Here is a 53371-nt window from a genome sequence, read left to right as displayed (position 1 = left end):
CGGCCCGGAGGCTTATAACAAGTCGCTCGGGCTGCGCCGCGCACAGGCGGTGGTACGCTACCTCGCCAGCCAGGGGGTCGGCCGCGACCGGCTCGAGGCGGTCGCCTCCTTCGGCGAAACCCAGCCCCTGATCGTCACGCAAGGCCGCGAGAGGCGCAACCGCCGCACCGTGACCGAGGTCTCGGGCTTCGTCGGCTCGCACCCGATCGTGATGGACGGCAAGTATGCCGAAGTGGTCTATCGCGAATATGTCGAGAGTGCGACCTGGGAATCCACCGTCACGCTCGATGCCGAGACAGCAGGCGGTGGCAGCGGCGAGCAATAGCCCCACCCCATCAGATCGGCCCTGCCCGAGACCCGCCGCACCAGGCAGGTCTTTTTGTCTTCGGGCTTCCTACAATTACGATCTTTTGGCCAAAATGTCGCCCACATTAACGGCCATGTTTCCATTATCGAGCAATGCCCCGCGCCGTCTGACGCGACCGATCCGCGCCCCGCCCCCTTTGCGGTGTGCGATCCGACGTGCCGGACGGAGAGGGCCCCGACCGACAATAGTGGTGAGTTTCAACATGACCCAGACCGACACAACGCCGATCCGCGCCTGCACCATCAGCAGGGATGTGCAGAACTTCGACCTGCTCATCGAGGACATGGAGGCCACCCTCGGCGAGGCCTGGGGCGATCTGGGCTTTTCCGAGGCGCTGGCCTTCCTCAACCAGCCCGAGGCCGAGACCCTCGAATTCGTCGCGCTGGCGATGGACGAACACGACGAAGACGACCTGCCGCTGATGAACCAGATCATCCTCGTTGCCGCCCAGCGCGGAATCAAGAGCATCCTCATCGCCGAGGATGTCAGCCCCGCCGCGCTCCACCAGCTTCTGCGCAACGGGGCCGACGAATTCGTGCCCTACCCCCTGCCAGAGCGCGAGTTGCAGGCCGCCATAGAGCGGCTGCGCACGCCCGCCCCTGCCGCTGCAACCACCACCAAGGCCGAGCGTCTGCCCGAGGCCAGCGCCGAAGGCGGCGTGATTCTCGCCGTGCAGGGGCTCGCCGGGGGCACCGGGGCAACCACGCTCGCGGTCAACCTCGCCTGGGAACTGGCCAATATCAACAAGGCAAAGCCGCCGCAGGTCTGCATTCTGGACTTAAGCCTGCAATTCGGCTCGGTCGCCACCTTCCTCGACCTTCCGCGCAGGGACGTGGTGTTCGAGATGTGGTCTGATACCGAGCGACTCGACGAGGACGTGTTCCGCCAGGCGCTCGTCACCTTCGAGGACAAGCTGCGCGTGCTGACCGCGCCCACAGATATCCTGCCGCTCGACATAATCGGCTCCGACGACGTGACCCGCGTGCTCGACCTCGCGCGCCGCCATTTCGACTACGTCATCGTCGACATGCCCACCACGCTGGTGCAATGGACCGAGACGGTGCTCAACCAATGCCAGATCTATTTCGCCACGCTCGAGCTCGACATGCGCTCGGCGCAGAACACCCTGCGCATCAAGCGCGCGCTCCAGGCCGAGGACCTGCCGCTCGAGAAGCTGCGCTACTGCCTCAACCGGGCGCCGAAATTCACCGATATCGGGGCGCGGTCCCGCGTCAGGCGGTTGGCCGAAAGCCTCGAGATCGGGCTCGAGCTTCAGCTTCCCGATGGCGGGCGCGCGGTGTCGCAAAGCGCCGATCACGGGCTGCCGCTCGCCTCGACCGCCGCCAAGAACCCGCTGCGCCGCGAGATCGCCAAGCTCGCCCAATCGCTGCACGAGCTCGGCCGCGACGAGGCCGAGGCCGCCTGAGGAAAGGACGCCACAGATGTTTTCGCGCTACAAGAAGTCAGGCGGCGCCACCCCTGCGCCCAAGGCCCCCACCGCGACGGCCAACAAGCCCGAGCCCGCCCCCAAGGTCACCAGCCTGCGCAGGCCGCCGCAGAAATCGGCGGCGGCGCCTGCGCCCGAGGACAAGGAACGCAAGCGCAAGGAGCGGCTTGGCGAGATCAAGATCGAGCTTCACCGCGCGCTGCTCGACAATCTCAACCTCTCCGCGCTAGACACCGCGACCGAGGCCGACCTGCGCGCCGAGATCACCGCCATTTCCTCGGAAATCCTCCAGGAAAAGGGGATCGTGCTCAACCGCGAGGACCGCGCCCGCCTGACGCAAGAGCTCTACGACGAGGTCAAGGGCCTCGGCCCCCTCGAGACGCTGCTCAAGGACGACACGATCAGCGACATCCTCGTGAACGGCCCGCACCAGATCTTCATCGAGCGCGAGGGTCGGCTCGTGGTGAGTGACGTCACCTTCAAGGACGAAAAGCACCTCCTTCGCATCATCGACAAGATCGTGAGCGCAGTCGGCCGCCGGGTGGACGAATCGAACCCCTACGTCGACGCCCGCCTCGCCGACGGCTCGCGATTCAACGCGATGGTGCCGCCCATCGCGGTGGATGGCAGCCTCGTGTCGATCCGCAAATTCAAGAAGGACAAGCTCGGCATCGACGATCTCGTGCGCTTCGGCGCCTTTTCCGAGGAAATGGCCGCCTATCTCCAGGCCGCCGTCGCCTGCCGGCTCAACATCGTCGTCTCGGGCGGCACCGGTTCGGGCAAGACCACCACCCTCAACGCGCTCAGCTCGTTCATCGACAATGCCGAGCGCATCCTCACCGTCGAGGACACCGCCGAATTGCAGCTTCAGCAGGCCCATGTCGGCCGCATGGAGACGCGCCCCCCCAACGTCGAGGGCAAGGGCGAGGTGACCGCGCGCGACTGTATCAAGAACGCGCTCCGGATGCGCCCCGACCGGATCATCGTCGGCGAGACGCGCGGCGAAGAGGTGATCGACATGCTTCAGGCCATGAATACCGGCCATGACGGCTCGATGACCACGATCCACGCCAACAACGCGCGCGACGCGTTCAGCCGTCTGGAAAACATGGTCGCGATGGCCGGGATCGAGATGCCGCTCAAGGCGGTGCGCAACCAGATCGCCAGCGCCGTCAACGTCATCGTGCAGGCCAACCGCCTGCAGGACGGCTCGCGCCGGATGACCTCGATCACCGAGGTGACCGGGATGGAGGGCGAGGTGATCTCGATGCAGGAGGTGTTCCGCTTCCAGCGGGTCGGAATCTCGTCCGAAAACAAGATCCTGGGCCATTTCACCGGCACCGGCGTGCGCTCGCACTTCACCGAGCGCTTCCGCCTGTGGGGCTACGACCTGCCGCCCTCCATCTACGAACCCATCGCGGCGGAGTAAGACAATGAGCATAGGTGCCGAACCGATCATCTACGGCCTCATCTTCGTCGGCGTTCTGGTGCTTGTCGAGGGGCTCTACCTCACCGTGTTCGGCCGCTCCATCAGCCTCGACAAGCGGGTGAACCGACGGCTCGAACTGCTCGAGAAGCACGGCAACCGCGAGCAGGTGATGGAAACCCTCCGCAAGGAGATGGAGCAGCACCTCAAGGCGCGGCGCGTGCCGCTCTACGCGATCCTGTCGGTCAAGGCACAGAAGGCGGCCATCGCCTTCACGCCCAAGCAGATCGTGATGATCATGGCCGCCACGGGCGTCCTTGCCTTTCTCGGGCTGACCATCGGCACCGCCACGCCGCTGCCGGTGCGGATTCTGGTCTCGGCGGCCATGGGCGTTGGCGGCGTCTACATGTGGATTTCCCTGAAGGCATCCAAGCGCATGGGCATGCTCGAGGAACAGCTCCCCGACGCGATCGAGCTGATGGTGCGCAGCCTGCGGGTGGGCCACCCGTTTTCCTCGGCCATCGGGATTGTCGCCAACGAGGTGTCCGACCCGCTCGCCACCGAGTTCGGCGTGATCGCGGACGAGGCCACCTATGGCCGCGATATCGGCGAGGCGCTCAAGGACATGGCCGAGCGGCTCGACATGCAGGACCTGCGCTTTCTCGCGGTGGCGGTGACCATCCAGCAGCAGGCCGGCGGCAACCTGGCCGAAATCCTCTCGGGGCTGGCCAAGGTCATCCGCGCGCGCTTTCGCCTGTTTCGCCGCGTTAAGGCGATCACCGCCGAGGCGCAATGGTCGGGCAAGTTCCTGTCGGGCTTTCCGCTATTCGCCATCTTCGGCATCCAGATGATCAAGCCCGACTATTACGACGAGGCGATGGACCACCCCTGGTTCATCCCGGCGGTGCTGATCGTCGGCGTATTCCTCGTGCTCAACGTCATCGTCATGCGCGCCCTTGTGAACATCAAGGTCTGAAAGGTCTTTCATGCCCCTGCCCCCCGCCATCATCCCGCTGCTGATCGACAGCCTCGGCCCGTTCGGTCCGGTGATCGCGCTGGGCGGCTTCGGTGTCCTTCTGATGTTGGTCACGCTGGGGTTCATGCTCCAGCAAAAGCCCGACCCGCTCGACAAGCTCAAGCAGTATCAGCCCGGCGCCCAGGCCGCCGCGGGCCCACGCAAGGACACGCTGCGCGCCAAGCGCCAAAACAAGAAGCTCGACAAATACGCCACCTTCCTCGAGCCGCAGGACTCGAAGCAACTGAGCGAGATGCGTCTCAAGCTGATGCAGGCGGGTTACCGGCATCGCGACGCGGTGCGCTATTTCCACGCCGCGCAACTGGGGCTGGCGCTGGGGTTTCTGGCGCTGGGGATCCTCTACTTCCTGCTGTTCAAGGCCGGCGGCGAGACCGATATCAAGACCTCCATCGCCTATATCCTCGGCCCCGGCCTGGTGGGCTACATGATGCCGAAATACTGGGTCACAAAGCGCCAGCAAAAACGCCAGGAAGAAATCCAGGACGGCTTTCCCGACAGTCTCGACATGATGCTCGTCTGCGTAGAGGCCGGGCAGTCGATGGACCAGGCAATCATCCGCGTGGCCAAGGAAATCCGCTCCTCCTACCCCGCCCTGTCCGAGGAATACGAAATCGTCGCGCTCCAGATGAAGGCCGGCCGCGACAAGCCCTCGGTGCTGAGCGAGATGGGTGACCGCTGCGGCGTGCAGGACATCTCCAGCTTCGTCACCACCCTCATCCAGTCGCAGACCTTCGGCACCCCGGTGGGCGACGCACTTCGCGTCTATGCCGGCGAGATGCGTGACAAACGGGTCATGCGCGCCGAGGAAAAGGCCAACAAGCTGCCCACCCAGATGACACTGGTCACGATGACGCTTACAGTGCCGCCATTGCTGATCATTCTCGTCGGACCTTCGATGCTCGACATCATGAAGCTGTTCACGATGGGCAAGTGAAGAAAGGGGCACGATGGCGGGACGGTTGGCGGCGGCTCTGGCGTTCGCGCTGATGCTCGCGTCCTGCACCCCGGCCCCACCCCAGGGGCCCTTCCCGCCCGGTGCCGCCCCGGGCAAACCGGTGGCGGTCGATCCGCTCCTGGTCGGGCACCGGCTGATGGACGCCGGCGAATTCGAGCTCGCGCATCGCGCCTATACGCGCGCCGGCGCCGATCAGGGCCTCACCGCCGACGTGCTCGCGGGGCTGGGCACCGCCAATCTCGCGATGGGTCGGCTCGGCACCGCCGAACGGCTCCTGCGCCGCGCCATCGAGAGCGACGCGGCGACGCCGGAAATGTGGAACAATCTCGGCGTCGTGCTGGTGGAAAAGGGCGATTTCCTTGAGGCCGAGCAGATGCTGCGCCGCGCCTATGCGCTCGACAATGGCACCAGCGACGCGATTCGCGACAACCTGCGTTTGGCTCTCGCAAAATCGCGGGATTCCAGCTATGATGACAATGTCGAACAAGAATACAAAGTGGTGCGGCGCGGTGGAGGCAAATACCTCCTGCGCAAGATACCATGACGAGGCCGAGGCAGTAAAAGGACGCAAGAATGCGCCATTCCATCCGGATCATCCTGTGCGCGACGGGGGCCGTCGCGCTGTCCGCCTGTGCGCCGACCCCGGGCGAAGAGGTCGATCGCGCCCTGCGCGACATCAACGTCATCGACGAAAGCAACCTCAACGAGGTGATGCTGCAATCGTCCGACCCCGCCGAGGCGGTCGCCTATTTCCAGCGCGCCACGGCCAATGATCCCGACCGGATCGACCTGATGCGGGGCCTGGGAAAATCGCTCGTGCGCGCCGGACGTGCCACCGAGGCGGTCGCCACTTGGGAAAAGGTCACCGATCACCCCGACGCCGCCGACACCGACAGCGTGGCGCTGGCCGATGCGCTCATCCGCAACAACGAGTGGGACCGCGCAGCCAAAGTGCTCGACACGATCCCGCCGACCGTCGAGACCTATAACCGCTACCGGCTCGAGGCGATGATCGCCGACAGCGAGGAAGACTGGGACAAGGCCGACAGCTTCTACCAGACCGCCGTCGGGCTCACCACGAAGCCGGGCCCGGTGCTGAACAACTGGGGCTATTCCAAGCTCAGCCGTGGCGACGCCGCCGGGGCCGAGCGCCTGTTTGCCGACGCGGTACGCCAGGATCCGGGGCTCTTCACTGCCAAGAACAACCTCGTTCTCGCGCGCGGCACACAGGGCAATTACGCCATGCCGGTCCTGCCGGCCACGCAGGAGGAACGCGCGCAGCTTCTCTACACGCTGGGCCTCGCGGCGGTGAAACAGGGCGATGTCGCCATCGGCCGCGGCCTGCTGCAAGAGGCGGTCGAAACCCATCCGCAACATTTCGACGCCGCCGTGCGCAGCCTGCGCGCGCTCGAAAGCGGCACGGGCTGAGGCCGCCTCATGGGCTTTGACACACCGGCCACGGCGGCGCTCTGGTTCCTGATCTTCGCCGCGCCGATCTGCCTGTGGGTGGCGTGGAGCGACCTGCGGTCGATGAAAATCCCCAACAAGGCGGTGATCGCGCTGGTCTGCGTCTATCTCGCGGTGGGGATCGCGGTGCTGCCGCTCCCCGACTACCTGTGGCGGCTGAGCCACCTCGCCGCGCTGCTGCTCGTGGGGATCGGGGCCAATGCCGCCGGGCTGATGGGCGCGGGCGATGCCAAGTTCATCGCCGCCGCCGGGCCTTTCGTGGCCTTGGGCGACGCATCCGCGGTCATGCTGCTCCTCGCGGGCGTGCTTCTGGCGGCCTTTGCCACCCACCGCCTCGCACGGATGAGCCCGCTGCGCCGCCTCGCCCCCGACTGGGTAAGCTGGCATTCCGGCCGCCGCTTCCCGATGGGGCTCGCGCTCGGGCCGGCGCTCGCGCTCTACCTCGCGCTCGCCGCACTCCACGGGGCCTGACCGCGCCGCCGCAGGACCGCCCGGCGCCAGCCACATTTTGCACAAACTCGGCCCTCATGATGTGCCCGTTAAACGGGTATCGAGGGCAGATCAGCGCCATGAACATGCAAGCCACGACCGGGGTGCAGCCCCCGCCGCCGCCCAACCGCCTCGAGGAAATGCGGCTGCCGGTGGTGATGATGCGCGACATCCTGCTCAAGACGATGTTTCGCAAGAACCTCGACCTCGTCAGCGAAATCGCCGACGCCATCTGCCTGCCGCGCGCCGTCACGCAAGAACTTGTCGATCTCTCGCGCACCCAGCGGCTCGTGGAGGCCACCGGCACACTGCACGCCAACTCGGGCGGCGAGATGGGATTTCAGCTCACCGACGCGGGCAAGACCCGCGCGCTCGACGCACTCAGCCAGTCGGAATATTTCGGCGCCATGCCGGTGCCGCTCGACGTCTATGCCGACCAGGTCAAGCGCCAGTCGATCCGCAACATCCAGATCACCCGTGACCAGCTTACCTCGGCGATGGGCCACCTCGTGCTGCCGCCCGCCCTGCTCGACCATCTCGGCCCGGCGGTGAGCGCCGGCCGCTCCATCCTGATGTACGGGCCCCCGGGCAACGGCAAATCCTCGATTTCCAACGGCATCCGCGACGCGATGGGCGACAAGGTCTATGTGCCCCGCGCCATCGAATACGCGGGCCAGGTCATCACCGTCTACGACCCGATCGTGCATTCCGCCGCCGAGACCGAGACCGACGATCCCAGCAGCTTGCGCCGCCGCCGCACGTTTGACACCCGCTACGTGCGCTGCGAGCGCCCGACCGTCGTCACCGGCGGCGAGTTGAGCCTGTCGATGCTCGACCTGGTCTACAACCCCGTGGCGCGCACCTACCAGGCGCCGCTGCAGCTCAAGTCCACCGGCGGCATCTTCATCGTCGATGACCTCGGCCGTCAGAAAGAGCCGCCGCAATCGCTCATCAACCGCTGGATCGTGCCGCTGGAGGAATCCAAGGACATCCTCGCCCTGCAATCGGGCGAGAAATTCGAGGTGCCGTTCGACACGCTGGTGATCTTCTCCACCAACTTCCACCCCAACGAGATCTTCGACAAGGCCGCGCTGCGGCGGATCTTCTTCAAGATCAAGATCGACGGGCCGACCCAGGCCGATTTCCTCAAGATCTTCGCGATGGTCGCCAAGAAGAAGGGCATGCCGCTCGACGAGGCCGCGCTCATCCACCTCGTCAAGGAAAAATACCCCACGATCAACAGCGTCTATGCCAATTATCAGCCGGTTTTCCTGATCGACCAGATGATCGCAATCTGCGAATTCGAGGGCATCCCCTACCAGATGACCCCCGACCTGATCGACCGCGCATGGGCCAACATGTTCGTGCGCGAGGAGGAGATCCAACACTGACGACGGTGGGCGCCGGGCAGTTGTGGCCTTGAGCGGACATTGCCGTAAGCCGCGCCATCGACAGGCCGCGGGCTGGCGATCCGACGGATTTTCAGGGCGCTTTATGCCTGCCGAATCCGAAAAACCTGCAATCGGTGCGCGAGCTTAGACAAATCGCCAGTCCGGGGGGCGGCCTGGCGATGGCGCGGCGGGCTTCGCCCTCGATTCCGCGCCAGGGGCAAGAACCGAACGGCAGCCCAAGGCCCTTCCCAGCCGCGACAATCCACGCCCTCACCCGCCGAACAGCACCCCGCGCGCCAGCGCCTGCCCTGTGCGCCACAATAGCCCCGCGATGATCGCCACCAGCACCGCCAGCAGCCCGAAGCCGATCGCCGCATGCGCGCCCGATCCCACCGCTTCGGCATGCGTAAAGCTCGCCACCGTCACCGCCGCCACCGGAAAACTCAGCGCCCACGACGATAACGAGAACGACAGCGCCGCAAGGCGCGGAATCTGCGCCGCCACGATCAGAACGAACAGGTAGGCGAGGTTCAACAGCACCCGGGCAAACGCATCGACGTCTCCCACCAGCCCCACCCAGGCGAGGTAGCCCACGGCGGGCGGCGCCACGAGGATCACCAGCGTCGGTTGCAGCCGCTCGGGCAGCGGGTCGTGAAAGATCAGCCGGTTCATCACCAGCGTCAGCAGCACCACCCAGAACATCAGCCCCACCGCGGCAAAGAACCAGCTCACCTCCACATAGCCCATCGGCACCCCCGCGATGGCCACGATCACGTTGCCCACGGCAGGGATGAACCACGCGGGCGTCAGGTGCCCATGCTCGAAGGACCGCGACCCGATCCAGCCCGACACCACCGCCAGCGTCAACACAAGCTGCGCCGGGACCGCCACCAGGAACAGGGCGTGCGCGATCCCCGGCACCACGTCGAGCATCACCAGCGAGAACAGCACCAGCGAGATCGAGATCGCCGGAAAGAAGGCAAGGCTTACCGGGTGCCGCCATTCCTCCGCCACGGTGCCGGGATGGCGCACCGCCTTGGCAAGATAGGCCACCGCCACGACGCCGAATACCGCCAGCGTCAGCACATGCGCCGCCCCCGAGAGAAAATGCGTGAGCCCCGCCGCCGCCTCACCCGCCCGCAATGCGAGCGTGAAGCCACACAGCCCCATCACCACCGTGAACAGCGTCACCGGAACCTGCGCCAGCACCACGCCGCTACGCACCCGCGCCGATCGTCACCTCGACGGGTGGCAGCCCGTCGATCTCGCCTTTCAGGCGATTGCCCGGCACCACCGGGCCGACGCCGGCGGGCGTGCCGGTATAGATGAGATCGCCGGGCGCCAGGTGATAGAAGCGCGACAGGTGCGCGATGATCTCGGGCACCGACCACACCATCTCTGACAGCCGCGCATCCTGCGCCACGCGCCCGTCCACCGACAGCCGCAGCGCCTGCGCGCCAATCTCGCCAAACCGCGCTTTCGGCGTCAGCGCCCCCATGATCGCCGCGTTCTCGAAATCCTTGCCCAGGTCCCAGGGCCGCCGCTTCTCCTTGGCCGCGCCCTGCAGGTCGCGCCGCGTCAGGTCGATGCCGCAGCCATAGCCCCAGACAGCATTCATCGCCTCTGCCTCGCTCACTTGATACGCCTCCGTGCCCAGCGCCACCACGAATTCCATCTCGTGATGGCAGTCTTCGGTGCCCGCCGGATAGGCGATGGTCGCGCCCGACAGGCACAGCGCATGCGCCGACTTGGTGAAATAGAACGGCGCCTCTCGATCCACCTCGTTGCCCATCTCTGCGGCATGGGCGGCATAGTTGCGCCCGACGCAGAAGATGCGCCGCACCGGATAGCCGCGCGCGTCGCCCTCGATGGGCACAAGCGGCGGGGCGGGGATGTCGAAAAGTGGCTCGGTCATCGGGATCTCCGGTGCAAAGGATTGGAATTGCGCCCGTTATGCGCCCCACCTGCAGCAGTGTCAAAAGGGCCGCAGCCCAACGCACGCCACAGCCGGGTTCGTTTTCATATTGCCGCAGGCGACCCTTCCGTTTGACGGCAGGCACTTTTGGTGGGCGACACCTGGGAAGATGTGCGCGGTGCTGCATGGGGCCGTTCAGGGCCTCTTGCTGCCATTCGCCTGCCTCCTGCCCCGCGCGGAATAGAGGCGCGTTTACGCGCCGCCGCGCGAGCGCCCGCCCGCCCCATCGGGCGGGCGCTGCGCGGCTCATCGCTAAATGCCCAACGACCGCTCCAGGCCATTCACAACACCCACACCGGCGTGCGCAGCCCTCGTCTCGCGGCCGGGCCGGGGCCGCGCCCCGATTACCCCACGCGCCGCCCCTGCGACCACGCGGCGCGCACCGCCGGCACGTCGCCGCGCAGCCCAAACCACACCAGGTCGGCGCGCGTTCCCGCCTCGATCCGCCCCCGGTCCTCCAGCCCCGCGGCCAGCGCCGGACCCGAGGTCACCGTGGCCAGCCCCCGCGCCATGTCACCCCACATCACCCCCAGCCGCACCGCACCGTAGAGCAGCGCCGAGGGCACGTAATCCGACGACAGGATATCCAGATGCCCCGCCTCCGCCAGCTCGCGCGCCGCCACGTTGCCGGAATGCGATCCGCCCCGGATCAGGTTGGGCGCGCCCATGATGACGGCAATCCCGCGCGCGTGGCAGGCCCGCGCCGCCTCTGCCGTGGTGGGAAACTCGGCCAGCCGGATGCCATAGCCTTCCGATACCGCCACCTGTTCCTCGGTGGTGTCGTCGTGGCTCGCCAGCACCGCGCCATAGCGCGCCGCATGCGCCACCGCCGCCGCCTCGTGCCGGTCGCCATGTGCCTCGCGCAGCGCCCGGAGCTGTGCGATATGCGCGGCAAATCCCGCATCGTCCAACCCGTGCTTGCCCTTCACATAGGTCTCGAGCTTGGCCATGTCGCGAAACTGCCGCTGCCCCGGCGTGTGGTCCATCAGGCTCACGATCCCCACCCGGTCCTGCGCGCCAAAGGCCTCCATCTCCGCCTCCAGCGTCTCCGAACAGACCTCGGCGCGCAGGTGCAGGAAATGGCTGATGCGCAGCGCGCTGCCCGCCCGCAGCGCCCACAGCTCGTCGGCCAGCCCCCGCGCATAGGCACCATACCGCCCCACCCCCGTGGGGATCGAGCCCACGCGCATCGCGTCGAACACCGTGGTGATACCCACGCTGGCCAGTTCGGCATCATGCGCAAGGATCGCCGCCTCGTGCGGCCAGTCCACGCCCGGGCGCGGCTGGATATGCCGTTCCAGGTTGTCGGTGTGCAACTCCACCAACCCTGGCGCCAGGTAATCGCCGCCGCAATCCACCGCCCCCCGCGGCACGCCCGCGCCCTCGCCGATCTCGGCGATCCGCCCGTCCCGCAGGCGCAGCGACCCGCGCCGCACCTCGTCGGGCAGCACCAGCATGGCATTGGCGAGGATGGTTTCTTCTGTCATGTCACCGTCACGCTTTCCTGCAAGAGATCGGTCCAGCGATGACAAGCCCCATGCCCTTCACCCGCTACGCCGTCTATGTCACGCCCCCGCCGGGGCCCCTGTCCGATTTCGGCGCGGCGTGGCTCGGATGGGATCCCGTGCGCGGCACCACCGTGCCCCACCCCGACATCCCCGACCTGCCCGCGCCGCTCAGCGACCTCACCGACGCGCCCCGTAAATACGGGCTGCACGCCACGATGAAACCGCCCTTCACCCTTGCCCCCGGCGCGACCGAGGCGGCCTTGCGCGACGCCTTCGCCGCCTTCTGCGCCGCCACGGCCCCGGTCACGCTCGACGGCCTCGCCATCGCGCCCTTGGGCCGCTTCCTCGCGCTCCTGCCCGAGGGCGACGAGACGGCCATCAACACCCTCGCCGCCGCCTGCGTCCGCGCGTTCGAGCCGTTCCGCGCCCCCCTCACCGAGGCCGAGATCACCCGCCGCCGCGCAGGCGGGCTCACCCCCGAGCAAGACTCCCGCCTGGCACAATGGGGCTATCCGCACGTGATGGCGGGATTCCGCTTTCACATCACCCTCACGGGCAAGCGCCCCAAGGCCGAATTGCCGGCCCTGCGCGCCACGCTCACGCAACACTTCGCGCCGCTCCTGCCGCGCCCGGTCCCGGTCGACGCGCTCTCGCTCATGGGCGAGGATCGGCAGGGCCGTTTTCACCTGATCCATCGTCACGCCCTCACCGCGTAAATCCCGTCCAGCGCCCGCCGCGCAAGCCGCTCCACCGGCGCATCGGTGTCGATCTCGACCACCGGCCCCACCCCTTCGGGCAGCGGCTGCACAGCACCCGCCAGCCGCTCCTCGATCTCCGCGCCCGCCTCGCGCCCCCGCGCCGCCAGCCGCGCGGCCAGCACCTCGCCTGAGGCTACCAGGTGCAGCACGGCAAAGGGCTGAAACCGCCCCTGCGCCTCGACCAGCGCCCCGCGCGACAGGTTGACCAGCAGATCGCGCCCGCCCGCGAGGTCGAGCCCGATCCCCACCGGCACGCCATAGCGCAGCCCGTGCGCCCGCCAGTGCAACGCGAATCCCCCCTCCTTCAGCCGCGTCGCGAATTCCGCCTCGCTCACCGCCTCGTGCCCCTCGCCGCCCGGATCGGCAGGCCGCGTGATCACCCGCCGCACCCGGCGCAGCCCGGGCCGCGCGGCGACCATCGCGCGCATCAGCGTGTCCTTGCCCACGCCCGACGGTCCCACCACGGCGATGAAACGGCCCCGGCTCATGCCGCACCGCGCGCGGGCGTAAACGCCCCCACGTCCACCTCGCGATCGCAGACCCGCGCCCGCGCCTGTGCATCGTGGAAAATCCCCAGGATCGCGGCCCCGCGCGCCTTGGCCTCCTCGATGAGCGACAGCACCACCTCGCGATTGCCGGGATCGAGGCTCGCCGTCGGCTCGTCGAGCAGCAGCACCGGAAAGTCATGCACGAACCCGCGTGCGATATTCACCCGCTGCTGCTCCCCACCCGAAAAGGTCGTCGGGCTCAAGTCCCACAGCGCCGCCGGGATGTTGAGCCGCTCGAGCAGCGCCTCGGCCCGCCCCAACGCATCACCGCGCGCCACGCCCAGCGCCAGCAGCGGCTCTGCCACCACCTCGCGCGCGGGCACCCGCGGCACCACCCGCAGGAACTGGCTGACATGGCCCAGCCGCTCGCGCCTGAGCTTGATGATCTCGCGCGGCTCGGCGCCCGCCACGTCCACCCCCGCTACCTCGATCCGTCCCTCGGTAGCGCGGTAGTTGCCGTGGATCATCCGCATCAGCGTCGATTTGCCAGCGCCCGAGGCACCGGTCAGCGCCACGCACTCGCCACGCCCCACCCGCAGATGCGCCCCCGCCATCACCTCGATCACGGCCCCGCCCTGGTTGTGCAGGACGAACCGCTTGCCCAGACCTTCGACCTCGATCATCTCCCATCCCTTCTTCTTGGCAAAAATACCCGCTCACACCTGCAACACGCTCGACACCAGCAGCTGCGTATACCCATGCTGCGGATCGTCGAGCACCTGATCGGTCAGCCCCGCCTCCACCACCCGGCCATCCTTCATCACCATCAGCCGGTCGGCCAAGAGCCGCACCACCGCCAGGTCATGCGTCACGATCACCGCCGACAGGCCCATCTCCCGCACCAGCCCCCGCAAAAGGTCCAGAAGCCGCGCCTGCACGCTCACATCAAGGCCCCCGGTCGGCTCGTCCATGAACACCAGCCGCGGCCCCGTCACCAGGTTGCGCGCGATCTGAAGCCGCTGCTGCATCCCGCCCGAAAACGCCGAGGGCGGATCGTCCACCCGGTCCGCCGCGATCTCCACCCGGCCCAGCCAGTCCACCGCCCGCGCCCGGATATCGCCGTAATGCCGCGCGCCAACGGCCATCAGCCGCTCGCCCACGTTGCCCCCCGCGCTCACCCCCATGCGAAGCCCGTCGCGCGGGGTCTGGTGCACCAGCGCCCAGTCGGTGCGCATCAGCATCCGCCGCTCCGGCTCCGACATCGCCAGCACATCCATCGGCCCCCGGTCGCGCGTGTCATAGATCACCGCACCCCGATCCGGGGCCATCTGCCCCGACAGGCACGCCAGCAGCGTCGATTTGCCGGACCCGCTCTCACCCACGACCCCCATGACCTCGCCGGGCCACAGATCGAAACTCACATCGGCACAGCCCACACGGTCCCCGTAGGATTTCGTGACTTTGCGCACCTGCAAGAGCGCATTCATGCTACCCCCTCGGGCGCGCCCTGCGCCCCCACATGCCCCGCCGCGCGCCGCGCGCGGCAATAATCGGTGTCGGAACAGACGAACATCCGCCCGCCTTCGTCATCCACGATCACCTCGTCGAGATAGCTGTCCCCGGCCCCGCACAGCGCGCAGTCCGCCTCTGCCTTGCTCGCCTCGAACGGATGATCCTCGAAATCGAGGCTGACCACCTGCGTCCAGGGCGGCAGCGCATAGATACGCTGCTCGCGCCCCGCCCCGAAAATCTGGATCGCCGGGCAATCGCCCAGCTTCGGGTTGTCGAATTTCGGGATCGGCGACGGGTCCATCACGTAGCGCCCCGCCACCTTCACCGGGTAGGCATAGGCGGTGGCGATCGCCCCGTGGCGGCTGATATCCTCGTAGAGCTTCACATGCATCAGCCCGTATTCCTCCAGGGCATGCATCTTGCGCGTCTCCACCTCCGACGGCTCCAGGAATCGCAGCGGCTCGGGGATCGGCACCTGGTAGACGAGGATCTGCTCGTCGGTGAGCGGCGTCTCGGGGATGCGGTGCCGGGTTTGGATCACGCTCGCGCGCGCTGTCTGCTCGGTGGTGGCCACCCCCGCCGTCTTCTCAAAGAACTTGCGGATCGACACCGCGTTGGTCGTATCATCCGCCCCCTGGTCGATCACCTTGAGCGTATCCTCGGGCATCAGGCACGCGGCAGAGACCTGCACACCCCCGGTGCCCCACCCGTATGGCATCGGCATCTCTCTGCTGGCGAACGGCACCTGGTAGCCGGGAATGGCCAGCGCCTTCAGGATCGCGCGCCGGATCATCCGCTTGGTCTGCTCGTCGAGATAGGCAAAGTTGTAGGCCGTCACATTTTCGCTTTCAAATTTCATGAAAACGTCCCTTTCCAACATCTTGCTGCCTGTTTCCTCCGGTAGAGACCGGCCACCCATGCACACGTATAGAAGGAATTAGACAAATGATGATGACAATGGTGACTATCGCGCTGGCCGTGCTGTTCAGCGCCCTGCTTATCGGGAAGATACTCATGGAGCTGTTTCCGAATTCGGGCTTCGGTGCCAATCACGACGACGCGGCGAACCGGCAGACCCCCGGTGAATGAGCTTGCGGGCCGGGTCATTTCGCGGCCCCCTGCGGTGCGGCCGTGACCTGAGCCCGCAACTTTCGCACCAGCTCCAGCTCGCTCTGGAAATCCACGTAATGCGGCAGCTTGATATGCTCCAGGAACCCCGTCGCCTGGATATTGTCGCAATGCATCAGGACGAATTCCTCGTCCTGCGCGGGCGCGCCCTCGTCTTCCTCGCCCAGCTCACCCCAACGCAACGCGCGGTCCACCAGCGCCATGGCGATGGCCTTGCGCTCGGTCTGGCCAAAGACGAGCCCATAGCCGCGCGTGAACTGCGGCGGCTCCGTCTTGGACCCGGTGAACTGGTTCACCGTCTCGCACTCGGTCAGCATCACCTCGCCCAATTCGATGGCAAATCCCAGCTCGGGGATCTCCATCTCCACCGCCACCGCCCCGATGCGCAGCTCGGCCACGAAGGCGTGGTTGCGCGCATAGCCGCGCTGCGTCGAGTAGGCGAGGCCCAGCAGGAACCCCTCGTCGCCCCGCGCCAGCGCCTGAAGCCGCAGCGCGCGGTCCGCGGGCAATTCCATCGGTTCCCGCGTCATGTCCGGCGGCACGTCGGCACCCTCCGCCTCGCGCTCCATCAGGCCCTCGCGGTCCAGGTAGCCCATGATATGCGGCATCGCCTCTTCCGCCCCCTCCATCCGCGCGGCCTCCGGCGCCTCGCCCTCGGCGGCCAGCGCGAAATCCAGCAAACGGTGCGTGTAATCAAACGTGGGGCCCAGAACCTGCCCCCCCGGCGCATCCTTGAACACCGCCGAAATCCGCCGGTCGCAGCGCATCGCGCCCGTCTCCACCGGCAATGACGCCCCGAACCGCGGCAGCGTCGTGCGATAGGCCCGGATCAGGAAAATCGCCTCGATCAAATCTCCGCGCGCCTGCTTGATTGCCAGCGCGGCAAGGTCGGGATCATACAGCGAGCCCTCGGCCATCACCCGCCCCACCGCCAGGCTCATCTGCCCCCGGATTTGCGCGACGCTCAATTCCGCCACCCGTGGGTCGCCCCGCCGCTCTTCGGCGAGCCAGCCATGCGCCGCCTCGATCGCCTTCTCGCCGCCCTTCACCGCCACGTACATCAGCCCGCCTCCACATGGCTGCTGCGCGGCAGCCCGGCCAGCCGGTCGCCGCAGCAGAGCAGGAAATCCAACCCCAGGGGAAACCGCGCCGCGTTACCCTGGAACGCCGCCACCTCGGGCAGCGACAGCGCCGCGCTCCCGTTGATCCCGGGCCCCGTCAGCCGAGCACCATACGGCTCCAGCCGGTCCATCTCGACGATCAGCGTGGCCGACCGGTCGGGAAACTCCGGCTCACCAACCGCGTAGCCATCGAGCGGCGACAGCGCCTCCCACCGCCCCAGCGCGAACATCGCCGCACCCCGCTCCGCCACCACCGGCGCACCGGTGTGAAAGCCGATCCAGTCGCGCAAGCCGCGCGTGTCATGCCCGCCCGCCAGGTGCACCGGCGTGCCGGGATCGCACAGCACCAGCACCGCCACCCCCGCCGCGACAGACATGGGCGCGGGCGGCGCGGCCCCCGCCACCGCCTCCACCGTGCCGGGCCGCGCCATCGCCCGCATCACCGCGCGAAACGCGCGCGCCGAATCCACCGGCGCATCGCCAAAACCGCCGCCAAGCGCTGCCGCCTCCATCAATCCTCTCCCCGCACCAGCGTAAAGAAATCCACCTTCGTCGCCGCCGCCTTGCCCGCCCGCTCGGCCCGCCGCGCCGCTTCGGCACGCGCCAGCGGGTCGAGCACGCCCTCGCGCACGCGCACCGCCTCACTCCCCTGCATCAGCGCGTCGATCAGCGCCGCCTGCTCGGCATGCGCCTTGCCGCGCCCCTGCACATGGCCATGCCCCACCCGGCCATCGCCCAGCCGCACCGCGCAGCGCGTCACCACCATTTCACCAAGGTTGAACGCCGCGCCCTCCGCGCCCGCGCGGCCCCTCACCATCACCGCGCCCACCTCGGGCGCGCGCAGCCGTTCATGTTCGGGCACCAGCCCCGTGGCGCGCCACAGTCGGTCCAGATCATCGGCAGGGGCGCGGGCCAGAAGCCCCATCCACGCCTTGCGCTCGGAATTTTCGCCCATGACAGACACCTTGCGAATTTGTCGAGATTCCTATACAACTAGACAAATCATTAACGCAAACCCGGGCCGCCAACAAGCCCGCACCCCGTGAAACTTCCGTGACATGCCCAAAGACAAACCCACCGCGCTGTGGCGCAGCATCCATGACAGCCTGAGGGACGACATCGCGCAGGGCCGCTACGCCCCCGGCGCGCGTCTGCCCACCGAGGCCGCCCTCGCCGCCCGCTTCGGCGTCAATCGCCACACCGTGCGCCGCGCCCTCGCCGCCCTGGCAGAGGCGGGCACGATCCGCACGCGGCGCGGCGCGGGCGCCTTCGTCGCCCACCGCCCGACCGAGTATCCGTTGGGCCGCCGCGTGCGCTTTCACGAGGCGCTGCGCGCGGCCGGCAGGCTACCCGCCAAGGATATCCTCGCCATCGAAACCCGCACCGCCGACACCGCCGAGGCCGCCGCCCTCGCCCTCGCCCCCGGCGCGCAGGTGCATGTCTGCGACGGCCTCTCGCAGGCCGACGGCGTGCCGGTGGCGCTCTTTCGCTCCTGCTTTCCGGCGGCGCGCCTGCCTGGCCTGCCCGAGGCGCTCGCCCGCCTGCACTCGGTCACCGCGGCACTCGCCGAGGCGGGTATCCCCGACTATACCCGCGCCTCCACCCGCCTTACCGCGACCGCCGCCAGCCCCACGCAGGCGCTGCACCTCGCCCTCGCCCCCGGCGCGCCGCTCCTGCGCACGGTCTCGGTCAATGTCGGTCCCGACGGCACCCCCATCGAGTACGGACGCACGTGGTTCGCGGGCGACCGGATGACCCTCACCGTCACCGACGACTGAAAAATCCGTTCCCCGCGTCATGCCCCTGTCACAGCCCTGCGTTATCAGCGGGGCATTCGACGTCCCCATACCAGGCATGATTTCAGCACGCAGAGGGCGGCCCCCGTGGCCGCCCTATTTCTGCTCGTGGCGGTCCAGAAACTCCTCCGCCGTCAGAGCCCGGAAATCCCCCAGCGCCGCGCGCAGCCGCGCATGGTCCCAGTCCCACCACGCCAGCGCGATCATCCGCTCGGCCAGGTCGGGCGCGAGCCGCGCGCGCAGCGGTTTGGCCGGCACCCCGGCCACCACCGTGTAGGGCGCCACGTCACGCGTCACCACCGCGCCCGCGGCCACCACCGCGCCGTGGCCCACGCGCACCTCGGGCTTGACCTGCGCATTGTGCCCGATCCAGGTGTCGTGCCCGATCCGCGCCACCCGCGCACGGCGCCGCGCGAACCAGTCGTCATCGTCGCCGGCATCCTCCCAATACGACGCCGAGCGGTAGAGGAAATGATGCAGGGACGCACGGTCCAGCGGATGATCCGTGGCACCAACCCGCACGAAACTGGCGATATTGGCGAACCGCCCGATCTCGGCATTGGCGAGATCGCAGACCCGGTCACAATAGGAATAATCCCCCATCGCCACATGGGCGAGACGGCTGCCGCGCCCGACCTCGGTCCAGGCCCCGAACTCGCAATCGGTAATCTCGCAATCGGGATGGATCACCGCCCCGTCGGGTTGCAATCTCGGCATGCGGCGCTCCTTCAGAGATGAATGCCTGCGGCGCGAGTATTTTTGCCAGGAAGAAGCGCAAGGCCCTGCTTCATCTTGCCCGAAATATCCAAATCCATCGCCTCAATGTCCACTGTCATCCGAGGCGATGAGCCGCCGCTGCAACCAGCCCGAGACGGTATCCATCACCATCACCATGATGAGAATGAGCACGATGTAATAGCTCACCTCTTCCCAGTCCTTTTGCGTGATCATCGCCTGTGTGAGTAACAGCCCGATCCCGCCGCCGGTGATCGCGCCGATGATGGTGGCGCTGCGGGTGTTCGATTCGAGGTAATAGAGAAGCTGGCTCAGCAGCACCGGCGTGATCTGCGGGATCACGCCGAAACGGTAGCGCTGCAAGGGTTTCGCGCCCGTCGATTGCACGCCCTCGATCTCGCGCTTGTCGACGTTCTCCAGCGCCTCGGAAAACAGCTTGCCAAAGGTGCCGGTATCGGTGAGCAGGATCGCGAGCGCCCCGGTCAGCGGCCCCGGACCGAAGGCGCGCGCGAGAATGATCGTCCAGATCAGCGCATCCACCCCGCGCACGAAATCGAACACCCGCCGCACGCCTGCGCGCACCGCCATCAGCGGCGAGAAGTTGCGCGCCGCGGCAAAGGCCAGCGGCAGCGCCACGATCCCCGCCCCCATGGTGCCGAGGAAAGCCATCAGGACGGTCTCGAAGATCGCCCACATCACATCCTTGTGCTGCCACATCCGGTTGTTCCAGATGTCATGCAGGATGGCGGCAAGGTTGCTCTTGCCCTCGACCACCCGCTCGCCGGAGAAGGCCAGCCCCATCAACTCGCCAAAGCTCTTACCGTAGAAGGGGCTGTCCAGCGTGAACCAGAACAGCTCCCACCCGAAATGATAGCGCATCACCTCGGTGCGCGCGCGTGTCAGCGTCACGCGCCCGCCCTCGGTGGTGATGTCCACCCGCGTCTTGCTGGCGCTGATCCAGCCGGGCACCGACTCAGAGGGCAGGTCGAGCACCACGCCTTTGCTGCGCGACACCTCCGCCGCGATCACGCCATAGCCCGGCACGTCGTAGCGCATCGTGTTGCCGTCGATCACCACCTCGTGGCCGTGCTTGAGGTCCACGCGCGTGCGGTCCTCGCTTTCCAGCGTCACCCAGTCGGGGCTTGTGCCTTCGGGCCATGTGCCCTTGTTCTCGCCCTCCACCGCGATGGTCACACCGCCCATCCGGTTGTCGCGCGTCACATGCGTCTTGTAGCTGTAGCTGTCGGCCACAAGGATGCGCGCGTTGTCCATCCGCGCGCGCTCGGCCAGCCCGGGGATGTCGAAGGCAAAGAAGATATAGACGAAATAGGCGAGGATCACCGCCGGGATACCAAAGGCCACCCACCGCTTGCGCCGAAAGAAGCCAGAGACGTCGAACCCTGCCTCGCTTGCCACGGTCATGGTCACGCCCCCCCGATCAGCTTGTTGCGATAGCGGCTCGACACCTGGTCGAAGAACACGATGGTCCCGAACAGCAGCAGGAAGATCGCCGCCACCTCGTCATAGCGCCCCTGCCCCCAGCTAAACGCGTTCTTGAGGTCATAGCCGATCCCGCCCGAGCCCACGAAGCCGAGGATCGCCGAGGCGCGGATGTTGATCTCGAACCGCAGCAGCGCATAGCTCAGGTAATTCGGCGCCACCTGCGGGATCACCCCCAGCCACATCCGCTGCCCCCATGTGGCACCGACAGAATGCAGCCCCTCCACCGGTTTCAGCGAGGCATTCTCGTTCACTTCCGAGAAAAGCTTGCCCAGCGCGCCCACCGTGTGCAGCGCGATGGCGATCATCGCCGGAACCGGCCCACCGCCGAGGATGAAGATCAGCACCAGCGCGATCACGATCTCGGGCACCGCGCGCAGGATGTCCATCACCCGGCGAAACAGCCCCACCAGCCGCGGCCATTTCGCCAAGCCGCGTGTCGCCAGCAGCGAGATCACCACCGCCCCCATCGCGCCCAAGAGCGTCGCGGCCGCCGCGATATTGATCGTCTCGATCAGCGAGGGCAGGAATGTCCACATCAGCCCCGGCAGGTTGGCGATCTTCTGCCCCGCCTCGGCCAGCACCTCGCCCGGAAACTGGAAAATGTTGCCGATCCCGTCCCAGAACCCGCCCGCATTGCGCGCGTCGGCCACCTGGAAGCCCGAGACCATCAGCGCGATGAACACGATCAGCATCACCGAGCCATAGGCACGCTTGCGCCGGGTCATCGCCATGTAGGTGCCCTGCACATCCGCCACCCGCGCCGCGCCCGCCTGTCCTGCCGTCAGATCGCTCATGCCCTGCCCCCGTCACATGCGACCGGGCCCGCGCATAGGGCGGGCCCGGCCCTTCGTGTCAGCCCATCGGGCTCACATCTTGGATTTGCGCGCCTCGATGATCGAGATATAGGCGTCGTGCGTGATCGGCATGAAACCCAGCGCATCGCCCTGAAGCACACCATAGGCGCAATCGGCGTCGATGGACTTGAGCGATGCCCACAGGCCCGTCACCTTGAGCTTCACATCCTCGGGCAGCGCCTGGCGCAGCACGACCGGGCCTTCCGGGATCGGCTTCGACTTCCAGATTTCGACCATCTGGTTCATATCCACGAGCCCCGCATCCGCGGCCTTGCGCAGCGCGCCCGAATTATAGCCGTCTTCCCACGCGCCCAGGCCATCGGCCCAGGTCACACCGGCGTCGATATCGCCATTGGCGACCGCCACGATGGTCTGCTCGTGCCCGCCGGTGAATTTCACCTCGCCGAAATAGTCACCCGATTCCATGCTCGCGCCGACCTCCTGCGGGATCTCGATCGACGGGATCAGGTAGCCGCTGGTCGAGTTGGGATCGCCGAAGCCAAAGGTCTTGCCCTCCATGTCCTCCAGCGAGGCGATGCCGGTCTCCTTGCGGGTAAAGCCGATGGAATGATAGCCGTAGGAGCCGTCAGTGTTGACCTTGACCAGCACCGGCTCGACCGCACCCGGATCGGTCAGGTAGGTCTTGGCATAGCCCGATGCCCCCAGCCACGCCACGTCGATGGTGCCGCCCAGCAGGCCCTGGATCACGCCGTCATAATCGGCGGGGGTAAATATCCTGGTGGGCACGCCCAACAGATCCTCGGTTTTCTCCCGCAGGCACTCGTTCGAGGTCATGCGGTCCTGCGCGTTCTCTCCGCCCAGCACGCCGATGCGGAATTCCTCGATCTGATCCTGCGCCAGCGCGGGGCTGACGAGGGCGGTGGTGGCCACGATGGCGGCAAATAGTTTGGTCATGTCTCTCTCTCCGGTTGGTTGACGGCCCGCCACCCCCCGGCGGGCCAGGGGGTAGTCAGACCGCGGCCTCGGCCTCGCGCAGCGCGCGCGCGGCCCCACGGTCCAGCGTTTCGATGGCGGTCGATGTGGCGTCCTCGGTAAAGCTCGCATCGGCGCCGTAGATGTCGCGCGCCACGCCGGTGGTGAGCTGTTCGGGCGTGCCGTCGAACACCACCCGCCCCGCCAGCATCCCGATCACCCGGTCGCAATACCGCCGCGCGGTATCGAGCGTGTGCAGGTTGGCGATCACCATGCGCCCGTCTTCTTCATGAATCCGCCGTAGCGCATCCATCACGATCTGCGCGTTCATCGGGTCGAGGCTGGCGATGGGCTCGTCGGCGAGGATGATTTTCGGGTCCTGCATCAGCGCGCGGGCGATCGCCACCCGCTGCTGTTGCCCGCCGCTCAGCGCCTCGGCACGTTTCGGCGCATGTTCGGCAATGCCGAGCCGGTCGAGAATGCCGATGGCGCGGTGAATGTCGGCCTCGGGATATAGGTTGAACATCGTCGCCAGCGTCGAGCGGCGGTTGAGCGTGCCGTGCAGCACGTTGCTGACCACGTCCATCCGCGGCACGAGGTTGAACTGCTGAAAGATCATCGCGCAGTGCGACTGCCAGGCACGCTTGTCGGCGCCGCGCAGCGCGGTCACGTCCCGCCCCTCGACGACGATCTTGCCCGAAGAGGCATCGGTCAGCCGGTTCAGCATCCGCAGGAACGTGGATTTTCCCGCCCCCGAGCGGCCGATGATCCCGATCATCGCGGGCCGTTCCACCGACAGGCTCACCGCGTCCACCGCCGTGTTTGGGCCGAATTTTTTGGTCAGCGCGTCAATTGTCAGCACGTGTCACCCCCAAGGTTCCTGCGCGCTCTCTAGGCGCGCCATGCGAAAACGGTGCAACATCGGTGCAAAGCTTTCATGACACCGGCACGCGCGGGACGTGACCATCTGGCCCCTTGCCGCGTGTCTGCCCACCGCTTAAGCAAAAGGGCATGACCGCCGCGCGCCGCCCCCGCCTCACGCCCGACGACTGGCTCACCGCCGGGCTCGATGCTCTGTCAGAGAGCGGCCCCGGTGCCCTCGGGGCCGAGCCGCTGGCGCGCCGCCTCGGCACCACCAAAGGCTCGTTCTACTGGCATTTCGCGGATGTCCCTGCCTATTCAGGGGCGTTGCTCGCTCTTTGGCAGGCGGCGGCCAAGACCGCGCTCGACACCCCCGACGACGATCCCGTCGCCGCCCGTCTGCGCGCGGCGGCACAGGCCATCGCCGCACCCGACCCAGGCGCCACGCAGGCCGCCGAACCGGCGATCCGTGCCTGGGCCGCCACCGAACCGCAGGCCGCGCAGGCCGTGGCCGCGACCGATGCCCGCCGCCTCGATCACCTCGGTGCGGCGCTCGCGGCCTGCGGCATCGCCAACCCGGACATGGCGCGCATCATCCTCGGCGCGGCCATCGGGATGCAGGCGCTTGGCGCACCGGACGCCAACCGCAATGCCATTGGCTCGCTGGTCGATCTCGTGCTGGCTCTGAGGTGATCGCGATGCGCATCGCGCTCCTGATCATCGCCATGTCGCTCCTTGGATACTGCAAGGACGAGACGGTATCGGGCCACGGCGGGCAGAGCACGACATGGACGCTGCGCAGCATCGACGGCACGCCCTTTGCCGCCCGCGCCACGCTCACCTTCCCCGAAGAGGGCACGCTCGCCGGCGAGGCCCCGTGCAACCGCTACTCGGGGCAACAGAGCGTGCCCTACCCGTGGTTCTCCGCCGAGCGCATCACCTCGACAAGGCGCGCCTGCCCCGATCTCGAGGCCGAGACCCGCTACTTGCGCGCGCTCGAGGACATGACGCTGGCCGAGATCGCGGGCGACACCCTGATCCTGTCCAACGACGCGGGCCGCGAGATGGTGTTCCGCGCAGAGGACTAGGGGCGGCACCCGAAAAACCCGCGCGGCGCCCGTTCTCCCACCTTGATCGCGATCAAGGCAACCTCCCCCCCGAAACGCTACCCTCTCCCCCGGAAGGGCCGCGCACAGCATCCGCCCGACCCGCCACGACAAACGGGAGGAAACCAGCCATGAAGACCCATATCCTCGTCGCGACCGATGGATCGGACACCGCGAACAAGGCCATTGACCTCGCTGCCGAACTCGCGGCCAAATTCGACGTGCCGCTCACCGTCGGCCACGTCCTGCAATTCGGCCGCCCCTCGCGCGAACTCGCCCGCATGGCCGAGGTCGAGCATATCGTGGAATCGGTGCAGAAGACCCAGCAGGTCGATTTCAACATCCTCAGCGGCGCGGGTGGCGGCGATCTCTTCGCCACCTCGCGACCGTCCTCGGACATGGTGCGCGTGATCACCCTCATGGGCGAGGAGATCGTCAACCGCGCCGCCGACCGCGCCCGCGCTGCGGGGGCAAAGCAGGTCGACACCCTGACCGCCGATGATGACCCCGCCGACGGCATCCTCGACATGGCCGAAAAGGCCGGGGCCGACATGATCGTCATGGGGCATCGCGGACTCGGGCGCGTCCGCTCGCTGCTCGCTGGCAGCGTCGCGCAGAAGGTCAACAACCACGCCGATTGCACCGTCGTCACGGTTCGCTGAGCGGGGCACCGCACGGTGCCCCTTTGAACCTTGCGGTTCGTCGCCTGAACCTACAGGTTCACCCCGCGCCCGCCCGCGCCGTCACCAGATCGACCAGCCGCGAGCGGGCATCGGGCAATGGCTTGTCGCCGAGATGCGGCGCGAGGTGATGGCGCAGGAAATGTCCCGTCACATCAAGGCCTTGCACGATTTCTGTGTCGGGCGCGGGGCCGTCTCCCAGCAGGCAGGGCGGCAGCGGCAGCAAACGGTCGGCCCAATCCCCCGCCCCCGCCCGCGACACCGCGCGCCCGGTCTTTGGGGATATGTAGCTGAGATCATTGGCCTTTTCTCCCATCACCGCACAGCGGCGCAGGTCAAGACCAAAGCCCATTTCCTCCAGAAGCGCCATCTCCCAGTTGAGATAGGCCAGCGGCCATATGTCCGGCTGATCCAGAAGATCAAGTAAAATCAGGCTTTTATGGTACAATTTCCCATGCGCCTCGCGCTCGGGCAGGGTAAAGCGCAACAGCGCGCAGACCGCATTCAGCCCGGCCAGCGCGAGCCGGTCCCCCATCACCCAAGCTCTTGATTTCAAAGGCTCAACCCGAAACGTCCCGAGGTGATCCTCAAGCCGCGCGCGCCATTCCACGTCCACTTGCGCGCCGGTTTGCAGCACCGGCGCCATCCTGCGCGACGCCCCGCCCCGCACCACGCCCGCGTGCCGCCCATGCTCCGGCGTGAATACTTCAATGATAACAGAGGTTTCCCCGTGGTGTCGGCTACCCAGCAATATGCCCTGATCGCGCCACTCCATGGTCGGATGCTACCCCCCCAGACCGTCCGAGTCGAGCAAGTGCCGCCCCGCCCGGTCCTCTACCTCGACCACCCATAGGTCCGGATCGAAGCCCCGCTGCCGAACGACCGCCGCATCCACCTCCGCCTCGTCCCCTTCAGCCAGGGTGACCCACGTCCTGTCGCCCGTCATGAGGTCTATAGTCCTTTGAAATAGCTTTGCTTTTCCGTCCAGCGTGTTGAGCTTGACCAGCACCGCGCCAGCCGTATCATCGCCATGCGCCACCACGAATGCGGGGATATCCGCCAGCCGCAACCGCGCGAGATAGGCGTCGATCCAGAACCGTGCGGTCAGCCGGGCCACGGCCCTCAGTTCCCGTCCTTGAAATCCAGCCCCATCTCGGAATAGCGCTCGGACTCGTCCATCCAGCCGGACCGGACTTTAACCTGCAAGAACAAGTGGATACGCCGCCCCATGAACGCCTCGAGCTCCTCGCGTGCGGCCTTGGAGACGGCCTTGATCGTCTCGCCGCGATGGCCCAGCACGATCCCCTTGTGCCCGTCGCGCATCACGTAGATCACCTGATCCACCCGCGCCGACCCGTCTTCGCGCTCTTCCCAATGCTCGGTCTCGACGGTCAATTGATAGGGCAATTCCTGGTGCAGCCGCAGCGTCAGCTTTTCCCGCGTCATCTCTGCGGCGATCATCCGCATCGGCAGATCGGCGATCTGGTCCTCGGGGTAGAGCCACGGCCCCTCGGGCACCTCGGCCGCCAGCCACGCGCGCAGATCACCCACGCCATGCCCCTTCTCGGCAGAGATCAGGAACGTCCGCTCAAAGGCGAACCGGTCATTCATATCCTTGGTGAGTGCCAGCAGGACGGGGGCCTCGACCCGATCTATCTTGTTGATCGCAAGGGCAATTCTGCGGCCCTTGGCAATCTCGCTCAGCCCCTCGAGGATACGCTCGACCCCCTCGGTGATCCCGCGATGCGCCTCGATCAGCAGCACCACGATATCGGCATCCGCCGCGCCCCCCCACGCGGCGGCGACCATCGCCCGGTCGAGCCTGCGGCGCGGCTGAAAGAGACCCGGCGTATCCACGAACACGAGCTGGCTGTCCCCCTCCATCGCGACGCCACGGATGCGCGCGCGGGTGGTCTGCACCTTGTGGGTGACGATGCTGACCTTGGCCCCCACCATGCGATTGAGCAGCGTGGACTTGCCCGCATTGGGCTCTCCGATCAACGCGACGAATCCGGCGCGGGTGGTGGTCATGTTCCTGTCTCCAATCGCGCCAGCAAGGCACCCGCCGCCGCCTGTTCAGCCTGCCGCTTTGATCCGGCGGTGGCCACCGCGCTCTCGCCCGTGGCAAGCCGAACCTCGATAGTGAATTTAGGTGCGTGATCGGGCCCCGAGCGGCCCGTCTCCACATAGGCGGGCGGCGTTAGCCCGCGCGCCTGCGCCCATTCCTGAAGGCTGGTCTTGGGGTCGCGCGCATCCGCCTCCACGGTCGCGATCCGTGTGCCCCAAAGGCGCAGGACCACGTCACGAGCGGCCTCGTAGCCCCCATCGACATAAACCGCCGCGATCACCGCCTCCATCGCGTCACCGAGCAGCGCCTCCTTGCGTCGCCCGCCCGAGAGCATCTCGGACCGGCCCAGCTTGAGCACCTCTCCGAGGTTGACCTCGCGCGCCACGGCCGCACACGTCTCCTTGCGCACAAGCGCATTGAAACGCGGCGCAAGCTGGCCTTCGGCGGCGGCACGATCCGCCTCCAGCAGGGCCTCGGCCATCACGAGGCCCAGCACCCGGTCGCCGAGGAATTCCAGCCGCTGGTTGTCGGTGCGACCCGGCGAAGAAATCGAGGAATGGGTGAGCGCCTCGATCAGAAGCGCGGGGCGGGCGAAATCATGCCCGAGCCGCGCCGCGAAGTCCCGCATCTCGCCCGAAAGCTTCACTCCAGCCCCTCGAAGAAGCGATCCCCGCGCCAAGTCCAGAAAAACAACATCGACCGCCCCGCCGAGGAAAAGATCACCCGGTTAGCACGTCCGATGAGGTTTTCATACGGCACGAAGCCCACGCCCCCCACAGCCTGGGGAAAGCGCGAATCGGTGGAATTGTCGCGGTTGTCGCCCATGAAAAAGTAATGCCCCTCCGGCACCGTGAACACACCTGTATTGTCGGCGCGTTGCGGACCGATGTCGAGAATCGCGTGGCTGCGCCCGCCGGGTAGCGTCTCGATGTAGCGCTCCTTGATACAGTCCGCGCCCAGCCCAACGACGCCATTGGCACAGCGCGGGCGGATGCGCATCGGCCCCTGCGGTGTAAATTTCTCGACGAATTCCCCCGCCGGCTCGATCTCCACGGGCGCGCCGTTGAGATGTAGCACCCCGCCCTTCATCTGGATCCGGTCGCCCGGAAGCCCGATCAGCCGCTTGATGAAATCGGTACCGTCCACCGGGTGGCGGAACACGATGATGTCGCCACGCTCGGGCTCGCCGCCGAGGATGCGGGTGTTGTCACCGTCGAGCCAGCCGCAGATGTCGCGCGCGTCGATATCGAGCCCGCCCAGCCGGATCGACGGGCAGGAGGCGTAGGAATAGCCATAGGCCATCTTGTTGACGAAGAGGAAATCGCCGATCAGCAGCGTGTCCTTCATCGACCCGGACGGGATCCAGAAGGGCTGAAAGAAAAGGGTGCGGAAGATGCCTGCAATCACCAGCGCCCAGAAAACGGTCTTGACCGTCTCCCAGATGGAGCTGCCTTTCTGGGTCTCGGATGCCATGCCTGTCTCCGCGGGGGTGCCTGTGGTCCGGCGCTTCATGCGGCGCGTGGGCCGGGGTGTCAAGGCGCGGGCACGATCGGGCGTGCCTCGATCACCACGAAAGCCTGCGCCCAGGGGTGATCGTCGGTCAGCGTGACGTGGATGATCGCCTCGTGCTCCTCGGGCGTCATCTCGGCCAGCCGGTCGGCAGCCCAGCCTGTCACATGCATCACGGGCTGCCCTGTCGCCAGATTGCTGACGGCCATATCCTTCCAAGCGATCCCCATGCGCAGCCCCGTGCCGAGCGCCTTGGAACACGCCTCCTTGGCGGCCCATCTCTTGGCATAGGTGCCCGCCACATCGGCGCGGCGCTCGGCCTTGGCTTGCTCGATCTCGGTAAAGACGCGGTTACGAAACCGGTCGCCGAACCGCTCCAGCGTGCCGGCGATCCGGTCGATATTCGCGAGATCGGTGCCGATGCCGAGGATCACCCCCGCGCCTCGTCCATCAGGCGGCGCATCTCGGCGATGGCCGGTTGCAGACCCATGAAAATCGCCTCGCCGATGATGAAATGGCCGATATTCAGCTCCCTCACCTCTGGCAATGCCGCCACCGGCTGCACCGTGTCATAGGTCAGCCCGTGCCCGGCATGCACCTCCAGCCCCAGCGAATGGGCATAGCTGGCCATCTCGCGCAACCCCTCCAACTCGCGGTCGCGGGTGGTGATATCGCCTTCGGCATGGGCGTCGCAATAGGCGCCGGTGTGCAGCTCGATCACCTCTGCGCCGATCCGGTGGGCGGCGTCGATCTGGCGCTTGTCCGCGGCGATGAAAATGGACACCCGGCAGCCCGCTTCGCGCAGCGGCACTATGTAATGCGCCAGCCGGTTCTCCTCGCGGGCCACTTCGAGCCCGCCCTCGGTGGTGCGTTCCTCGCGCTTTTCGGGCACCAGACATACGGCGTGGGGCTTGTGGCGCAGGGCTATTTTCTGCATCTCTGCCGTCGCCGCCATCTCGAAGTTGAGCGGCACCGTCAGCACCTCAATCAGCCCGTCGATGTCAGCGTCCGAGATGTGGCGGCGGTCCTCGCGCAGATGCGCGGTGATCCCGTCAGCGCCCGCCTCCTCGGCGATGCGTGCGGCGCGCAACGGGTCGGGGTAGGCCCCCCCCCGCGCGTTGCGCACGGTGGCGACGTGGTCGATATTCACGCCAAGGCGCAGTCGTGTCTCTGCCGTCATCTGTGGCTCCTTGCTCATGGGCGTCCCGCCGGGGGATCGCGCTCCGCCTTGCTCTCCTCGTTGGCCTCACGCGCCGCCTTGTCCTTTGCCGCGCGCTTCTTGCGCAGCGCCTCCCACTTGGCCCGGAGCGCGCCGCGCCGCCGCTTCTGGTAGGCGGCGATCACCGGCAGGCTGATGTAATAGGCGGCAAGCCCTGCCACCATCCCCGGCACGATACCGCCGATCATGTAGGGAAAGAACACCTCGTCATAGAAAATGCCCAGCCCGTGCCAGTCCGCCTGCCGGTCGGTAAAGATGGCGACGATATTGTTTTTCAGATCCTCGCCCGCGTCGAGAAACTTGCCACCGAGCGAGCGGCTGATCTCCTCCTCGTGGGGTGTGTGGCGTCCGAGGATGACATGCCCGGTCTGCAAGGACACCACGCCGATCGGCAGATAGGTCAGCGGATTGCCAAAGAACGTGCCCAAGAGCGCCGCCGGGATGTTGCCGCGCACCACGAAGGCGAGCGCAGCGGCAACGACGAAATGCAGCCCGTAGAACGGTGTGAAGGTGGTGAACACGCCCGCAAATATGCCCCGCGCGATCCGGTCAGGCGGGTCTGGCAGGCGGTTGACCCGGTGCTTGACATAGGTGAACGCGCGCGCCCAGCCGCCCCGCGGCCAGAGAAAATCGGCCACGATGCGCCACCACGGCCTACGGTCTCGGCGTCTGAAAATCACGCCTACGGCTCCTCGCGCTTGTCCCCCGAGCGGGACGGATCGCGATAGCGTTCCACGGCGGCAACGTCCGCCTCGGCGTCGAGCGCCGACAGGACGCTGTGCAGATGCTCGGCATCGCGCAACTCGACATCGATCAGCAATCGGTAAAAATCTGGTTTCCGGTCGACGAATGTCAAATCCGAGATATTGGCCTTCTGCTCGCCTATCAAGGTGCAAATCCGCCCCAGCACGCCCGCATCGTTGCCGATGGTCAGGTCGAGCGTTACGGCATAGGCCGCCGGATGCTTACCGGTGTGCCAATGCAGGTCGAGCCAGCGCTCGGGCTGCTGATCGTAGCGCGACAGTGTCTCGCAATCTATGGCGTGGATCACCACGCCCTGCCCGCGATGGGTGATGCCGACGATACGCTCGCCTGGCAGCGGCTGGCAACAGCGGGCGCGGGCAAATCCCTGGTCGGCGCGCAGGCCGATCACCGCCCGGTCGCGCGCCACCTCGGCCTCGCCCGCGGGGGCGAGATCGGGATAAACCGCGCGTAGCACCTGCTGCGCGGTCAACTCGGCGCTGCCCAGGCGCGCGCGCACCTCGTCGGCATCCTTGAGCCGCAGCGTGCGCGCCGCGGCCTCCAGCGCCTTGTCTGTGGCGCGCTTGCCCACGTGCTCGAAGGCTGAGCGCGCAAGCTCGCGGCCCAGCTTGACATAGCGGTCGCGGTCGAGCTCACGCAGTGCCCGGCGAATGGCCGCGCGCGCCTTGCCGGTGGTGGCAATGTCGAGCCACGCGGCCTGCGGCATCTGCCCGCCCGCTGTAATGATCTCGACCGATTGCCCATTCTTGATCCGCGTCCAGAGCGGCACGCGCATCCCGTCCACCTTGGCCCCCACGCAGGCATGCCCGATCCGAGTGTGGATGGCATAGGCGAAATCTATCGGCGTGGCCCCGCGCGGCAGCTTGATGACATCGCCCTTGGGGGTGAAACAGAACACCTTGTCGGCATACATCTCGAGCTTGACCGCCTCGAGGAAATCCTCGTGATCCTCCTCGGCGTCGAACTGTTCGTTCATCGCCGAGATCCAGCGCGCGGGATCGACGGCAAAGGGGTTCTCGGCGCGCACCCCGTCGCGATAGGACCAGTGCGCCGCGACCCCCGTCTCGGCCACGTCATGCATCGCCTGAGTGCGGATCTGCACCTCCACCCGCTTGCCGTCCCGCCCCGACACAGTCGTGTGGATCGAACGGTATCCGTTGGATTTTGGCTGGCTGATGTAGTCCTTGAACCGCCCCGGCACCGCGCGCCAGCGGCGATGAATCACGCCCAGGACCGCGTAACAATCGGCCTCGGACCCGGTGATGATACGAAAGCCGTAAATGTCGGACAGGCGCGAAAAGCCCATCTGCTTTTCCTGCATCTTTCGCCAGATCGAATAGGGCTTCTTGGCGCGCCCGAAGACCTCCGCCGCGATCCCCGCACGGTCGAACTCAAGGCGCATGTCGCCGGTGATTCGCTCGACCACGTCACCGGTCTCGCGCTGAAGCGTGATGAAGCGGCGGATGATCGAGGCGCGCGCCTCGGGGTTGAGCACGCGGAACGCGAGATCCTCCAGTTCCTCGCGCATCCACTGCATCCCCATGCGCCCCGCGAGCGGCGCATAGATGTCCATCGTTTCGCGCGCCTTCTGCGCCTGCTTGTCAGGGCGCATCGCCTTGATCGTGCGCATGTTGTGGAGGCGGTCGGCGAGCTTCACCAGGATCACCCGCAGATCGCGCGACATGGCCATGAACAGCTTGCGGAAATTCTCCGCCTGCTTGGTTTCGGAGCTCGACAGTTGCAGGTTGGTCAGCTTGGTCACGCCATCGACCAGCTCGGCGATCTCGGTGCCGAACCGCTCTTCCACCGTGCGGTAGGACGCCTTGGTGTCCTCAACCGTGTCGTGCAAAAGCGCGGTAACGATGGTCGCGTCGTCCAGCCGCTGTTCCGTCAGGATCGCGGCGACTGCGACAGGGTGGGTGAAATAGGGCTCGCCCGAATGCCGCGACTGGCCCTCATGCATCTCGCGACCAAACGCATAGGCGTCACGGATGAGGGCCTCGTCCGTCTTCGGATTGTAGTGGCGCACCAGCGAGATCAGGTCATCGACGGCGATCATCTGGTGGCACGCCCCGGTCCCTTGGCGGCTGCGACGAGCCTCAGCCCTCGCCCTGCGCTTCCATCAGGGCACGCAGCAGCTTTTCCTCGGACATGTCGTCCGGCTCCGGCTGGTCGGCTTCCGCCCCCATCATCAGCGCCATCGTGTCCTCTTCGGGCTCGTCCACCTCGATCTGGGTCTGGTGGGATTCGATGAGCCGCTCGCGCAGATCCCCAGCCGATTGCGTCTCGTCCGCGATTTCGCGCAGCGCCACGACAGGATTCTTGTCGTTGTCGCGATCCACCGTGAGCGGGGCGCCAGCGGCGATCTCGCGCGCCCGGTGAGCAGCGAGCATCACCAGCTCGAATCGGTTCGGGACCTTGTCGACGCAGTCTTCTGTGGTTACGCGGGCCATGCGACCTCCGGCAGTTCTCGGGCATTTCGATCAGAAGCCCGGTATTTAAGGCGTCGGGCCGGGATTTACAAGCACCGATTCGGCAGCGCCACGACCTCGGCGCGCGCCGCTTCGGGCAGCGCCGCGAGCATCTCGCGTACTGTTTGCCCGAGGATCGGATGACGCCAGTCAGGGGCCACATCCGCCAGCGGCACCAGCACGAAAGCCCGCTCCTGCATCCGCGGATGTGGAAGGATGAGCCGGTCGGGGGCCTGCCCCTGCGCTTCCAGAGGTCCAAGCGCGCGCCAGCGCCCGTGCGTTCCGGCATCCGGAAGGACTCGCGCACCGATGGCCAGCAGATCGAGGTCGAGCGTGCGCGCGCCCCAGCGCGCCGCACGGTCGCGTCCGAATTCCGCCTCGACCGCGTGCAGTTGCGCGAGCACGGCCTCGGGCGTGCCTGCGATGCGTAGCGCGGCGGCGGCATTAACGAAATCCGGTCCCGACCCCGGCGGAAAGGCCGGCGTGCGGTAGAACGCGCTCACCGCGGCCTGCGTTCCTGCCATGATCTCCAGGCGTTTCACTGCGGCATCAAGCGTTGCTGCCGGCCCGCCCTCGCGGTCCCCATCGCGCAACGGCAAGTTTGCGCCCAGCGCGATCAAGCACAGTTGATCCGACGTCATCACAAACCTATCCTTTTGTGACGTGCCACTCACTTGAAGCCAGCAAGGTCACCGATTAACTCTTCCGCTACATCCGGCTTGCCGCACCACTCACACACTCACTCATCCACAGGCAATCCGGATCGATTTGAAAGGATATTCCACGATGTTTTACAAGGATGATCGTCTGGCCTTGTTCATCGACGGCTCGAATCTCTACGCCGCCGGCAAGGCTCTCGGGTTCGACATCGACTACAAGCTGCTGCGCAACGAATTCATGCGCAGGGGTAAGCTTCTGCGCGCATTCTACTACACCGCGCTTCTCGACAATGACGAGTATTCGCCGATTCGCCCCCTCGTCGATTGGCTACACTACAATGGCTATTCGATGGTGACCAAGCCAGCGAAGGAATACACCGACAGCCAGGGCCGTCGCAAGGTCAAGGGCAACATGGATATCGAGCTCGCCGTCGACGCGATGGAGCTTGCGCCGCGCGTCGATCACATCGTGCTGTTCTCGGGCGACGGAGATTTCCGACCGCTGGTTGAGAGCCTGCAACGCCAGGGTGTGCGTGTCTCGGTGGTATCGACCATCCGAAGCCAGCCGCCGATGATCTCGGACGACCTGCGCCGCCAGGCCGACAATTTCATCGAACTCGACGACCTCAAGGAGGTGATCGGACGGCCCCCGCGCGAACCTCGCGATCCGTCCGAGCGCGAAGCCGCCTACGCCACCGCCCAAGAGTGACGACCAGGGCAGGCGCGTGTTACTCGCGCGCCTCCTCGCCACTCTCCTCGGGCACCGACGGCTCCCCGCGCCCCACTGACAGGCCCAGGAGCCGCCAGTCCACGCCCTGCTGCGCGAACAGCATGTCAAACAGCACCGCCTCGGGGCGCATCGGGATGCGCCCACGCAGGCGCAATGCGCCGTCCTCGACGATCTCGGGCGGCACGGCCATTTGCGGCGCGTAGAGCACCACCCGCCCAAGCGGCAGGTCGCGGGTGCGCGCGAACACGCCGGCCAGTCGCGCGGCGTCATTGGCGGCGCGGAACCCGGGTGCAGAAAGATCGCGCAGCACCGTGTAATTGCCGGTCCGGTTGGCGTGATCGAGCGCGATCAGCGTCGTCCAAACCAGCCGTGCCACCTCTCCCTTGGACGGTGGCGCGGTCTGGGCGGTCGCGGGCGCGGCAAGCACGGCGCTCAACAACGCCGCGCGCGCCACCACCCGCAGCCAAGTCACCATTTGAACGTCACGCCGATCCGGCCGCCAACACGGTTCTCGCGAAAGCCGACGCCAATGCCACCGTCAAACTGCGCATTGGGCGAGATCCGCACCGCGCCCGTCGCTGCGAAGGCGCTGCCGCCCGCATAGGTGCCAAAGCCTCCAGACAGGGCGAAGTTCTCCGCCCCGGCAAGCGAGGGCGACTGCATGGCCAGCGCCAGCGCCACCCCGTCGCGGTTCTCGCGGACATTGTCGTTGAGGCCGCGGATCGCCGCAGCGGTCGCGCCACCGTCGGTGGCGAGGTTGCCTTGCGCGTCCGATGTCACGAGTTCCACCGCCCCGGTTTGTGCCGCACGGCTGGCCGCCGAGGTGATGCCAGGTGTCGTGTAAGTATTGGTGGCGCCGCCGATGACCACCTGGTTGGCTGCCGTGGTCTGTGCCCCCGCACCCAGCGCCATCGCGTTGGCATGGGTCGCCTGCGCGCCCTGCCCAAGCGCCGTGCTATCCTCTCCAGAGGCGGTGCTGAACTGGCCGGTCGCCGTGCTGCCGTCCCCCGAAGCAAGGCTCGCCTGCCCGGTCGCGGTGCCGAAATCGCCCGAGGCGGTGCTGAACTCACCCGTGGCCGTGCTCTGCAGGCCAGAGGCGACGCTGTCCACGCCAGAAGCCAGACTGGCCTGCCCCGAGGCAACGCTGCCGGTTCCCATCGCGGTGCTGAAATCGCCCGAGGCTTCGCTGCCCGTGCCCGTTGCCGTGCTGGACAGGCCCGAGGCCGTGCTGAACTGGCCGGTCGCCGTGCTGCCGTCCCCCGAAGCAAGGCTCGCCTGCCCGGTCGCGGTGCTGAAATCGCCCGACGCGGTGCTGAACTGACCCGTCGCCGTGCTCTGCAGGCCCGAGGCGCTGCTGAACTCACCCGCCGCCGTACTCTGCAGGCCCGAGGCGATACTGGACCCGCCAAGCGCCGTGGCGCCATCGCCCGAGGCTTCGCTTTCATGTCCAAGCGCCGTGCTGTTGTTGCCCGAGGCGGTGCTCACCCCGCCGATCGCGGTACTGAAATCCCCCGAGGCGAGGCTCTCCACGCCGAACGCGGACCCTTCCAGGCCCGAAGCCTCGCTCAACGCGCCTGCCGCCGTGCTGCCGTCTCCCGAGGCGAGGCTGTTGTCGCCAAGCGCGACGCTGTCGATGCCGGTTGCTGTCGCACCAGCGCCCAGCGTCTGCGCGGTGGCGGCTGCGGCCCCGAGGCCGATGAACAATGCGGTAAGGGGGACAAGACCGACACGAGATGACTGCGACATGATATTTTACGACTCCATAAGATTACTTTTTTGGCAATAAGAACGCCAAGGCGCGAATATATATGTCTTTATGAGCACCGAATCTTTCCAGATCAACCCGCATTTGGCTTCGCCGGGCGTTCAACTTTCAAGTGCAGCGCTGACACCCGTCTTCGGCTTGGGAACCGCCGCGATCCGACCTAGGGTGCCCGGCATGATGACACGCGCCTCCGCATGATCCCCGACGCCGCGATGCTCGGACAGTTTGCCGGTCTCTTCGCCGCCGCCTTCGGCGCGGCGACGATCCTGCCGTTCCAGTCCGAAGTGGTATTCGTCGCGCTGCAGGTGGCGGGCAGCGCGCCGGTGGCGTGGCTGGTGGCTGTGGCAAGCCTCGGCAACACGCTGGGCGCGGTGGTCAACTACGTGCTGGGGCGCGGGATCGAGCGGTTCCGCACTCGGCGCTGGTTTCCTGTCAACGCGGCGCAACTGGCGCGCGCGCAGCGCTGGTATGCGCGCTGGGGCGTGTGGACCCTGCTGATGAGCTGGGCGCCTCTGGGCGACGGCTTTACCGTGATCGCGGGGGTGATGCGCACGCCGGTCTGGGTGTTTCTCGTGCTGGTGACCATCGCCAAGACGGCTCGTTACATCGTGCTGGCCTGGCTCACGGTGCAGGCGGGCGGATGACGCGAAAGCAACGGCGCTATCCCCCGGCCTCGACGTTGATCCGGTCGTGTATCGCGATGACGCGGTCGGGCCAGGTAGACTTTATATACGCCAACACTTCGCGCATCTCCGCCTCGGTCAGCGCCCCGGCGTAACCCGGCATCCGGCTCTGGTAGCCCTGCCCCACCACCGCCGCCGTCCCGCGCCGCACGATGTCGAGCAGGACAGCGTCGGGGTGGTGCCAGGTGTGGCCGGTCTCGTCATGCGGCGGTGCAGGCAGGTAGCCCTCGGCGTCGCGGGTTTTCCAATTCGGCTCGCCCTGCAGGTCGCGCCCGTGGCAGGTGGCGCAAGTGGCCTCGTAGAGCCGCTCGCCACGCGCCACCGCATCGGCATCGCGGTATGGCAACACCCCCTCCGCCTGCGCCGCGCCAGCCATCGCGCCGAGGGCCAGCCCCACGCGCAGGGCCACCATCCGTTGTCTCACTCTCATCGGGAGCCTTTCTCTTCGCTGCGGTTTTCGCCGCTATCGGCCTCTCCCCCGCTGGAAGGTCAAGCCCGATCGCAGCGCTCGTTCCGCCACCGCCGCCCTTTACGCGCGCTGCGTGCTGGCTTATCTCCGGGCCATGCAGGACACCGACATGCCCAAGCCCCCGCTCACCCTCTGGCTCGCCGCCCCCCGCGGCTTTTGCGCCGGTGTGGACCGCGCGATCAAGATCGTGGAAATGGCTCTCGAGAAGTACGGCGCGCCGGTCTATGTGCGCCACGAGATCGTGCACAACAAGTACGTGGTCGATGACCTGCGATCCAAGGGTGCGGTCTTCGTCGAAGAACTTGACGACTGCCCCGTTGACCGCCCGGTGATCTTCTCCGCCCACGGCGTGCCCAAATCCGTCCCCGCCGAGGCCGCCGCGCGCCAGATGCTCTATGTCGATGCCACCTGCCCGCTTGTGTCCAAAGTCCATATCGAGGCCGAGCGCCACCATGAGAACGGCCTCCAGATCGTGATGATCGGCCACGCGGGCCACCCCGAAACGGTGGGCACGATGGGGCAATTGCCACCGGGCGAGGTGCTGCTGGTTGAGACCCCCGCCGACGTGGCCACGCTCGCAGTGCGCGACGAGGCCAAGCTCGCCTTCGTGACGCAGACCACCCTGTCGGTCGATGACACGGCGGAAATCGTCGCCGCCCTTCAGGCGCGCTTTCCGTCCATCATCGGCCCCCACAAGGAAGACATCTGCTACGCCACCACCAACCGGCAGGAGGCGGTCAAGGCGATGGCTCGCGAAGCCGAGGCGATGCTGGTCGTGGGGGCGCCCAACTCATCGAATTCCAGGCGTCTGGTCGAGGTCGGCGCGCGCGCGGGCTGCTCCTACGCACAGCTTGTCCAGCGCGCGACCGATATCGACTGGCGGGCGCTTGAGGGCATCACCTCGGTCGGCGTCACCGCCGGCGCCTCGGCCCCCGAAGTGCTGGTGAACGAGGTGATCGACGCCTTCCGCGCCCGCTATGACGTGACCGTTCAGGTGGTCGAGACCGCACAGGAAAACGTCGAGTTCAAGGTGCCACGGGTGCTGCGCGAGACGGCGTGAAGTTGGTGGCGGGTGCGACGTGTCGGGTAACGCCCAAGGATCAGCTCGGGCATGACAGCGCGTTGCGGCCGTGAGCACAATGGCCTTGAGCGGACGTTCAGGTCTTGGCGCCCATGCGCGGAATCGAGGCGCGTTTACGCGCCGCCGCGCAGCGCCCGACCGCCCCGTCGCACCGGAGGTGCGCCGATATTGGCGGCATGCCTCTGGCGTGACGGGCGGGCGCTCCTCGACGGTGCAAGTAACGGTAATTCCAGAAGTATCTTGCACCATAAATCGCGCTGCATAACCGATTTTGCGCCCACCCGGTGGTCGGACGCTGCGCGACTCATCACCAGACGGTTCGATGTCCCCTCCAGGCCAGATCCTGACCGTGGCGACTGGCAGAAACATCCCGCTTGACAAACAACACACCCCCCATCCGCCCTTGCCAACCCCGCCCCACCGCGCCAATTTGCGCGCCATGTTCCAGAGCATCCCGCGCGCCCCGCTGATCCTCGGCCTTGCCGGCCTCATCCCCTTCCTCTGGGGGGCGCTGACCGTGCTGCTGCCCGATCTCGGCCTGTGGACGGTGCGGGCCATCGGCCCGCGCTTCGCCGGGCCTTATGTCATGCTGTTCTACGGCGCGGTGATCCTGTCGTTCATGTCAGGCGTGCTCTGGGGCTTTGCCAGCAAGGCCACCGGCACCCTCGCCGCCACCGGCTATGCCCTCTCGGTGATCCCCGCGCTCTGGGCGTTCTTCATGACCGGCGGCGGGCCGGTCTCGGCGGGGATGAACCTGATCTTCGGCTTTGCCGGGCTCTTGGCTCTCGATTGGCAATTCGCCCGCTGGGGCCTTGCGCCCGACTGGTGGATACCGCTACGCCTCCTGCTCAGCGCCGTGGCGATCGCTTGCCTCGCCATCGGCACCTTTCTCTGAGGCCCACGACATGACCGATCTCACGCTCTATTCCATGCCCTCCTCGGGCAATAGCTACAAGGTGCGGCTCCTGCTGGCGCTCGAGGGGCGCCGCTACCGGCATGTCCCCATCGAGACCAACACCCCCGAACTGGCCGAGGCCAAGGCAGCGGGGCACCTGCCGCTGGGCAAGCTGCCCACATTGCATCTGCCCGACGGCACGATCCTGACGGAATCGAACGCGATCCTGTGGTACCTTGGCCACGGCACCGGCTGGGTGCCCGAGGGCGCGCTGGCGCAGGCACAGATGCTCGCCTGGATGTTCTTCGAGCAGAACCGGCACGAGCCGGTCGTTGCCGTGCGCGCCTCGCTCGCCACCTATCAGCACCTGGCGCAGGAGGCCACGCCCGAGCGCATGGCCGCCCTGCTCGACGAAGGCCACGCCATCCTCGGGCTGATGGAGGACGCGCTCGACGGGCGGGACTGGTTCTGCGGCCCCTCCCCTACCCTCGCCGATATCGCGCTCTACGCCTATACCCACACGGCGGGCACGCGCGGCGGCTTCGACATGGGTCGGTTCCTGCGCCTCACCGCATGGTGCGCGCGCGTGGCGGCGCTGCCGGGCTACGAGGGGCTGATGGATGGCTGATCTATTCGCCTATACCGACGGGGCCTGTTCGGGCAATCCCGGCCCTGGCGGCTGGGGTGTGCTGATGCGCGCAGTAGAGGGCGACACGATCGTCAAGGAACGCGAGCTTTCGGGCGGTGAGGCCGAGACCACCAACAACCGGATGGAGCTTCTGGCCGCGATCCACGCGCTCGAGACACTCTCGAAGCCCTCGGCCATCACCATCGTCACCGACAGCGGCTATGTTAAGAACGGCGTGACCGGCTGGATTCACGGCTGGAAGAAGAACGGCTGGAAAACCGCCGCGAAAAAGCCAGTAAAGAACGTGGAGTTGTGGCAGCGCCTGGAAGAGGCGCAGAAACGCCACACCGTGACCTGGGAATGGGTCAAGGGCCACGCAGGCCACCCGGAGAACGAGCGCGCCGACGAACTGGCGCGCGCCGGAATGGCGCCGTTCAAGCCGGGCAAGAGTGAGACATGAGCTACCTCGCGCTCCTCGATTATGCCGCTGTGCTGATTTTCGCACTCACCGGAGCGTTCGTCGCCTCGCGCCAGCAGCTCGACATCGTGGGCTTTGCCTTCCTCGCCTGCCTGACGGCGGTGGGCGGCGGCACGCTGCGCGACGTGCTGCTCGACCGCAACCCGGTGTTCTGGATGGGCAACCCGAACTACATCCTTATTGCCTGCGCCGCCGCGCTGTTGGTGTTCTTTACCGCGCACCTGGTCGAAAGCCGCTACCGCTGGCTCCTGTGGCTCGACAGCTTCGCCCTCGCCGTGGCCGTGCCCGCGGGCGTCAGCGCGGCGATGGCGATGAGTCAGACGCAGGTGATCGTGGTGCTGATGGGCATGGTCACCGGCTGCATGGGCGGGCTCATGCGCGACGTGGTGGTGGGCGAGGTGCCGCTGGTCCTGAAACAGGGCGAGCTCTACGTCTCGGCGGCCTTCGCGGGCGCGCTCGGGGCTGTGATCGCGCGCCTCTTTACCAATGACCCGCTGGTGGTCCTCGGTATCTGCGCGGCGCTCACATGGGCCTTGCGCGCGGGCTCGCTCGCCTTCGGCTGGCGGCTGCCGGTCTACCACGCCCGCCCGCCGCTCAACTGAGGTTCACCGGCGCTCCAGATACATCCGGTAAAGCCAGATCAGCAGCACCGCCCCCAGCACCGCGCCGATCAGCCCACCAAGAAGCCCCGTCACCGTCAGGATCACCCGGATCAGCACCCCGCCGATCAGCGCCCCGGCGATGCCCAGCAGCACGGTGGGCACCACGCCCGCCTGCATCCCCATCAGCCGGGTGGCGAGAAAGCCCGCCGCGGCACCGATGATGATGAGATAGACCACGCTCATGGCTCACCTCCGCCTGCGCCAATGGGTCGGCACGATGACGAGCGCGCCAACCGACGAGAGAATCGCATCTATCCCGGGCGCGCCAAAACGGATACCGAACATGATGCGGATGAAATAGAACAGGAACGCGCCACCCACGCAGATGATGATCGACGGGATGTACCCGTTGCGCGTGAACCCGCTCCGCTCGCTGGCGTAGCCCACGATGCCTGCGATCACCACCGTGCCGAAGAGTTGCAGGAACATCGCGTCACTCCAGTCGCATCCCAGGGGCAAGCGCCATGCCCCGCAGGAACTCGCCCGCATCCTGCGCCGCGCGCCCGGCGCGTTGCAAGCGCAAAAGCCGCACCGCACCGCGCCCGCAGGCCACCGTCGCGGCATCGTCCAGCACCTCGCCCGGCGCGCCCTGTCCCTCGGCAAGGCACGACCCCAGAAGCTTCACGCGCTCATCACCGGCCATGCACCACGCGCCGGGAAACGGCGACAGGCCCCGGATCAGCCGATCCACCTCCTCAGCCGGGCGACTCCAGTCCACCCGCGCCTCGGCCTTGTCGATCTTGGCGGCATAGGTGATCCCGTCCTCCGGTTGCGGTTCGGGCTCCAGACCGTCCAGCCGCCCCAGCGCCTCGACGATGAGCCTTGCCCCCAGGGCCGAGAGCCGGTCATGCAAGCCGCCCGCCGTCTCCTGCGACCCGATCGCCAGCCGCTCGCGCATCAGCACAGGTCCGGTATCGAGCCCTGCCTCCATCCGCATGATGCAAACGCCGGTCTCGGCATCGCCCGCCATGATCGCGCGCTGGATGGGCGCCGCCCCGCGCCAACGCGGCAGCAGCGAGGCATGGATGTTGAGACAACCAAAGTGCGGCGCATCGAGCACCGCTTGCGGCAGGATGAGGCCGTAAGCCACCACCACCGCCACATCCGCCCCGAGCGCGGCAAACTCCGCCTGCTCATTCGCGCCCTTCAGGCTTGCAGGATGGCGCACCGGCAGCCCCAGCGCATCGGCCCGCGCCTGCACCGGGCTTGGCCGGGCCTTCTTGCCCCGTCCCGCCGGGCGCGGCGGCTGGCAATAAACCGCGGCCACCTCGTGCCCCGCCGCCACCAGCGCATCCAGAACCGGCACCGAGAAACCCGGCGTTCCCATGAAGATCACGCGCATGCCGCCCCCTTCATCTTGCCAAAAATATCCAAATCAAGAGCGTTCCATGCATACCGGCCTCAGGTCAGTTTCCGCGCCCGCCTCAACAGTATATCCCGCTTCACGCGACCCAGCCGGTCGAAATACATCCGCCCCTGCAAATGGTCGATCTGGTGTTGCACGGATGTTGCCCATAGCCCCACGAAATCGCGCTCCTCCATCGCACCATCGGCATTCAGGAACCGCACCGTCACCGCGCGCGGCCGCTCGATCGTCGCCGCGACGCCGGGCAGGCAGGGGCTGGCTTCCTCGTGGGGGCGCAACTCCACGCTCGCGTGCAGGATCTCGGGGTTGGCCATGCGCACCGCCTGCCCCCGTTTCGTGCTCGCATCCACCACCGCCAGCGCGCGCATCTCGCCCAGTTGCACCGCCGCCAGCCCGACACCCGGCATCGCCTCCATGACCGCGATCATCTCGTCCCAGAGCGCTTGCACCCCGTCGTCGATCTCCGCCACCGGGTCCGCGGCCATACGCAGCCGCCGGTCAGGCCAGCGCAGGACCGCCCGCGCGCTCACGCGCGCGCCTTCTCTCGCTTGAGCTTGACCATCCGGCGGGTGATCATCTGCCGCCGCATGGCTCCAAGATAGTCAATGAACAGCTTGCCGTTGAGGTGGTCGATCTCGTGCTGCACGCACGTCGCCCACAACCCGCCGAAGCCTTCTCGATGCTCGGCCCCGTCCGGATCAATCCAGCGCACCTCCACCTCGGCGGGGCGCGTCACGTCGGCATACTGATCGGGGATCGACAGGCAGCCTTCCTCGTAGGTGTTCATCTCCTCGGAGGACGCCAGAACCTCGGGGTTGATCATCACCAGCGGTCGCGGGGCCTCGCCCTCTTCCTTGACGCAATCGAGTACGATCAATCGCGACAGCACCCCCACCTGTGGCGCGGCGAGCCCGATGCCCGGCGCGTCGTACATGGTCTCGAGCATGTCATCGGCGAGCTTGCGCAGATCGTCGGTAATTTCCGAGACGGGCGCACAGACCTTCTTGAGCCGCGGGTCGGGATGGATGAGGATGGGCCGTTTCATGGCGCTGATTTAGGGGATCGGCGCGCGTTCCGCAACGCCCTTGCAGCCGCCGCGCATTCGGCTAGCCTGCGCCTCGGCAACGAGCAGGAGACAGGCATGGATTTCGACGAGATCATCGACCGGCGCGGTACCCATTCCGACAAGTGGGACATGATGCAGGCCAAGTACGGCATCTCGCCGCAGGACGGCATCGCCATGTGGGTGGCCGACATGGATTTCCGCCCGCCCGACTGCGTGACCGAGGCGCTCAACGGCATGGCCCGGCACGGCATCTACGGCTATTACGGCGATGATCGGGGCTATCGCGCCTCCATCCGCTGGTGGATGAAAGAGCGCCACGGCTGGCAGGTCGAGCCGGAATGGATATTCACCACCCACGGCCTCGTCAACGGCACCGCGATGTGCGTCGATACCTTCACCGAGCCGGGCGACGCGGTGGTGCTCTTCACCCCCGTCTACCATGCCTTCGCCCGCGTGATCCGCGCGGCCGGACGCGAGGTGCGGGAATGCCCGCTCGTGGATAATAACGGCCGCTACGAGATGGATTTCGCGGCTTACGACCCCCTGATGACCGGCAACGAGCGCATGGTCATCCTGTGCTCGCCGCACAATCCCGGCGGTCGCGTCTGGACGCGCGCCGAGTTGCAGGGCGTGGCCGAATTCGCCCGTCGTCATGACCTCATTCTCGTCTCCGACGAGATTCACCACGACCTGCTCATGCCCGGTCAGCGTCATATCCCGATGGCCCATATCGACGGCGTCGCCAGCCGGCTGGTGATGATGACGGCGACCACCAAGACCTTCAACATCGCCGGGGCCCATCTCGGCAACGTGATCATTGCCGACGAGGGGTTGCGCGCGCGCTTCGCCAAGAGGATGGCGGCGATGGGGATATCGCCCAATTCCTTCGGCCTGTTCATGGCCGAAGCCGCCTATTCACCGGAGGGCGCGGAATGGGTCGATGCGCTCTGCGCCTATCTCGACGGCAACCGCACGCTCTTCGACGCGGGCGTCAACGCCATTCCGGGCCTCAAATCCATGCCGCTCGAGTCCACCTACCTCGCCTGGGTGAATTTCTCCGGCACGGGCATGGACCCCGCCGAGTTCACCCGCCGGGTGAAACGCGAGGCGCGCATCTGCGTCAACCACGGCCCCAGCTTCGGCACCGGCGGCGAGGGCTTCCTGCGATTCAACATCGCCACGCCGCGCGCGCGGGTGGCCGAGGCGGTGGAGCGGCTGCAGGCGGCTTTCGCGGATTTGCAATAGGGCAAGCGCCGCGTCATCCGCGCGTCACGCGACCCGCCCTCTCGCGGAACGCCGCCACGATCTCGCGCGGGTCGCGGTCGGCCTCGATGGCCAGCCGCCGCAGCCCGAAATGCACATGCGCCATGTCCTGGTAATAGCGTGTATAGGCGTAATTCGTGGCCGCCCCCGCCGCCGCTCCCAACAGCGGCACGCTCTGCGCCGCGAGCTTCTGGCCCAGCACCGCCGCCAGCCTCGGTGCCACCCGCGCGATGAGCGCCCGCAGCGCCGCCCCGGTCAGCGTTACACGCGCCCCGATGAAGCCCAGATCGCTGCCGTCGTCATCGCTGAGCGGCCCGGCGGTGCCGAACACCTCGACCGAGGCGAAGCGCACCCCCGGCTCGGCCGGATCAAACCCGTGCGCGGCGGCCTCGTCCTGGATCGCGCGCAACAGCACCGTCACCGTCACCGGTAGTTCGGCGAGCGCCGTGGGCAGACCTCCCATGCCCCCCGCCGCGCCCATCGCCGTAGTCAGCAGCCGCGTGCGTCCCTGCGACATGTCGGGCACCGAGTCGCGCGTGCCATGCGCCGCCTCTGCCGCACCCAGCAACGCGCGTTCCGTCACCGTACCCAGCCGCGCCCGCGCCTCGGCCGGCAGCCGGTCGAGCAGCCCCTCGGCCTGCGCGCCGATGAGGTTGAGCACGTCCATCGCGCCACTGCCTGCACGCGCGTGCCGCGCCACCAGCGCGTCGAGCCGCGCTTCGACCGCCGGTTCTTCGATGGGCCGTCCAAGGATTTCCATGCCGTCCGCCTCCCAACTCCAGCCAAAGAGATGACGGCGGCCGCGCCGGAATTCAAGCTGCGGGCGCCACCGCGCCCGCCACCCCGTCCCACGCACCGGGAGTAAGCGCCAGCCCCAGCACCCGCGCCGGGTTCGTCGGTGGTGGCATCTCGACCTTGTCGAGCCGGGCAAAGCCGAAACGCCCGTAATAGGGCGCGTCGCCCACCAGCATCACCCGCGCCCAGCCAAGCGTGCGCGCGCGCTCGACGCTCTCGCGGATGAGCCAGCCGCCCAACCCCTCGCCCTGATGGGTGGGATGCACCGCCACGGGGCCCAATAGCAGGGCGCGCGCCTCCCCCACCCGCACCGGCCAGTAGCGGATCGCACCCGCGATGATCCCGTCCTCGCGCGCCACGAGGCACAGATCAGCCACCGGCGCCACGCCCTCGCGCAGCCGGTAGGAGGACAGCGCCTCGCGCCCCGGCGCGAAGCACAGGTCATAGAGCGCCTCGACCTCCCACAGATCCTGCGGCCCCTCGGGCCCAAGCTCGACCATGACGCACCGCACCTTTGCGAGAATTGACTGGCACGCCGCGTAGCACGGCGTTACCGCTTGCACAAACCGGATCACCCCCGAAGGAGACTGCATGTTCTACCGCCCCGAGGACGGCCACGGCCTGCCGCACAACCCGTTCAACGCCATCGTCACGCCGCGCCCCATCGGCTGGATCTCCACCCGAGACGCCGAGGGCCGCGACAATCTCGCGCCCTATTCCTTCTTCAACGCGGTGGCCTATGTGCCGCCGCAGGTGATGTTCGCCTCCACCTCGGTCAAGCCCGACCGCGACGGCACAAAGGACAGCGTCGCCAATATCCGGGAAACGGGCGTGTTCTGTGTCAACGTGGTGAGCGAGGCGCTGACCGACGCGATGAACCGCACCTCGGGGCCGTGGGGCCGCGAGGTAGACGAGTTCGCCGATGCCGCGCTGGAAAAGGCAGAGTGCAAGACGGTGGATTGCGCCCGTGTCGCCGCCAGCCCCGCCGCACTCGAATGCCGCCTCACGCAGATCGTCCAGCTTCCCGGCGAGGCGAACTTCGTCGTTTTCGGCGAGGTGACCGGCGTGCACATGGACGATGCCTGCCTCAACGATGGCCGTTTCGACGTCACCCGCTACAACCCGCTCTCGCGGCTGGGCTACATGGATTACGCGGTTGTGCGCGACACGTTCAGCCTCCAGCGGCCAGAATAGGGCGGGCGGGTCTGGCCTGGAGTGGACGTTGATCATCCGACGATGAGCCGCGCAGCGCCCGACCACCGGGTGGGCGCAGTTCGGTTTGTGCTCTGCGATTTATAGCGCAAGATACTTCAATGATCACCGCTACTTGCGACGTCGAGGAGCGCCCGCCCGAGGGGCGGTCGGGCGCTGCGCGGCGGTGCTTTCAGCACCTTGAATTCGCGCATTGGCACCAAGACCCGAACGACCGCTCAAGGCCACAAACGGCCCCGACATCCCTCACCCCGCCGAGATTGCCGCCCCCAGCCGCGCCGCCCGGCGGCTCTGCGCATCGCGCCCCAGCGTTCGGCACAGGATCAGCACGGGGATGAGGCCGAAGGCCACCAGCACCAGCGACGGCACCGCCGCCTCCGACAGCCGCTCGTCCGAGGCCAACCGGTGCGCCTGTACCGCCAAGGTCTGGAAGTTGAACGGATGCAGGATCAGCGTCGCGGGCAATTCCTTCATCACGTCCACGAACACGATCAGAAGCGCCGTCAGCACAGAGGTCCGCGCCACCGGCAAGTGCACCCGCCGCAGAAGCCCCGGCCCCGGCTGCCCCAGCGACCGCCCGATCGCGTCTAGATTGTAGGGGACCGTGGCCATGCCGCTGTCATAGGCGTTGAGCGCGGCAGCCATGAACCGCACCACGTAGGCCATCACCATCAGCCAGATCGACCCGGTGATCAAAAGCCCGGTGCGGATGCCGAAATATTCGCGCATCACCGCGTCGAGCGCGTTGTCGAATGCCGCCATCGGCACCATCAACCCCACCGCGATCACGCCCCCGGGCACCGCGTATCCCAGCCCCGCGCCCACCACCAGCGCGCGCGAAGCCCGCCCCGGCCGTGTCCGCGCGCGGAACCCCACGAGCACCGCGCCCAGCACCGTCAGCACCGAGGCCACCGAGGCCAGAACCAGCGAGTTGGACATGAAGCCGAGATAGCGCGACGAAAATAGGTCCTGCCCGGACCCCACCGCCATCACCCCCAGCATCACCACCGGCAGCACGAAGCCCAGCAGCACCGGCAGGAAGCAGAAGGCGAACGCGCCCGCCGCCGCCGCGCCGCGCAGGTGCGGGCGCTCCATCGTCTCGAACCGCCCGCCGCGCCCGGCGGTGCGCGCCCGGCCCCGGCTCGCCCGTTCCAGCCCCGCCAGCAGCAGCGCGAAGGCCAGCAGGCAGAGCGCAAGCTGCGCCGCCGCCGCCCGGTCGCCAAGGCTGAACCACGCCTGGTAGATGCCGGTGGCAAAGGTCTGCACGTTGAAGAACGCCACCGTACCGAAATCGGCGATGGTCTCCATGATCGCCAGTAGAACGCCGCCCGCGATGGCCGGTCGCGCCATCGGCAGCGCCACCCGCCAGAACGCCTGCGCCGGCGACCGCCCGAGCGTCCGCGCCACCAGGAATGCATTGGCCGATTGCTGCCGGAACGAGGCGCGCGCCAACAGGTAGACATACGGGTAGAGAACGATGGTCAGCATTGCCGCCGCACCGCCAAGCGAGCGCACCTCGGGAAACCAGTACTCGCGCGGGCCCCATCCCGTCACCGCACGCAGCGCCGTCTGCACCGGGCCGGGATGATCGAGCATATGGGTATAGGCATACGCCATCACGTATGCCGGAAACGCCAGCGGCAGCGCCAGCGTCACCTCCAGGAGGCGCACGCCCGGAAAGCGGTAGACCGTTACCAACCATGCCGACCCCGCGCCGATGATGGCCGTGCCCACCGCCACGAACGCCACCAGATTGAGCGTGTTGGCCGTGTAGCGCGGCAGCACCGACGACAGCACGTTCCGCCATGTGTCGAGATCGCCCGTGAACGCCGCGAGCGCCGCCGCGACGATGGGCGCGAGGCACAGGATCACCACGATCCAGGCGAGGCGGTGCAGGAAGGTCTCGCTCATCTCGGGGGACGGGCTCCGGGGCTAATCCGACGAATTCGATCAGTATTCGCCCCGCCCCGCGCGGTCAAGCCGCGCCGCCCTCAGCCGTTCACCGGCAATGCGGTGGTCGAGAACACCGTGCGCAGCGCGAAGCTCGACTGCATCTTGGCCACGCCGGGCAGCCGGGCGAGGTATTGACGGTGAATGCGGGCGAAATCCTCGGTATCCTCGGCCACCACCTTGAGCACGTAATCCGCCGCCCCTGCGGTCAGGTGGCATTCCAGCACGTCGGGCACCCGCGCAACCGCCTTCTCAAAGGCGTCGAGCACATCGTCAGCCTGCGTGGTGAGCGTGATCTCGACGAAGATGACCGCCGGCACCCCCATCCTGCGCGCGTCGAGCAGGGCGACATAACCGGTAATATACCCTTCCGCCTCCAGCCGCTGCACCCGCCGGTGACAGGCCGAGGCCGACAGGCTCACCGCCTCGGCGAGATCGGCGTTCGAGATGCGTCCGCGTTTCTGAAGCACGCGCAAGAGCCGCCTGTCCGTGTTATCCAGCGCCATCTCGCAAGACCCTCCCCCGAAACACCGTTATCACCGAAGTATATTCACAAGATCGTCCGTCAGGCGAGTGAAATTTCAACCGCCTTGCAAGCCATCCGCGCCACAATGAATCAGAAACCCAAGGAGGAGACCCAAATGAAGATCGGCTGCCCCACCGAGATCAAGCCCCAGGAATTCCGCGTCGGCATTACCCCCATCGCCGCGCAGGAGGCCGTGGGCCGCGGCCACGAGGTGATCGTGCAATCCGGCGCAGGCGCTGGCGCAGGCTTCGACGATGCCGCCTACGAGGCGGTGGGCGCGCACATCATCGCCACCGCCGAGGAAGTGTTCGCCGAGGCCGACATGATCGTAAAGGTCAAGGAACCGCAGGCGGTAGAGCGCAAGATGCTGCGCGAGGGGCAGCTTCTCTTCACATACCTGCATCTCGCCCCCGACGAGGCGCAGACTCGCGACCTGCTCGCCTCGGGCTGCACGGCGATCGCCTACGAGACGGTGACGGATCGCTCGGGCGGCCTGCCGCTGCTCGCACCGATGTCCGAGGTGGCAGGCCGCCTCGCGCCGCAGATGGGCGCGTGGACCCTGCAAAAGGCCAATGGCGGGCGCGGCGTTCTGATGGGCGGCGTGCCCGGCGTGGGCCCCGCGCGCGTGATCGTGATCGGCGGCGGCGTGGTCGGCACGCACGCGGCCCGCATCGCGGCGGGCATGGGCGCGGACGTCACCGTGCTCGACCGCTCGCTGCCGCGGCTGCGCTACCTCGACGACGTATTCGGCGACATGTTCAAGACTGGCTATTCCTCCGCCGGGCTGCTGGACGAGTTGCTGCCGCAGGCCGACATGGTGATCGGCGCAGTGCTCATCCCCGGGGCCGCCGCGCCCAAGCTGGTGCGCCGCGACCAATTCCCGATGATGAAGCCCGGCGCGGCGCTCGTCGACGTGGCTATCGACCAGGGCGGCTGTTTCGAGACCTCGCGCGCCACCACCCATGCCGACCCGATCTACGAGGTGGACGGGATTATGCATTACTGTGTGGCCAACATGCCCGGCGCGGTGGCCCGCACCTCGACGCTGGCGCTGGGCAATGCCACCATGCCGTTCATGCTGGCGCTTGCTGACAAGGGATGGAAGCGCGCCTGCGCCGACGACCCGCACCTGCTCGCCGGACTCAACGTCCACGCGGGTCAGCTGACCTACGCCGCCGTGGGCGAGGCGCTGGGCATCGAAACCGTCCCCCCGGAAGCACTGCTCTGAACCGCCGCCTCCGGCCCGCCCGCGCGGGCCGGGGTCGTTTTCAGGATACTCGCGTCGCAATTTGAACTGGACCGCGCCCGCCCCCTCGCATAGCGTCACTGAACAAAAAACGCCGACAGGGGGGCGTGACATTGGCCAAGTTCATCCTGCGCCGCGTGGGCGTCATGCTGCTCACCGCGCTCTGCCTGACCTTCATCGTCTTTTTCCTGACGAATCTCTATCCCAACCTCGAAAAGCTCGCCAAGACGCAGGGCAATTTCCGCATGACCGACGAGGAGGTGGCGAGCTATCTCGGAAGCAACGGCTATCTGCAGCCGCTGCCGGTGAAATACGGGCAATGGCTGGGCGTCCTGCCGGGCTGGACGCAGGAGGGTCGGGAAGGCACCCTGCGCGGGCGTTGTATCGACCAGGACACGCCCGCCGCCGACGCCCCGCGCTTTTGCGGCATCCTTCAGGGCGACTGGGGCTATTCCACCGTGTTCCGCACCGAGGTGAGCGGCATCATCGGCGAGAAGCTGGGGCTGACGGGGCGGCTGATGCTGTGGGTGATGCTGCTGATGGTGCCCTCGGCGCTCATTCTCGGGGTGATGGCGGGGATGCGCGAGGGCTCGCGCACCGACCGGACGCTCTCGACTTTCGCGATCACCACCACGGCAACGCCGGAATACGTCTCGGGCGTGCTGTTCATCGCCATCTTCGCCAGTTCCGCCGTGGGGCTCAAATGGTTCAAGGGCACGGCGACGAGCGCGATGGAGAATCCATCATTCGAGAATTTCTTCCTGCCGGTGCTGACCATCGCGCTTTACGGCATGGGCTATATCGCACGGATGACGCGCGCCTCGATGGCCGAGGTGATGACCGCGCAATACATCCGCACCGCTCGACTCAAGGGGGTGAGCTTTCCCAACATCGTCCTCAAGCACGCGCTGCGAAATGCGCTGATTGCGCCCTTCACGGTCATCATGCTGCAATTTCCCTGGCTCCTGAACGGGGTGGTGATCGTCGAGACGCTGTTCAACTACAAGGGTTTCGGCTGGACGCTGGTGCAGGCGGCAAGCAATAACGACATCGAGCTGTTGCTCGCGGTATCGGTGGTCTCGGTCATCGTCGTGCTGGTGACGCAGCTGATTTCCGATATCGGCTACGTCTATCTCAACCCGCGCATCAGCGTGACCTAGGAGGCTGCCATGGACCTGCTGAGCTGGGGCGAAATCATCCTGCGCATCCTCGGGCAGTTCACGCCGGTGTGGATCGCGCTCATCGTCACCTTCGCGCTGTCGATCACCTTCAAGCGGCGGCTTGGCCTCTACGGCAAGCTGTTCGACAGCCCGATCGGCATGGTGGGCTTCGGCCTCGTGATGTTCTGGGTGTTCACCGGTATCCTCGGCGGCGGCTTTGACATGATCACCACCCATGACGTGCTCGACCAATCCGCCTCGATGAAGAACAAGGTGCCCGGCACCCCCTATACCAAGATGATGGGCGAGGCGGCGGAGGGCGCCTATCCCTACTACCTGCTGGGCGGCGACAACCTCGGGCGCGACGTGTTCAGCCGCATGGTGGTGGGCGCGTGGGAGGTGATCAAGATCGCGCCCTTCGCCAGCCTATTCGCCTTCATGGTGGGCATCACGCTGGGCCTGCCGGCGGGCTATTACGGCGGGCGGCTCGATACCTTCCTGTCCTTCCTCGCCAACCTGATCCTCGCCTTCCCGGTGATCCTGCTCTTCTACCTGCTGGTCACGCCCGAGATCGTGCTCACCGGCATCCCGGTCTACATGGCGGCGGTTCTCTTCATCTTTCCCATCGTGTTCCTCGTGCTCTTGTGGAACTCGCGCTTTCACACGCAGCCCAAGACGCGCAACATCTACGTCGGCATCACGCTCGTGGTGGGGCTATGGCTCTATTCGGGGATCGCGTGGAACGCCGACCCGCTTGGCCTGATCGGCTTTCCGCCCAATTTGCTGGTGGTGTTCGTGGCGGTGGTGTTCGTCAACTCGCCCACCGTGTTCCGCATCGTGCGCGGCCTGACGATGGACATCAAGACGCGCGACTACGTCGCCGCCGCGCAGACCCGCGGCGAGGGGCCGTGGTACATCATGCTGTGGGAAATCCTGCCCAATGTGCGCGGGCCGCTTCTGGTCGATTTCTGCCTGCGCATCGGCTATACCACGATCCTGCTCGGCACACTGGGCTTCTTCGGCCTCGGCCTCAGCCCAGAGAGCCCGGACTGGGGCAGCACGATCAACGAGGGGCGCAAGCTCCTGTCGCTCTACCTCCACCCTGCCCTGCCGCCTGCGCTGGCACTGCTGAGTCTCGTACTGGGGCTCAACCTGCTGGCCGACGGGCTGCG

The 53371-nt window shown here is 67.0% G+C and carries 65 protein-coding genes (2 of these 65 only partly in view); 27 read left to right on the top strand and 38 right to left on the bottom strand.

What is annotated here, in order from left to right:
• From AC13D8_RS07045 to AC13D8_RS07005, 9 genes are all read left to right on the top strand, one after another.
• Nucleotides 1-325: the final stretch of an OmpA family protein gene (locus AC13D8_RS07045; protein ID WP_482968259.1), read on the top strand. The gene continues 341 nt to the left of window position 1, outside the view; the window shows 325 of its 666 coding nt (coding positions 342-666); its start codon lies beyond the left edge, outside the window; it ends in the stop codon at nt 323-325.
• Nucleotides 326-569: 244 nt separating this feature from the next.
• Nucleotides 570-1793 (top strand): CpaE/TadZ family protein, encoded by a 1224-nt coding sequence (locus AC13D8_RS07040; protein ID WP_482968258.1) that lies wholly within the window; start codon nt 570-572, stop codon nt 1791-1793.
• A gap of 16 nt (nt 1794-1809) precedes the next feature.
• Complete coding sequence (locus tag AC13D8_RS07035; protein ID WP_482968257.1) at nt 1810-3243, top strand: TadA family conjugal transfer-associated ATPase; 1434 nt, start codon at nt 1810-1812, stop codon at nt 3241-3243.
• Nucleotides 3244-3247: 4 nt separating this feature from the next.
• Nucleotides 3248-4216, top strand: a complete 969-nt coding sequence (locus tag AC13D8_RS07030) for a type II secretion system F family protein (RefSeq protein ID WP_482968256.1) — start codon at nt 3248-3250, stop codon at nt 4214-4216.
• A gap of 10 nt (nt 4217-4226) precedes the next feature.
• Nucleotides 4227-5210 (top strand): type II secretion system F family protein, encoded by a 984-nt coding sequence (locus AC13D8_RS07025; RefSeq protein WP_482968255.1) that lies wholly within the window; start codon nt 4227-4229, stop codon nt 5208-5210.
• Between the two features lie 13 nt (nt 5211-5223).
• Nucleotides 5224-5775 (top strand): tetratricopeptide repeat protein, encoded by a 552-nt coding sequence (locus tag AC13D8_RS07020; RefSeq protein ID WP_482968254.1) that lies wholly within the window; start codon nt 5224-5226, stop codon nt 5773-5775.
• 29 nt (nt 5776-5804) lie between these two features.
• Nucleotides 5805-6659 carry a tetratricopeptide repeat protein gene (locus tag AC13D8_RS07015; protein WP_482968253.1) on the top strand — a complete coding sequence of 285 codons (855 nt, stop codon included), beginning with the start codon at nt 5805-5807 and terminating at the stop codon, nt 6657-6659.
• 9 nt (nt 6660-6668) lie between these two features.
• Nucleotides 6669-7169, top strand: a complete 501-nt coding sequence (locus AC13D8_RS07010) for a prepilin peptidase (protein WP_482968252.1) — start codon at nt 6669-6671, stop codon at nt 7167-7169.
• A gap of 98 nt (nt 7170-7267) precedes the next feature.
• A complete protein-coding gene (locus AC13D8_RS07005) occupies nt 7268-8578 on the top strand; it encodes an ATPase (RefSeq protein WP_482968251.1) in 1311 nt (436 codons plus the stop codon).
• Nucleotides 8579-8848: 270 nt separating this feature from the next.
• Here the strand turns inward: AC13D8_RS07005 and AC13D8_RS07000 are convergent, their stop codons facing one another.
• From AC13D8_RS07000 to AC13D8_RS06990, 3 genes are all read right to left on the bottom strand, one after another.
• The gene (locus AC13D8_RS07000; RefSeq protein ID WP_482968250.1) at nt 8849-9802 is read right to left on the bottom strand and encodes an SLAC1 anion channel family protein; all 954 of its coding nucleotides are present in this window, start codon (nt 9800-9802) and stop codon (nt 8849-8851) included.
• Nucleotides 9795-10493 (bottom strand): fumarylacetoacetate hydrolase family protein, encoded by a 699-nt coding sequence (locus AC13D8_RS06995; protein WP_482968249.1) that lies wholly within the window; start codon nt 10491-10493, stop codon nt 9795-9797. The genes AC13D8_RS07000 and AC13D8_RS06995 overlap by 8 nt, the downstream gene beginning before the upstream one ends.
• A gap of 404 nt (nt 10494-10897) precedes the next feature.
• Nucleotides 10898-12040, bottom strand: coding sequence for an alpha-D-ribose 1-methylphosphonate 5-triphosphate diphosphatase (locus AC13D8_RS06990; protein WP_482968248.1), 1143 nt, complete (start codon nt 12038-12040; stop codon nt 10898-10900).
• Nucleotides 12041-12090: 50 nt separating this feature from the next.
• Here AC13D8_RS06990 and AC13D8_RS06985 point away from each other — a divergent pair, with 50 nt between their 5' ends.
• Complete coding sequence (locus tag AC13D8_RS06985; protein ID WP_482968269.1) at nt 12091-12777, top strand: DUF1045 domain-containing protein; 687 nt, start codon at nt 12091-12093, stop codon at nt 12775-12777.
• Here the strand turns inward: AC13D8_RS06985 and phnN are convergent.
• From phnN to AC13D8_RS06965, 4 genes are read right to left on the bottom strand one after another with little or no spacing between them, the layout of a single operon-like run.
• A complete protein-coding gene (gene phnN, locus AC13D8_RS06980) occupies nt 12759-13307 on the bottom strand; it encodes a phosphonate metabolism protein/1,5-bisphosphokinase (PRPP-forming) PhnN (protein ID WP_482968247.1) in 549 nt (182 codons plus the stop codon). The genes AC13D8_RS06985 and phnN overlap by 19 nt on opposite strands.
• On the bottom strand, nt 13304-13990 hold the full coding sequence (phnL, locus tag AC13D8_RS06975) for a phosphonate C-P lyase system protein PhnL (protein WP_482968246.1): 687 nt from the start codon (nt 13988-13990) through the stop codon (nt 13304-13306). Before phnL ends, phnN begins: the two co-directional genes overlap by 4 nt.
• 33 nt (nt 13991-14023) lie before the next feature.
• Nucleotides 14024-14794, bottom strand: coding sequence for a phosphonate C-P lyase system protein PhnK (phnK, locus tag AC13D8_RS06970; protein ID WP_104019255.1), 771 nt, complete (start codon nt 14792-14794; stop codon nt 14024-14026).
• On the bottom strand, nt 14791-15657 hold the full coding sequence (locus AC13D8_RS06965) for an alpha-D-ribose 1-methylphosphonate 5-phosphate C-P-lyase PhnJ (RefSeq protein WP_482968268.1): 867 nt from the start codon (nt 15655-15657) through the stop codon (nt 14791-14793). The genes phnK and AC13D8_RS06965 overlap by 4 nt, the downstream gene beginning before the upstream one ends.
• Nucleotides 15658-15764: 107 nt before the next feature.
• Here AC13D8_RS06965 and AC13D8_RS06960 point away from each other — a divergent pair, with 107 nt between their 5' ends.
• Entirely contained in the window at nt 15765-15908 is a 144-nt protein-coding gene (locus AC13D8_RS06960; RefSeq protein ID WP_164989240.1) for a hypothetical protein, read from the top strand.
• 14 nt (nt 15909-15922) lie between these two features.
• Here the strand turns inward: AC13D8_RS06960 and AC13D8_RS06955 are convergent, their stop codons facing one another.
• Genes AC13D8_RS06955 through phnG form a run of 3 tightly spaced genes read right to left on the bottom strand, consistent with a single transcriptional unit; the run spans nt 15923 to nt 18023 of the window.
• On the bottom strand, nt 15923-17008 hold the full coding sequence (locus AC13D8_RS06955; protein WP_482968245.1) for a carbon-phosphorus lyase complex subunit: 1086 nt from the start codon (nt 17006-17008) through the stop codon (nt 15923-15925).
• A complete protein-coding gene (gene phnH, locus AC13D8_RS06950) occupies nt 17008-17580 on the bottom strand; it encodes a phosphonate C-P lyase system protein PhnH (RefSeq protein ID WP_482968244.1) in 573 nt (190 codons plus the stop codon). Before phnH ends, AC13D8_RS06955 begins: the two co-directional genes overlap by 1 nt.
• Complete coding sequence (phnG, locus tag AC13D8_RS06945) at nt 17580-18023, bottom strand: phosphonate C-P lyase system protein PhnG (RefSeq protein ID WP_482968243.1); 444 nt, start codon at nt 18021-18023, stop codon at nt 17580-17582. The genes phnH and phnG overlap by 1 nt, the downstream gene beginning before the upstream one ends.
• Before the next feature lie 103 nt (nt 18024-18126).
• Here phnG and phnF point away from each other — a divergent pair, with 103 nt between their 5' ends.
• Entirely contained in the window at nt 18127-18846 is a 720-nt protein-coding gene (phnF, locus tag AC13D8_RS06940) for a phosphonate metabolism transcriptional regulator PhnF (protein ID WP_482968242.1), read from the top strand.
• 114 nt (nt 18847-18960) lie between these two features.
• Here phnF and AC13D8_RS06935 read toward each other — a convergent pair whose 3' ends face one another.
• The 5 genes from AC13D8_RS06935 to phnC form a co-directional block, all read right to left on the bottom strand.
• Nucleotides 18961-19581: an LbetaH domain-containing protein gene (locus AC13D8_RS06935; RefSeq protein ID WP_482968241.1), complete on the bottom strand. Its 621-nt coding sequence runs from the start codon at nt 19579-19581 to the stop codon at nt 18961-18963.
• A 102-nt stretch (nt 19582-19683) separates the two neighbouring features.
• Nucleotides 19684-21021, bottom strand: a complete 1338-nt coding sequence (gene phnE / locus AC13D8_RS06930) for a phosphonate ABC transporter, permease protein PhnE (protein ID WP_482968240.1) — start codon at nt 21019-21021, stop codon at nt 19684-19686.
• A gap of 2 nt (nt 21022-21023) precedes the next feature.
• A complete protein-coding gene (phnE, locus tag AC13D8_RS06925) occupies nt 21024-21896 on the bottom strand; it encodes a phosphonate ABC transporter, permease protein PhnE (RefSeq protein WP_482968239.1) in 873 nt (290 codons plus the stop codon).
• 72 nt (nt 21897-21968) lie between these two features.
• Nucleotides 21969-22871 carry a phosphonate ABC transporter substrate-binding protein gene (phnD, locus tag AC13D8_RS06920; RefSeq protein WP_482968238.1) on the bottom strand — a complete coding sequence of 301 codons (903 nt, stop codon included), beginning with the start codon at nt 22869-22871 and terminating at the stop codon, nt 21969-21971.
• 55 nt (nt 22872-22926) lie between these two features.
• A complete protein-coding gene (gene phnC / locus AC13D8_RS06915; RefSeq protein ID WP_482968237.1) occupies nt 22927-23751 on the bottom strand; it encodes a phosphonate ABC transporter ATP-binding protein in 825 nt (274 codons plus the stop codon).
• A gap of 149 nt (nt 23752-23900) precedes the next feature.
• Between phnC and AC13D8_RS06910 the strand changes: the two genes are divergently transcribed.
• The 3 genes from AC13D8_RS06910 (at nt 23901) to AC13D8_RS06900 (ending at nt 25518) form a co-directional block, all read left to right on the top strand.
• On the top strand, nt 23901-24443 hold the full coding sequence (locus AC13D8_RS06910) for a TetR/AcrR family transcriptional regulator (RefSeq protein ID WP_482968236.1): 543 nt from the start codon (nt 23901-23903) through the stop codon (nt 24441-24443).
• 5 nt (nt 24444-24448) lie between these two features.
• Entirely contained in the window at nt 24449-24838 is a 390-nt protein-coding gene (locus tag AC13D8_RS06905; protein ID WP_482968235.1) for an META domain-containing protein, read from the top strand.
• A gap of 149 nt (nt 24839-24987) precedes the next feature.
• On the top strand, nt 24988-25518 hold the full coding sequence (locus tag AC13D8_RS06900) for a universal stress protein (protein WP_482968234.1): 531 nt from the start codon (nt 24988-24990) through the stop codon (nt 25516-25518).
• Between the two features lie 58 nt (nt 25519-25576).
• Here the strand turns inward: AC13D8_RS06900 and recO are convergent, their stop codons facing one another.
• The 11 genes from recO to folK form a co-directional block, all read right to left on the bottom strand.
• Nucleotides 25577-26311, bottom strand: a complete 735-nt coding sequence (recO, locus tag AC13D8_RS06895) for a DNA repair protein RecO (RefSeq protein WP_482968233.1) — start codon at nt 26309-26311, stop codon at nt 25577-25579.
• 9 nt (nt 26312-26320) lie between these two features.
• Nucleotides 26321-26653 carry a DUF1491 family protein gene (locus tag AC13D8_RS06890; protein ID WP_482968232.1) on the bottom strand — a complete coding sequence of 111 codons (333 nt, stop codon included), beginning with the start codon at nt 26651-26653 and terminating at the stop codon, nt 26321-26323.
• Nucleotides 26654-26658: 5 nt separating this feature from the next.
• Entirely contained in the window at nt 26659-27567 is a 909-nt protein-coding gene (gene era, locus AC13D8_RS06885) for a GTPase Era (RefSeq protein ID WP_482968231.1), read from the bottom strand.
• Nucleotides 27564-28250 carry a ribonuclease III gene (gene rnc / locus AC13D8_RS06880; protein ID WP_482968230.1) on the bottom strand — a complete coding sequence of 229 codons (687 nt, stop codon included), beginning with the start codon at nt 28248-28250 and terminating at the stop codon, nt 27564-27566. The genes era and rnc overlap by 4 nt, the downstream gene beginning before the upstream one ends.
• Nucleotides 28247-29077, bottom strand: a complete 831-nt coding sequence (gene lepB, locus AC13D8_RS06875) for a signal peptidase I (RefSeq protein WP_482968229.1) — start codon at nt 29075-29077, stop codon at nt 28247-28249. The genes rnc and lepB overlap by 4 nt, the downstream gene beginning before the upstream one ends.
• A 59-nt stretch (nt 29078-29136) precedes the next feature.
• Entirely contained in the window at nt 29137-29547 is a 411-nt protein-coding gene (acpS, locus tag AC13D8_RS06870; protein ID WP_482968228.1) for a holo-ACP synthase, read from the bottom strand.
• On the bottom strand, nt 29544-30293 hold the full coding sequence (locus AC13D8_RS06865; RefSeq protein WP_482968227.1) for a pyridoxine 5'-phosphate synthase: 750 nt from the start codon (nt 30291-30293) through the stop codon (nt 29544-29546). The genes acpS and AC13D8_RS06865 overlap by 4 nt, the downstream gene beginning before the upstream one ends.
• 14 nt (nt 30294-30307) lie before the next feature.
• Nucleotides 30308-31012: a DUF2062 domain-containing protein gene (locus tag AC13D8_RS06860; RefSeq protein WP_482968226.1), complete on the bottom strand. Its 705-nt coding sequence runs from the start codon at nt 31010-31012 to the stop codon at nt 30308-30310.
• 2 nt (nt 31013-31014) lie between these two features.
• Entirely contained in the window at nt 31015-33153 is a 2139-nt protein-coding gene (locus AC13D8_RS06855; RefSeq protein WP_129434096.1) for a RelA/SpoT family protein, read from the bottom strand.
• Nucleotides 33154-33193: 40 nt separating this feature from the next.
• Nucleotides 33194-33547 (bottom strand): DNA-directed RNA polymerase subunit omega, encoded by a 354-nt coding sequence (gene rpoZ / locus AC13D8_RS06850; RefSeq protein ID WP_129434094.1) that lies wholly within the window; start codon nt 33545-33547, stop codon nt 33194-33196.
• A 65-nt stretch (nt 33548-33612) separates the two neighbouring features.
• Nucleotides 33613-34206: a 2-amino-4-hydroxy-6-hydroxymethyldihydropteridine diphosphokinase gene (gene folK / locus AC13D8_RS06845; protein ID WP_482968225.1), complete on the bottom strand. Its 594-nt coding sequence runs from the start codon at nt 34204-34206 to the stop codon at nt 33613-33615.
• Between the two features lie 145 nt (nt 34207-34351).
• Between folK and AC13D8_RS06840 the strand changes: the two genes are divergently transcribed.
• Nucleotides 34352-34933 (top strand): LabA-like NYN domain-containing protein, encoded by a 582-nt coding sequence (locus tag AC13D8_RS06840; protein WP_104018477.1) that lies wholly within the window; start codon nt 34352-34354, stop codon nt 34931-34933.
• A gap of 19 nt (nt 34934-34952) precedes the next feature.
• Here the strand turns inward: AC13D8_RS06840 and AC13D8_RS06835 are convergent, their stop codons facing one another.
• Complete coding sequence (locus tag AC13D8_RS06835) at nt 34953-35429, bottom strand: hypothetical protein (protein ID WP_482968224.1); 477 nt, start codon at nt 35427-35429, stop codon at nt 34953-34955.
• On the bottom strand, nt 35423-36700 hold the full coding sequence (locus AC13D8_RS06830; protein WP_482968223.1) for a YadA-like family protein: 1278 nt from the start codon (nt 36698-36700) through the stop codon (nt 35423-35425). Before AC13D8_RS06830 ends, AC13D8_RS06835 begins: the two co-directional genes overlap by 7 nt.
• A gap of 213 nt (nt 36701-36913) precedes the next feature.
• Between AC13D8_RS06830 and AC13D8_RS06825 the strand changes: the two genes are divergently transcribed.
• Nucleotides 36914-37363, top strand: coding sequence for a YqaA family protein (locus AC13D8_RS06825; protein ID WP_129435239.1), 450 nt, complete (start codon nt 36914-36916; stop codon nt 37361-37363).
• A 16-nt stretch (nt 37364-37379) separates the two neighbouring features.
• On the opposite strand, the gene AC13D8_RS06820 is transcribed toward AC13D8_RS06825, so the two are convergent.
• Nucleotides 37380-37778 carry a c-type cytochrome gene (locus AC13D8_RS06820; protein ID WP_482968267.1) on the bottom strand — a complete coding sequence of 133 codons (399 nt, stop codon included), beginning with the start codon at nt 37776-37778 and terminating at the stop codon, nt 37380-37382.
• Nucleotides 37779-37980: 202 nt separating this feature from the next.
• Here AC13D8_RS06820 and ispH point away from each other — a divergent pair, with 202 nt between their 5' ends.
• From ispH to AC13D8_RS06795, 5 genes are all read left to right on the top strand, one after another.
• Nucleotides 37981-38931, top strand: a complete 951-nt coding sequence (gene ispH / locus AC13D8_RS06815; RefSeq protein WP_482968266.1) for a 4-hydroxy-3-methylbut-2-enyl diphosphate reductase — start codon at nt 37981-37983, stop codon at nt 38929-38931.
• Between the two features lie 460 nt (nt 38932-39391).
• Nucleotides 39392-39847: a DUF3429 domain-containing protein gene (locus tag AC13D8_RS06810; RefSeq protein ID WP_482968222.1), complete on the top strand. Its 456-nt coding sequence runs from the start codon at nt 39392-39394 to the stop codon at nt 39845-39847.
• A gap of 10 nt (nt 39848-39857) precedes the next feature.
• A complete protein-coding gene (locus AC13D8_RS06805) occupies nt 39858-40475 on the top strand; it encodes a glutathione S-transferase family protein (RefSeq protein WP_482968221.1) in 618 nt (205 codons plus the stop codon).
• On the top strand, nt 40468-40935 hold the full coding sequence (gene rnhA, locus AC13D8_RS06800) for a ribonuclease HI (protein WP_482968220.1): 468 nt from the start codon (nt 40468-40470) through the stop codon (nt 40933-40935). Before AC13D8_RS06805 ends, rnhA begins: the two co-directional genes overlap by 8 nt.
• Nucleotides 40932-41555, top strand: coding sequence for a trimeric intracellular cation channel family protein (locus AC13D8_RS06795; RefSeq protein ID WP_482968219.1), 624 nt, complete (start codon nt 40932-40934; stop codon nt 41553-41555). Before rnhA ends, AC13D8_RS06795 begins: the two co-directional genes overlap by 4 nt.
• 3 nt (nt 41556-41558) lie before the next feature.
• Here AC13D8_RS06795 and AC13D8_RS06790 read toward each other — a convergent pair whose 3' ends face one another.
• The 5 genes from AC13D8_RS06790 to def (AC13D8_RS06770) are packed head-to-tail and all read right to left on the bottom strand — an operon-like array spanning nt 41559 to nt 44026.
• Nucleotides 41559-41798: a GlsB/YeaQ/YmgE family stress response membrane protein gene (locus AC13D8_RS06790; RefSeq protein WP_104018468.1), complete on the bottom strand. Its 240-nt coding sequence runs from the start codon at nt 41796-41798 to the stop codon at nt 41559-41561.
• A 3-nt stretch (nt 41799-41801) separates the two neighbouring features.
• A complete protein-coding gene (locus AC13D8_RS06785) occupies nt 41802-42044 on the bottom strand; it encodes a hypothetical protein (RefSeq protein WP_104018467.1) in 243 nt (80 codons plus the stop codon).
• A 4-nt stretch (nt 42045-42048) separates the two neighbouring features.
• On the bottom strand, nt 42049-42957 hold the full coding sequence (gene fmt / locus AC13D8_RS06780) for a methionyl-tRNA formyltransferase (protein ID WP_482968218.1): 909 nt from the start codon (nt 42955-42957) through the stop codon (nt 42049-42051).
• Nucleotides 42958-43016: 59 nt separating this feature from the next.
• Nucleotides 43017-43511 (bottom strand): peptide deformylase, encoded by a 495-nt coding sequence (gene def / locus AC13D8_RS06775; protein WP_482968217.1) that lies wholly within the window; start codon nt 43509-43511, stop codon nt 43017-43019.
• Complete coding sequence (def, locus tag AC13D8_RS06770; protein ID WP_482968216.1) at nt 43508-44026, bottom strand: peptide deformylase; 519 nt, start codon at nt 44024-44026, stop codon at nt 43508-43510. Before def (AC13D8_RS06770) ends, def (AC13D8_RS06775) begins: the two co-directional genes overlap by 4 nt.
• Nucleotides 44027-44122: 96 nt before the next feature.
• Between def (AC13D8_RS06770) and AC13D8_RS06765 the strand changes: the two genes are divergently transcribed.
• Entirely contained in the window at nt 44123-45292 is a 1170-nt protein-coding gene (locus AC13D8_RS06765) for a MalY/PatB family protein (RefSeq protein ID WP_482968265.1), read from the top strand.
• 13 nt (nt 45293-45305) lie between these two features.
• Here AC13D8_RS06765 and AC13D8_RS06760 read toward each other — a convergent pair whose 3' ends face one another.
• Together AC13D8_RS06760 and AC13D8_RS06755 are read right to left on the bottom strand one after the other, a co-directional pair.
• Nucleotides 45306-46070: an EcsC family protein gene (locus AC13D8_RS06760; protein ID WP_482968215.1), complete on the bottom strand. Its 765-nt coding sequence runs from the start codon at nt 46068-46070 to the stop codon at nt 45306-45308.
• A 52-nt stretch (nt 46071-46122) separates the two neighbouring features.
• The gene (locus AC13D8_RS06755) at nt 46123-46605 is read right to left on the bottom strand and encodes a GNAT family N-acetyltransferase (RefSeq protein ID WP_129435259.1); all 483 of its coding nucleotides are present in this window, start codon (nt 46603-46605) and stop codon (nt 46123-46125) included.
• Between the two features lie 91 nt (nt 46606-46696).
• On the opposite strand from AC13D8_RS06755, the gene AC13D8_RS06750 reads away from it, so the two are divergent.
• Nucleotides 46697-47299 (top strand): flavin reductase family protein, encoded by a 603-nt coding sequence (locus AC13D8_RS06750; RefSeq protein WP_482968214.1) that lies wholly within the window; start codon nt 46697-46699, stop codon nt 47297-47299.
• A 264-nt stretch (nt 47300-47563) separates the two neighbouring features.
• On the opposite strand, the gene AC13D8_RS06745 is transcribed toward AC13D8_RS06750, so the two are convergent.
• Complete coding sequence (locus tag AC13D8_RS06745; protein ID WP_482968213.1) at nt 47564-49228, bottom strand: ABC transporter permease; 1665 nt, start codon at nt 49226-49228, stop codon at nt 47564-47566.
• An 80-nt stretch (nt 49229-49308) separates the two neighbouring features.
• Nucleotides 49309-49773 (bottom strand): Lrp/AsnC family transcriptional regulator, encoded by a 465-nt coding sequence (locus AC13D8_RS06740; RefSeq protein WP_482968212.1) that lies wholly within the window; start codon nt 49771-49773, stop codon nt 49309-49311.
• Nucleotides 49774-49908: 135 nt separating this feature from the next.
• Between AC13D8_RS06740 and ald the strand changes: the two genes are divergently transcribed.
• The 3 genes from ald to AC13D8_RS06725 all read left to right on the top strand — a co-directional run.
• Nucleotides 49909-51021: an alanine dehydrogenase gene (gene ald, locus AC13D8_RS06735; RefSeq protein WP_482968264.1), complete on the top strand. Its 1113-nt coding sequence runs from the start codon at nt 49909-49911 to the stop codon at nt 51019-51021.
• A 131-nt stretch (nt 51022-51152) separates the two neighbouring features.
• Nucleotides 51153-52199, top strand: coding sequence for an ABC transporter permease (locus AC13D8_RS06730; protein ID WP_482968211.1), 1047 nt, complete (start codon nt 51153-51155; stop codon nt 52197-52199).
• Between the two features lie 9 nt (nt 52200-52208).
• Nucleotides 52209-53371, top strand: partial view of an ABC transporter permease gene (locus tag AC13D8_RS06725; RefSeq protein WP_446248998.1) — the 5' portion only. It continues 22 nt past the right edge of the window; the window shows 1163 of its 1185 coding nt (coding positions 1-1163); its start codon is at nt 52209-52211; its stop codon lies off the right edge, out of view.

The organism is Roseovarius sp. B-10, assembly GCF_056859295.1.
This window is presented reverse-complemented; position numbering and strand designations above follow the sequence as displayed.

Excerpts from the sequence above, each read along its gene's own strand:
- AC13D8_RS07040 (WP_482968258.1), top strand. The coding sequence starts at position 570 with ATGACCCAGACCGACACAACGCCGATCCGCGCCTGCACCATCAGCAGG.
- AC13D8_RS07035 (WP_482968257.1), top strand. The coding sequence starts at position 1,810 with ATGTTTTCGCGCTACAAGAAGTCAGGCGGCGCCACCCCTGCGCCCAAG.
- AC13D8_RS07030 (WP_482968256.1), top strand. The coding sequence starts at position 3,248 with ATGAGCATAGGTGCCGAACCGATCATCTACGGCCTCATCTTCGTCGGC.
- AC13D8_RS07025 (WP_482968255.1), top strand. The coding sequence starts at position 4,227 with ATGCCCCTGCCCCCCGCCATCATCCCGCTGCTGATCGACAGCCTCGGC.
- AC13D8_RS07020 (WP_482968254.1), top strand. The coding sequence starts at position 5,224 with ATGGCGGGACGGTTGGCGGCGGCTCTGGCGTTCGCGCTGATGCTCGCG.
- AC13D8_RS07015 (WP_482968253.1), top strand. The coding sequence starts at position 5,805 with ATGCGCCATTCCATCCGGATCATCCTGTGCGCGACGGGGGCCGTCGCG.
- AC13D8_RS07010 (WP_482968252.1), top strand. The coding sequence starts at position 6,669 with ATGGGCTTTGACACACCGGCCACGGCGGCGCTCTGGTTCCTGATCTTC.
- AC13D8_RS07005 (WP_482968251.1), top strand. The coding sequence starts at position 7,268 with ATGAACATGCAAGCCACGACCGGGGTGCAGCCCCCGCCGCCGCCCAAC.
- AC13D8_RS06995 (WP_482968249.1), bottom strand. The coding sequence starts at position 10,493 with ATGACCGAGCCACTTTTCGACATCCCCGCCCCGCCGCTTGTGCCCATC.
- AC13D8_RS06990 (WP_482968248.1), bottom strand. The coding sequence starts at position 12,040 with ATGACAGAAGAAACCATCCTCGCCAATGCCATGCTGGTGCTGCCCGAC.
- AC13D8_RS06985 (WP_482968269.1), top strand. The coding sequence starts at position 12,091 with ATGCCCTTCACCCGCTACGCCGTCTATGTCACGCCCCCGCCGGGGCCC.
- phnN (WP_482968247.1), bottom strand. The coding sequence starts at position 13,307 with ATGAGCCGGGGCCGTTTCATCGCCGTGGTGGGACCGTCGGGCGTGGGC.
- phnL (WP_482968246.1), bottom strand. The coding sequence starts at position 13,990 with ATGATCGAGGTCGAAGGTCTGGGCAAGCGGTTCGTCCTGCACAACCAG.
- phnK (WP_104019255.1), bottom strand. The coding sequence starts at position 14,794 with ATGAATGCGCTCTTGCAGGTGCGCAAAGTCACGAAATCCTACGGGGAC.
- AC13D8_RS06960 (WP_164989240.1), top strand. The coding sequence starts at position 15,765 with ATGATGATGACAATGGTGACTATCGCGCTGGCCGTGCTGTTCAGCGCC.
- AC13D8_RS06955 (WP_482968245.1), bottom strand. The coding sequence starts at position 17,008 with ATGTACGTGGCGGTGAAGGGCGGCGAGAAGGCGATCGAGGCGGCGCAT.
- phnH (WP_482968244.1), bottom strand. The coding sequence starts at position 17,580 with ATGGAGGCGGCAGCGCTTGGCGGCGGTTTTGGCGATGCGCCGGTGGAT.
- phnG (WP_482968243.1), bottom strand. The coding sequence starts at position 18,023 with ATGGGCGAAAATTCCGAGCGCAAGGCGTGGATGGGGCTTCTGGCCCGC.
- phnF (WP_482968242.1), top strand. The coding sequence starts at position 18,127 with ATGCCCAAAGACAAACCCACCGCGCTGTGGCGCAGCATCCATGACAGC.
- AC13D8_RS06935 (WP_482968241.1), bottom strand. The coding sequence starts at position 19,581 with ATGCCGAGATTGCAACCCGACGGGGCGGTGATCCATCCCGATTGCGAG.
- phnE (WP_482968240.1), bottom strand. The coding sequence starts at position 21,021 with ATGACCGTGGCAAGCGAGGCAGGGTTCGACGTCTCTGGCTTCTTTCGG.
- phnE (WP_482968239.1), bottom strand. The coding sequence starts at position 21,896 with ATGAGCGATCTGACGGCAGGACAGGCGGGCGCGGCGCGGGTGGCGGAT.
- phnD (WP_482968238.1), bottom strand. The coding sequence starts at position 22,871 with ATGACCAAACTATTTGCCGCCATCGTGGCCACCACCGCCCTCGTCAGC.
- AC13D8_RS06910 (WP_482968236.1), top strand. The coding sequence starts at position 23,901 with ATGACCGCCGCGCGCCGCCCCCGCCTCACGCCCGACGACTGGCTCACC.
- AC13D8_RS06905 (WP_482968235.1), top strand. The coding sequence starts at position 24,449 with ATGCGCATCGCGCTCCTGATCATCGCCATGTCGCTCCTTGGATACTGC.
- AC13D8_RS06900 (WP_482968234.1), top strand. The coding sequence starts at position 24,988 with ATGAAGACCCATATCCTCGTCGCGACCGATGGATCGGACACCGCGAAC.
- recO (WP_482968233.1), bottom strand. The coding sequence starts at position 26,311 with ATGGAGTGGCGCGATCAGGGCATATTGCTGGGTAGCCGACACCACGGG.
- era (WP_482968231.1), bottom strand. The coding sequence starts at position 27,567 with ATGACCACCACCCGCGCCGGATTCGTCGCGTTGATCGGAGAGCCCAAT.
- lepB (WP_482968229.1), bottom strand. The coding sequence starts at position 29,077 with ATGGCATCCGAGACCCAGAAAGGCAGCTCCATCTGGGAGACGGTCAAG.
- AC13D8_RS06865 (WP_482968227.1), bottom strand. The coding sequence starts at position 30,293 with ATGACGGCAGAGACACGACTGCGCCTTGGCGTGAATATCGACCACGTC.
- AC13D8_RS06855 (WP_129434096.1), bottom strand. The coding sequence starts at position 33,153 with ATGATCGCCGTCGATGACCTGATCTCGCTGGTGCGCCACTACAATCCG.
- rpoZ (WP_129434094.1), bottom strand. The coding sequence starts at position 33,547 with ATGGCCCGCGTAACCACAGAAGACTGCGTCGACAAGGTCCCGAACCGA.
- folK (WP_482968225.1), bottom strand. The coding sequence starts at position 34,206 with ATGACGTCGGATCAACTGTGCTTGATCGCGCTGGGCGCAAACTTGCCG.
- AC13D8_RS06840 (WP_104018477.1), top strand. The coding sequence starts at position 34,352 with ATGTTTTACAAGGATGATCGTCTGGCCTTGTTCATCGACGGCTCGAAT.
- AC13D8_RS06835 (WP_482968224.1), bottom strand. The coding sequence starts at position 35,429 with ATGGTGACTTGGCTGCGGGTGGTGGCGCGCGCGGCGTTGTTGAGCGCC.
- AC13D8_RS06830 (WP_482968223.1), bottom strand. The coding sequence starts at position 36,700 with ATGTCGCAGTCATCTCGTGTCGGTCTTGTCCCCCTTACCGCATTGTTC.
- AC13D8_RS06825 (WP_129435239.1), top strand. The coding sequence starts at position 36,914 with ATGATCCCCGACGCCGCGATGCTCGGACAGTTTGCCGGTCTCTTCGCC.
- AC13D8_RS06820 (WP_482968267.1), bottom strand. The coding sequence starts at position 37,778 with ATGGCTGGCGCGGCGCAGGCGGAGGGGGTGTTGCCATACCGCGATGCC.
- ispH (WP_482968266.1), top strand. The coding sequence starts at position 37,981 with ATGCCCAAGCCCCCGCTCACCCTCTGGCTCGCCGCCCCCCGCGGCTTT.
- AC13D8_RS06810 (WP_482968222.1), top strand. The coding sequence starts at position 39,392 with ATGTTCCAGAGCATCCCGCGCGCCCCGCTGATCCTCGGCCTTGCCGGC.
- AC13D8_RS06805 (WP_482968221.1), top strand. The coding sequence starts at position 39,858 with ATGACCGATCTCACGCTCTATTCCATGCCCTCCTCGGGCAATAGCTAC.
- rnhA (WP_482968220.1), top strand. The coding sequence starts at position 40,468 with ATGGCTGATCTATTCGCCTATACCGACGGGGCCTGTTCGGGCAATCCC.
- AC13D8_RS06795 (WP_482968219.1), top strand. The coding sequence starts at position 40,932 with ATGAGCTACCTCGCGCTCCTCGATTATGCCGCTGTGCTGATTTTCGCA.
- AC13D8_RS06790 (WP_104018468.1), bottom strand. The coding sequence starts at position 41,798 with ATGAGCGTGGTCTATCTCATCATCATCGGTGCCGCGGCGGGCTTTCTC.
- AC13D8_RS06785 (WP_104018467.1), bottom strand. The coding sequence starts at position 42,044 with ATGTTCCTGCAACTCTTCGGCACGGTGGTGATCGCAGGCATCGTGGGC.
- fmt (WP_482968218.1), bottom strand. The coding sequence starts at position 42,957 with ATGCGCGTGATCTTCATGGGAACGCCGGGTTTCTCGGTGCCGGTTCTG.
- def (WP_482968216.1), bottom strand. The coding sequence starts at position 44,026 with ATGAAACGGCCCATCCTCATCCATCCCGACCCGCGGCTCAAGAAGGTC.
- AC13D8_RS06765 (WP_482968265.1), top strand. The coding sequence starts at position 44,123 with ATGGATTTCGACGAGATCATCGACCGGCGCGGTACCCATTCCGACAAG.
- AC13D8_RS06760 (WP_482968215.1), bottom strand. The coding sequence starts at position 46,070 with ATGGAAATCCTTGGACGGCCCATCGAAGAACCGGCGGTCGAAGCGCGG.
- AC13D8_RS06755 (WP_129435259.1), bottom strand. The coding sequence starts at position 46,605 with ATGGTCGAGCTTGGGCCCGAGGGGCCGCAGGATCTGTGGGAGGTCGAG.
- AC13D8_RS06750 (WP_482968214.1), top strand. The coding sequence starts at position 46,697 with ATGTTCTACCGCCCCGAGGACGGCCACGGCCTGCCGCACAACCCGTTC.
- AC13D8_RS06745 (WP_482968213.1), bottom strand. The coding sequence starts at position 49,228 with ATGAGCGAGACCTTCCTGCACCGCCTCGCCTGGATCGTGGTGATCCTG.
- AC13D8_RS06740 (WP_482968212.1), bottom strand. The coding sequence starts at position 49,773 with ATGGCGCTGGATAACACGGACAGGCGGCTCTTGCGCGTGCTTCAGAAA.
- ald (WP_482968264.1), top strand. The coding sequence starts at position 49,909 with ATGAAGATCGGCTGCCCCACCGAGATCAAGCCCCAGGAATTCCGCGTC.